The organism is Kitasatospora sp. NPDC041988 (assembly GCF_055588525.1).
In genome coordinates, this window is the sequence record NZ_JBVJCO010000003.1 from 196,854 (window position 1) to 252,843 (window position 55,990).

At 73.0% G+C, this 55,990-nt stretch carries 52 protein-coding genes and 1 pseudogene (1 of these 53 running past the window's edge); 27 read left to right on the top strand and 26 right to left on the bottom strand.

Annotation, left to right across the window (positions count from 1 at the left end; translation table 11 throughout):
* Window positions 1-221: 221 nt before the first annotated feature.
* Window positions 222-1,718 (top strand): MFS transporter, encoded by a 1,497-nt coding sequence (locus ACZ6NC_RS05590; RefSeq protein ID WP_465729297.1) that lies wholly within the window; start codon window positions 222-224, stop codon window positions 1,716-1,718.
* Between the two features lie 68 nt (window positions 1,719-1,786).
* Here ACZ6NC_RS05590 and ACZ6NC_RS05595 read toward each other — a convergent pair whose 3' ends face one another.
* Genes ACZ6NC_RS05595 through ACZ6NC_RS05605 form a run of 3 tightly spaced genes read right to left on the bottom strand, consistent with a single transcriptional unit; the run spans window position 1,787 to window position 3,177 of the window.
* Entirely contained in the window at window positions 1,787-2,326 is a 540-nt protein-coding gene (locus tag ACZ6NC_RS05595; RefSeq protein WP_465729299.1) for a hypothetical protein, read from the bottom strand.
* Window positions 2,323-2,619: an Ada metal-binding domain-containing protein gene (locus ACZ6NC_RS05600; protein ID WP_465729301.1), complete on the bottom strand. Its 297-nt coding sequence runs from the start codon at window positions 2,617-2,619 to the stop codon at window positions 2,323-2,325. The genes ACZ6NC_RS05595 and ACZ6NC_RS05600 overlap by 4 nt, the downstream gene beginning before the upstream one ends.
* 6 nt (window positions 2,620-2,625) lie before the next feature.
* On the bottom strand, window positions 2,626-3,177 hold the full coding sequence (locus ACZ6NC_RS05605; protein ID WP_465729303.1) for a methylated-DNA--[protein]-cysteine S-methyltransferase: 552 nt from the start codon (window positions 3,175-3,177) through the stop codon (window positions 2,626-2,628).
* A gap of 338 nt (window positions 3,178-3,515) precedes the next feature.
* Here ACZ6NC_RS05605 and ACZ6NC_RS05610 point away from each other — a divergent pair, with 338 nt between their 5' ends.
* Complete coding sequence (locus ACZ6NC_RS05610; protein ID WP_465729305.1) at window positions 3,516-4,121, top strand: DUF5134 domain-containing protein; 606 nt, start codon at window positions 3,516-3,518, stop codon at window positions 4,119-4,121.
* Between the two features lie 39 nt (window positions 4,122-4,160).
* Here ACZ6NC_RS05610 and ACZ6NC_RS05615 read toward each other — a convergent pair whose 3' ends face one another.
* Window positions 4,161-4,601: a hypothetical protein gene (locus ACZ6NC_RS05615; RefSeq protein ID WP_465729307.1), complete on the bottom strand. Its 441-nt coding sequence runs from the start codon at window positions 4,599-4,601 to the stop codon at window positions 4,161-4,163.
* Between the two features lie 330 nt (window positions 4,602-4,931).
* Between ACZ6NC_RS05615 and ACZ6NC_RS05620 the strand changes: the two genes are divergently transcribed.
* A complete protein-coding gene (locus ACZ6NC_RS05620) occupies window positions 4,932-6,443 on the top strand; it encodes a tyrosinase family protein (protein WP_465729309.1) in 1,512 nt (503 codons plus the stop codon).
* Between the two features lie 347 nt (window positions 6,444-6,790).
* Here ACZ6NC_RS05620 and ACZ6NC_RS05625 read toward each other — a convergent pair whose 3' ends face one another.
* Window positions 6,791-7,000 carry a hypothetical protein gene (locus ACZ6NC_RS05625; RefSeq protein ID WP_465729311.1) on the bottom strand — a complete coding sequence of 70 codons (210 nt, stop codon included), beginning with the start codon at window positions 6,998-7,000 and terminating at the stop codon, window positions 6,791-6,793.
* Window positions 7,001-7,179: 179 nt separating this feature from the next.
* Between ACZ6NC_RS05625 and ACZ6NC_RS05630 the strand changes: the two genes are divergently transcribed.
* From ACZ6NC_RS05630 to ACZ6NC_RS05640, 3 genes are all read left to right on the top strand, one after another.
* Window positions 7,180-7,812 (top strand): DUF4232 domain-containing protein, encoded by a 633-nt coding sequence (locus ACZ6NC_RS05630; RefSeq protein ID WP_465729313.1) that lies wholly within the window; start codon window positions 7,180-7,182, stop codon window positions 7,810-7,812.
* A gap of 223 nt (window positions 7,813-8,035) precedes the next feature.
* Window positions 8,036-8,944: an NADP-dependent oxidoreductase gene (locus tag ACZ6NC_RS05635; protein ID WP_465729405.1), complete on the top strand. Its 909-nt coding sequence runs from the start codon at window positions 8,036-8,038 to the stop codon at window positions 8,942-8,944.
* Between the two features lie 271 nt (window positions 8,945-9,215).
* On the top strand, window positions 9,216-9,527 hold the full coding sequence (locus ACZ6NC_RS05640; protein WP_465729315.1) for a DUF4193 domain-containing protein: 312 nt from the start codon (window positions 9,216-9,218) through the stop codon (window positions 9,525-9,527).
* Between the two features lie 61 nt (window positions 9,528-9,588).
* On the opposite strand, the gene ACZ6NC_RS05645 is transcribed toward ACZ6NC_RS05640, so the two are convergent.
* The 4 genes from ACZ6NC_RS05645 to ACZ6NC_RS05660 all read right to left on the bottom strand — a co-directional run bounded on the left by ACZ6NC_RS05645 (window position 9,589) and on the right by ACZ6NC_RS05660 (window position 13,416).
* On the bottom strand, window positions 9,589-10,002 hold the full coding sequence (locus tag ACZ6NC_RS05645) for a zinc metalloprotease (protein ID WP_465729317.1): 414 nt from the start codon (window positions 10,000-10,002) through the stop codon (window positions 9,589-9,591).
* A 425-nt stretch (window positions 10,003-10,427) separates the two neighbouring features.
* Window positions 10,428-10,568, bottom strand: coding sequence for a hypothetical protein (locus ACZ6NC_RS05650; protein ID WP_465729319.1), 141 nt, complete (start codon window positions 10,566-10,568; stop codon window positions 10,428-10,430).
* Between the two features lie 9 nt (window positions 10,569-10,577).
* The gene (locus tag ACZ6NC_RS05655) at window positions 10,578-12,689 is read right to left on the bottom strand and encodes a SpoIIE family protein phosphatase (RefSeq protein ID WP_465729321.1); all 2,112 of its coding nucleotides are present in this window, start codon (window positions 12,687-12,689) and stop codon (window positions 10,578-10,580) included.
* A 202-nt stretch (window positions 12,690-12,891) separates the two neighbouring features.
* Window positions 12,892-13,416 (bottom strand): hypothetical protein, encoded by a 525-nt coding sequence (locus tag ACZ6NC_RS05660; protein ID WP_465729323.1) that lies wholly within the window; start codon window positions 13,414-13,416, stop codon window positions 12,892-12,894.
* A 196-nt stretch (window positions 13,417-13,612) separates the two neighbouring features.
* Here ACZ6NC_RS05660 and ACZ6NC_RS05665 point away from each other — a divergent pair, with 196 nt between their 5' ends.
* The 4 genes from ACZ6NC_RS05665 (at window position 13,613) to ACZ6NC_RS05680 (ending at window position 16,236) form a co-directional block, all read left to right on the top strand.
* The gene (locus ACZ6NC_RS05665) at window positions 13,613-13,978 is read left to right on the top strand and encodes a hypothetical protein (protein WP_465729325.1); all 366 of its coding nucleotides are present in this window, start codon (window positions 13,613-13,615) and stop codon (window positions 13,976-13,978) included.
* A complete protein-coding gene (locus ACZ6NC_RS05670) occupies window positions 13,975-14,376 on the top strand; it encodes an SHOCT domain-containing protein (RefSeq protein WP_465729327.1) in 402 nt (133 codons plus the stop codon). The genes ACZ6NC_RS05665 and ACZ6NC_RS05670 overlap by 4 nt, the downstream gene beginning before the upstream one ends.
* Before the next feature lie 233 nt (window positions 14,377-14,609).
* Entirely contained in the window at window positions 14,610-14,810 is a 201-nt protein-coding gene (locus ACZ6NC_RS05675; protein WP_465729415.1) for a hypothetical protein, read from the top strand.
* Window positions 14,803-16,236 carry an MFS transporter gene (locus ACZ6NC_RS05680; RefSeq protein ID WP_465729329.1) on the top strand — a complete coding sequence of 478 codons (1,434 nt, stop codon included), beginning with the start codon at window positions 14,803-14,805 and terminating at the stop codon, window positions 16,234-16,236. The genes ACZ6NC_RS05675 and ACZ6NC_RS05680 overlap by 8 nt, the downstream gene beginning before the upstream one ends.
* A 44-nt stretch (window positions 16,237-16,280) precedes the next feature.
* Here the strand turns inward: ACZ6NC_RS05680 and ACZ6NC_RS05685 are convergent, their stop codons facing one another.
* On the bottom strand, window positions 16,281-17,495 hold the full coding sequence (locus tag ACZ6NC_RS05685; protein WP_465729331.1) for a cytochrome P450 family protein: 1,215 nt from the start codon (window positions 17,493-17,495) through the stop codon (window positions 16,281-16,283).
* A gap of 376 nt (window positions 17,496-17,871) precedes the next feature.
* Between ACZ6NC_RS05685 and ACZ6NC_RS05690 the strand changes: the two genes are divergently transcribed.
* On the top strand, window positions 17,872-21,393 hold the full coding sequence (locus ACZ6NC_RS05690) for a S8 family serine peptidase (RefSeq protein ID WP_465729333.1): 3,522 nt from the start codon (window positions 17,872-17,874) through the stop codon (window positions 21,391-21,393).
* Window positions 21,394-21,504: 111 nt separating this feature from the next.
* Here ACZ6NC_RS05690 and ACZ6NC_RS05695 read toward each other — a convergent pair whose 3' ends face one another.
* The 3 genes from ACZ6NC_RS05695 to ACZ6NC_RS05705 all read right to left on the bottom strand — a co-directional run bounded on the left by ACZ6NC_RS05695 (window position 21,505) and on the right by ACZ6NC_RS05705 (window position 23,643).
* Window positions 21,505-21,849 (bottom strand): hypothetical protein, encoded by a 345-nt coding sequence (locus ACZ6NC_RS05695; protein WP_465729335.1) that lies wholly within the window; start codon window positions 21,847-21,849, stop codon window positions 21,505-21,507.
* 163 nt (window positions 21,850-22,012) lie between these two features.
* A complete protein-coding gene (locus ACZ6NC_RS05700) occupies window positions 22,013-22,483 on the bottom strand; it encodes a hypothetical protein (protein WP_465729337.1) in 471 nt (156 codons plus the stop codon).
* A 116-nt stretch (window positions 22,484-22,599) separates the two neighbouring features.
* Complete coding sequence (locus ACZ6NC_RS05705; protein ID WP_465729338.1) at window positions 22,600-23,643, bottom strand: LacI family DNA-binding transcriptional regulator; 1,044 nt, start codon at window positions 23,641-23,643, stop codon at window positions 22,600-22,602.
* Between the two features lie 158 nt (window positions 23,644-23,801).
* Between ACZ6NC_RS05705 and ACZ6NC_RS05710 the strand changes: the two genes are divergently transcribed.
* The 8 genes and pseudogenes from ACZ6NC_RS05710 to ACZ6NC_RS05745 all read left to right on the top strand — a co-directional run bounded on the left by ACZ6NC_RS05710 (window position 23,802) and on the right by ACZ6NC_RS05745 (window position 30,485).
* Window positions 23,802-24,296 carry an ABC transporter substrate-binding protein gene (locus ACZ6NC_RS05710; protein ID WP_465729340.1) on the top strand — a complete coding sequence of 165 codons (495 nt, stop codon included), beginning with the start codon at window positions 23,802-23,804 and terminating at the stop codon, window positions 24,294-24,296.
* Entirely contained in the window at window positions 24,293-25,435 is a 1,143-nt protein-coding gene (locus ACZ6NC_RS05715) for an ABC transporter substrate-binding protein (RefSeq protein ID WP_465729342.1), read from the top strand. Before ACZ6NC_RS05710 ends, ACZ6NC_RS05715 begins: the two co-directional genes overlap by 4 nt.
* Window positions 25,432-26,385 (top strand): ABC transporter permease, encoded by a 954-nt coding sequence (locus tag ACZ6NC_RS05720; protein WP_465729344.1) that lies wholly within the window; start codon window positions 25,432-25,434, stop codon window positions 26,383-26,385. Before ACZ6NC_RS05715 ends, ACZ6NC_RS05720 begins: the two co-directional genes overlap by 4 nt.
* Window positions 26,382-27,251, top strand: coding sequence for an ABC transporter permease (locus ACZ6NC_RS05725; RefSeq protein WP_465729346.1), 870 nt, complete (start codon window positions 26,382-26,384; stop codon window positions 27,249-27,251). Before ACZ6NC_RS05720 ends, ACZ6NC_RS05725 begins: the two co-directional genes overlap by 4 nt.
* 5 nt (window positions 27,252-27,256) lie before the next feature.
* Window positions 27,257-27,811 (top strand): annotated as a pseudogene (locus ACZ6NC_RS05730) (ATP-binding cassette domain-containing protein); the annotation flags it as partial.
* Between the two features lie 123 nt (window positions 27,812-27,934).
* Entirely contained in the window at window positions 27,935-28,228 is a 294-nt protein-coding gene (locus ACZ6NC_RS05735) for an oligopeptide/dipeptide ABC transporter ATP-binding protein (protein WP_465729407.1), read from the top strand.
* Entirely contained in the window at window positions 28,225-29,061 is an 837-nt protein-coding gene (locus ACZ6NC_RS05740) for an ABC transporter ATP-binding protein (protein WP_465729348.1), read from the top strand. Before ACZ6NC_RS05735 ends, ACZ6NC_RS05740 begins: the two co-directional genes overlap by 4 nt.
* Window positions 29,058-30,485 carry an amidase gene (locus ACZ6NC_RS05745; RefSeq protein ID WP_465729350.1) on the top strand — a complete coding sequence of 476 codons (1,428 nt, stop codon included), beginning with the start codon at window positions 29,058-29,060 and terminating at the stop codon, window positions 30,483-30,485. Before ACZ6NC_RS05740 ends, ACZ6NC_RS05745 begins: the two co-directional genes overlap by 4 nt.
* An 80-nt stretch (window positions 30,486-30,565) precedes the next feature.
* On the opposite strand, the gene ACZ6NC_RS05750 is transcribed toward ACZ6NC_RS05745, so the two are convergent.
* Window positions 30,566-31,273, bottom strand: a complete 708-nt coding sequence (locus tag ACZ6NC_RS05750) for a TetR/AcrR family transcriptional regulator (RefSeq protein WP_465729352.1) — start codon at window positions 31,271-31,273, stop codon at window positions 30,566-30,568.
* Between the two features lie 182 nt (window positions 31,274-31,455).
* Between ACZ6NC_RS05750 and ACZ6NC_RS05755 the strand changes: the two genes are divergently transcribed.
* The 5 genes from ACZ6NC_RS05755 to ACZ6NC_RS05775 all read left to right on the top strand — a co-directional run bounded on the left by ACZ6NC_RS05755 (window position 31,456) and on the right by ACZ6NC_RS05775 (window position 36,862).
* Window positions 31,456-32,961, top strand: coding sequence for an APC family permease (locus tag ACZ6NC_RS05755; protein WP_465729409.1), 1,506 nt, complete (start codon window positions 31,456-31,458; stop codon window positions 32,959-32,961).
* 162 nt (window positions 32,962-33,123) lie between these two features.
* Entirely contained in the window at window positions 33,124-33,417 is a 294-nt protein-coding gene (locus tag ACZ6NC_RS05760) for a hypothetical protein (protein WP_465729354.1), read from the top strand.
* Between the two features lie 144 nt (window positions 33,418-33,561).
* A complete protein-coding gene (locus tag ACZ6NC_RS05765; protein WP_465729356.1) occupies window positions 33,562-34,674 on the top strand; it encodes a sugar ABC transporter substrate-binding protein in 1,113 nt (370 codons plus the stop codon).
* Window positions 34,675-34,697: 23 nt separating this feature from the next.
* Window positions 34,698-35,522 (top strand): ATP-binding cassette domain-containing protein, encoded by an 825-nt coding sequence (locus ACZ6NC_RS05770; RefSeq protein WP_465729358.1) that lies wholly within the window; start codon window positions 34,698-34,700, stop codon window positions 35,520-35,522.
* Window positions 35,523-35,593: 71 nt separating this feature from the next.
* A complete protein-coding gene (locus tag ACZ6NC_RS05775) occupies window positions 35,594-36,862 on the top strand; it encodes a sugar ABC transporter permease (protein ID WP_465729411.1) in 1,269 nt (422 codons plus the stop codon).
* Window positions 36,863-36,878: 16 nt separating this feature from the next.
* Here ACZ6NC_RS05775 and ACZ6NC_RS05780 read toward each other — a convergent pair whose 3' ends face one another.
* The 6 genes from ACZ6NC_RS05780 to ACZ6NC_RS05805 form a co-directional block, all read right to left on the bottom strand.
* Window positions 36,879-37,874, bottom strand: a complete 996-nt coding sequence (locus ACZ6NC_RS05780; protein WP_465729360.1) for an endonuclease/exonuclease/phosphatase family protein — start codon at window positions 37,872-37,874, stop codon at window positions 36,879-36,881.
* A gap of 216 nt (window positions 37,875-38,090) precedes the next feature.
* A complete protein-coding gene (galE, locus tag ACZ6NC_RS05785) occupies window positions 38,091-39,107 on the bottom strand; it encodes a UDP-glucose 4-epimerase GalE (RefSeq protein WP_465729362.1) in 1,017 nt (338 codons plus the stop codon).
* Between the two features lie 116 nt (window positions 39,108-39,223).
* Window positions 39,224-39,919, bottom strand: a complete 696-nt coding sequence (locus ACZ6NC_RS05790; RefSeq protein ID WP_465729364.1) for a hypothetical protein — start codon at window positions 39,917-39,919, stop codon at window positions 39,224-39,226.
* Window positions 39,920-40,070: 151 nt separating this feature from the next.
* A complete protein-coding gene (locus ACZ6NC_RS05795) occupies window positions 40,071-42,347 on the bottom strand; it encodes an RICIN domain-containing protein (protein ID WP_465729366.1) in 2,277 nt (758 codons plus the stop codon).
* 755 nt (window positions 42,348-43,102) lie between these two features.
* Complete coding sequence (locus ACZ6NC_RS05800) at window positions 43,103-43,525, bottom strand: hypothetical protein (RefSeq protein ID WP_465729367.1); 423 nt, start codon at window positions 43,523-43,525, stop codon at window positions 43,103-43,105.
* Window positions 43,526-43,634: 109 nt separating this feature from the next.
* Entirely contained in the window at window positions 43,635-43,772 is a 138-nt protein-coding gene (locus ACZ6NC_RS05805) for a hypothetical protein (protein WP_465729369.1), read from the bottom strand.
* Between the two features lie 290 nt (window positions 43,773-44,062).
* Here ACZ6NC_RS05805 and ACZ6NC_RS05810 point away from each other — a divergent pair, with 290 nt between their 5' ends.
* Complete coding sequence (locus ACZ6NC_RS05810; RefSeq protein ID WP_465729370.1) at window positions 44,063-44,554, top strand: hypothetical protein; 492 nt, start codon at window positions 44,063-44,065, stop codon at window positions 44,552-44,554.
* A 339-nt stretch (window positions 44,555-44,893) separates the two neighbouring features.
* Window positions 44,894-47,494: a cytochrome P450 gene (locus ACZ6NC_RS05815; protein WP_465729372.1), complete on the top strand. Its 2,601-nt coding sequence runs from the start codon at window positions 44,894-44,896 to the stop codon at window positions 47,492-47,494.
* Here ACZ6NC_RS05815 and ACZ6NC_RS05820 read toward each other — a convergent pair.
* From ACZ6NC_RS05820 to ACZ6NC_RS05830, 3 genes are all read right to left on the bottom strand, one after another.
* Complete coding sequence (locus tag ACZ6NC_RS05820; protein ID WP_465729374.1) at window positions 47,460-47,591, bottom strand: DUF6126 family protein; 132 nt, start codon at window positions 47,589-47,591, stop codon at window positions 47,460-47,462. The genes ACZ6NC_RS05815 and ACZ6NC_RS05820 overlap by 35 nt on opposite strands.
* Before the next feature lie 80 nt (window positions 47,592-47,671).
* Window positions 47,672-48,055: an ArsR/SmtB family transcription factor gene (locus ACZ6NC_RS05825; protein ID WP_465729376.1), complete on the bottom strand. Its 384-nt coding sequence runs from the start codon at window positions 48,053-48,055 to the stop codon at window positions 47,672-47,674.
* Between the two features lie 280 nt (window positions 48,056-48,335).
* Entirely contained in the window at window positions 48,336-48,785 is a 450-nt protein-coding gene (locus ACZ6NC_RS05830; protein WP_465729378.1) for a hypothetical protein, read from the bottom strand.
* 239 nt (window positions 48,786-49,024) lie between these two features.
* Here ACZ6NC_RS05830 and ACZ6NC_RS05835 point away from each other — a divergent pair, with 239 nt between their 5' ends.
* Window positions 49,025-49,741 (top strand): polysaccharide deacetylase family protein, encoded by a 717-nt coding sequence (locus ACZ6NC_RS05835; protein WP_465729379.1) that lies wholly within the window; start codon window positions 49,025-49,027, stop codon window positions 49,739-49,741.
* A gap of 61 nt (window positions 49,742-49,802) precedes the next feature.
* On the opposite strand, the gene ACZ6NC_RS05840 is transcribed toward ACZ6NC_RS05835, so the two are convergent.
* From ACZ6NC_RS05840 to pdxR, 3 genes are all read right to left on the bottom strand, one after another.
* Window positions 49,803-52,715 carry an NACHT domain-containing protein gene (locus ACZ6NC_RS05840; protein WP_465729381.1) on the bottom strand — a complete coding sequence of 971 codons (2,913 nt, stop codon included), beginning with the start codon at window positions 52,713-52,715 and terminating at the stop codon, window positions 49,803-49,805.
* A gap of 478 nt (window positions 52,716-53,193) precedes the next feature.
* Complete coding sequence (locus ACZ6NC_RS05845) at window positions 53,194-54,342, bottom strand: glycoside hydrolase family 3 N-terminal domain-containing protein (RefSeq protein WP_465729383.1); 1,149 nt, start codon at window positions 54,340-54,342, stop codon at window positions 53,194-53,196.
* Between the two features lie 225 nt (window positions 54,343-54,567).
* On the bottom strand, window positions 54,568-55,990 hold the 3' portion of the coding sequence (gene pdxR, locus ACZ6NC_RS05850; protein WP_465729385.1) for a MocR-like pyridoxine biosynthesis transcription factor PdxR. 59 nt of this gene lie beyond the right edge of the window; only the last 1,423 of its 1,482 coding nucleotides appear in the window; its start codon lies off the right edge, out of view; the stop codon is at window positions 54,568-54,570.

Consider the following 55,990-nt stretch of genomic DNA (forward strand, 5'->3'; position numbering starts at 1 on the left):
TCCCCCCCCCCCCCCCCCCCCCCCCCCCCCCCCCCCCCCCCCCCCCCCCCCCCCCCCCCCCCCCCCCCCGCCGTTCCATCGGCACCGACCGGCAAGGTTGGATAATCAAATGGACTAACGCTAGAGTGAGTCGCGATTTCAAACCCACTGACCTTCCATCGCCCCGGAGCCCCTCGTGACTCTCCCCCGCCCCGCCGCGACCCGCGTCCAGGAGGTGCCCGATGCCGCGCACTGACCGCAGCGGGACCGTCCTGCTGGCCGCCTGCCTCGGCCTGTTCACCGTCTTCGTGCAGACCACCCAGACCATCGGCACCCTCGGAGCCGTCCGCGCCGACCTTGGCCTGGACGCCGCCGAGCTGGTCTGGATCCCGAGCATGTACACCCTGGTGGTGGCATCCGTGGTGCTCGGCGCGGGCGCCTTCGCCGACCGCTGGGGGCGGCGGCGGATCTTCCTGCTGGGAGCAGCGGCGATGGCCGCCGGCGGCCTGCTCCTGGTGTCCGCCGACAGCCTCGCCGCCGTACTCGCCGGGCAGGCGGTCGCCGGCCTCGGCGGCGCGCTGATCACCCCCAGCTCGCTCGCCCTGGTCACCCACGCCTTCCCGGACCCGCGCCGCCGGGCCGGGGCCATCTCCGCCTGGGCGGCCGCCTCCGGCCTCGGCCTCGCGCTCGGGCCGATCGCCGGCGGGCTGGCGCTGCGCTGGTCGACCTGGCACACCGCCTTCTGGCTCGGCCCGGTCGTCGCCGCGGTCGCCGCGGCCGCCGCCCTGTGGGGTGTGCCGGAGTCCCGGGTCGAGGGCGGCCGGCTGGACTGGCCGGGGCAGTTCCTCGCCACCGCCGGGCTGGCCCTGCTGATCTACTGGCTGATCGACGGCGGCCACCACAGCTACCTCGCGGGCGTGCCGCTGGCCGCCGCCGTCGCCGCGGTCGTCCTGCTCGCCGCCTTCGCCGTGGTCGAACTGCGCCGTGACCACCCGCTGCTCGACCTGCGGCTGATGCGCAACCCCTCGTACAGCGCCGCCCTGCTGCTGGCCGCCACGGTGCTGTTCGGCTTCGTCGGCCTCTCGCTGCTCCAGGTGCTCTGGCTGCAGCAGGTGCGCGGGCTGACCGCGCTCCAGGTGGGCGTCCAACTCCTCGCCGAATTCGGCGCGTTCATCGCCGCCTCGATACTGTCCGGGGTGCTCGGGCGGCGGGTCGGGGCCGCAGCGCCGATCTTCACCGGGCTGCTGTTGGCGGCGGCCGGCGCCGCACTGTTCGCCGGCGTCGGACCGGCCGACGCCTTCGGCGGCTACGCCCCGGCGCTGGTGGTCTTCGGCTTCGGCTGCGGCCTGGCCAACGCGCCGTCCACCGCGCTGGCCGTCGGTCAGGTGCCGCGCGGAAAGGAGGGCGTGGCGGCCGGGACGGTCAACGCCGCCCGCCAGGTCGGCGCGGTCCTCGGCACCAGCATCCTCGGCACCCTGATGACCACCCGCTTCGAGGACCGGCTCGGCAGCCTTGGCCACCCCCAACCGCAGGACGTGGCAAGGGCGTTCACCGATGCCGTCGGCCACGCGGCCACGGTCGGCGCCGCCGTCCTGCTCGCCGGAGTGGCGGCCGGTGCAGCCCTGCTCACCCTGGCCCGCCGCACCCGGCCCACGCCCGCCCCGACTACGGCTCCGACCCCGGCTACGGCTACGGCTACGGCTACGGCTACGACGGAGACGGTCGCCGCACCGAACTGAGAGACCGCCAATTGGCCTGGCCGTCACGATCCTGCGCTCCGGACCGCTCTCGGGGTGCCATCCGGCGGTCACATCCCGGCCGGCTCCGGCGGGTAGTAGGCGATGAGTTCGCCGCCGATGCGCCAGGTGCCGCCGTCGGCGGCGGCTCCCCGCATGCCCAAGAGGGTTGCGGCACCGGCCAGTTCGACGGCGGTGATGGTGCCGGTGGAGGAGAAGCCGAAGGTCCGGGCCGGTTCCCAGTCGGTGCTGTGGCGCAGCCGCCGGCCCATCTGGGCCCAGCCCTGCGGCCCGGCGGCGACGACCCAGGCATCCGGGGTGGCGGCGGTGAAGCGGCGCGCCGGCCGCAGCCAGGAGGCGGCGTCCTCGGGCCAGTCCACGACGGCGAGGACGGTTCTGCCGGCCCCGCGCCACCCGCCTGCGAGGGCGTTCGCGGCGGTCACCGAGGCGGCGTCGCGGCCGTGGCCGATCACGACCGTGCCGATCCGTGGCCGGGATGCCGCCAGCAGGCCGAGGAGTGCGGAGAGTTCGGCCCCGGTGTGCGGCCCGGGCGGCGGCAGGTGACCGCCCGCACGCGGGGCGAGGGGCGAGCGGCTGTGCGCGGTGCTCATGCTTCCTCCTTCCTCCGGGCCTTCCAGGCCGCGTACTTGGCGGGCAGGCAGGCCGCGCACGGGCGGTAGCCGGCCGCGACGGCCGCCGGCTCGTCGGCGAAGAACACCCGGTGGCGCACGTACCCGCCGGCCGCGAGGGCGCGCAGCGCGGACGGGCAGTCGAGCCGTCCGTACAGGCGGGCCCGGCGGTGGCCGCCGAGTGTGCCGGGAGTGGCGCTGCGGTAGCTGCGGCCGTCGTGGCCGAGCAGCGCGAACGCCGGCCCCGCGGGCGAGGGCGCGTCGGTCGTGGCCACGGCGGGTCAGACCGCGTCGTGGAAGACGAGGCCGAGGGTGTGGCGGCGCCCGCTGCGTACGGTGCTCGCGCCCTCGTGGGCGAGGAGCTGCTGCTTGCGGTCGAGGCCGCCCGCGTATCCGGTCAGCGAGCCGTCCGCGCCGATCACCCGGTGGCACGGGCGGACCAGCAGCAGCGGGTTGGCGCCGATCGCCGCCCCGATCGCGCGCACCGCCGAACGCGGGATGCCGGCCCGTTCGGCGAGGCGGCCGTAGGTGGTGGTCGTGCCGTACGGGACGGTCTCCAGCGCCGCCCAGACCTGCCGCTGGAAGTCGGTGCCGCGAGTGGCGCACTCCAGCTCGAACGTGCTCCGCCCGCCGGCGAAGTACACCCGGATCTGCCGGGTGATCTCGGCGAACGCCTCCGGCCGGTGGGTCCAGTCGTCCTGGACGACGGCGGCGTTCCTCTGCCCCGACATGGACACCGAGGCGAGCGCGGTGCCGCCGGTGGCGGTGGCGGAGGGCTCGCCGACCAGCAGCAGCTCCCCCACCGGGGTGTCGATCGTGGTGTAGGCGGTCATCGTGGCGCGCCCCTTTCTCAACTGTCCGTCTCCCGTACCGTTCTGCGTCCACTCTGTGGGTCGTCGCGCGCGATGTCCGGCGGGATTCGGACACGGCGTTGCGGTCGGCCGGGGTTGATCATCGGCTGCAGGAGCGGACCGAGTCGAGTGCGGAACCGGACGGTGACCGGAGCCGCCTCCGTACCCGTCCGGTCTCCGCGAGCGTCGGACAGCGCCCCGGCCTACCGTGGTGGAAGGAGAGCCGGCAGCCCGCGGCCGACTGCCCCGCAGTGCGCGGGCGGCTCCACTGCCGGCGGCTCCTCACCGGGCCGGAGTACGGCCATGGAACGGGGGTTCCCGTGCAAGAACCCGTGATCGCCACCGCCCTCCTGATCACCCTGACCGGCTGGTGCGCGGTCCACTGCGTGCTCGTCATCGCGGGGCGTCGCTGCCCGGACCGCCGACTGGAAGCGACCGAGATCGTGATGGCGCTCGCCATGGTCGCGATGATGGCACCGGCGTTCGACCCCCTGCCGAACGTCTTGTGGGCGGCCCTGCTCGCCGCCTCTGCGGCCTGGCCGGCACTCCTCCTGGCGGAACGGGTGGGACGCCACTCCAGCTCGGCCTTGGCCGGCGCCTGGCACCACTACCCCCACCACGCACTCAGCGCGGGCGCGATGGCCGCCCTGATGCTCTTCATGGCGCCGGTGCACCACCACGCCGGTGGCGGTGCCGGCCACGCGGGCACCCACGCGGCGGTGCCGGAATGGACGCTGCTCGCACTGGCCGCGTACTTCTTGGGCTACGCCGTCTGCGGGGTCGGTTCACTGCTGCCGCGCCCGGCCGTCGGCGTCCGGCTGGTCAGTGCCCGTGAACCGGTCGTCCTGACCTCACCCGGGCCGGTCGCCGCGCGGCGGACGGTGATGGCCATCGGCATGTTCTACATGCTGGTCGGCATGAGCTGACCGTCGAGAAGGCCTCGGCCCGACGACCGGCCGGGGGGGTCAGGCGCCGTCGCGCCTCACCGCCAGGAAGCTGGCTGTCTGTCCGGCCTTGGCCAGGCTGGAACCGCTCCCGTGGTCCTCCGCGCGCAGCACCGTCCCGGCGAGGGTCATCCGCTGGCCGATCCCGGTCTCCCAGTGGGGCAGGACGATGCCGTCGTACTCGTAGTGGAAGTCCGAGATGGGGCTGTCCGGTCGGCCCCTTCCGGTCAAGGTGAACGCGACGCGGGACGAGCACGACGCCCTTCCGGTCATGTCCATCGCGATGGGTTCGGCCCCGGGTTCCTCCGAGAAGACCAGCTCACCGCTGACCGCGCCGTCCGGTTCTGCGACGAGCCTCAGCTCCAACTGCGCGAACCGAAGCTTGTTGAAGTCGTCGACGGGCTCCGGCCGGTCGAGAAAACTCCGATACGTGTACGTCCCGGTCAGCTCTACGACGTTCATTTTGCCTCTCCTGAACAAGGTGACGCGCATCGAGCACGCCCCTCCAGGGTGGCGCGACCGCCCCGCCCTCGCGACAGGGACGGCGCCGTCCGTGCGTGTACGCCGCACACGAGGGGTCACCCCTGTCGAACGGGTGATTCCCGACTTCACCCCCACCACTCGTCTGGATGGCGAAGCAGGTTCACCCCCATGAAGGTTTGTAGCCGAAACATGATGGGTCGGACTGTCGACGCCGGTAAGGATCTGGGGCGCCCCACTCGGGCGTCCCCGCCCAGAACTAGGAGCAACATGGCGAACGGTGTCGCGTTTGTGCGGCAGGACGCTAGCAAGATGGATACCTGGGATCCGGTGCTGTACTGGTATGCCCGGGCCGTGGGAAGGATGCAGCAGCGGCCGGCCACGGACCCGACCAGCTGGGTCTTCCAAGGATGCATCCACGGCCGGCCGCCCACCGTCTCGGAGACGAACGAGGCCTTCGACCAGTGTCCGCACGGTGGCTGGTTCTTCCTGCCGTGGCACCGGGGCTACCTCCACTACTTCGAGCGGATCGTCCGCGCAGCCATCAAGGAGATCGCTGCCGAGGAGAACATCACCCCCGACCCCTCCACCACCTGGGCCCTGCCGTACTGGGACTACGCGCTGGACGTGCCCGACGGGAACCCGGTCACCGACTTCACCTCGCGCGCCCTGCCGGAGGCCTTCCGCAGCCCGAAGATGCCGTCCAGCCCGGACGGCGACGACCTGACGCTCGACAACCCGCTCTTCCTTCCGGACGCGCCGGTGCCCGACTCGGATTTCTGGAACACCCCCCATCGCGGCGCGGGAAAGAACTCGGCCTTCGAGGTCATCCGCTACACGGACGTCAATCCCTTCACCGCCATGAGCCAGCCGGTCTTCTCGGCCACACGCAGCCATCAGACGACTCACCAGCCGAGCTTCGGCAGCGAGATCACCTACACCACCCTGGACCACTTCCACCGTGGCGGCTTCGGTGAGCTGGAGAACGTTCCGCACAACCAGGTCCACGGTGCTGTCGGCGGTTGGATGGGCATGGTGACCGGCTCCCCCCGTGATCCGATCTTCTGGCTGCACCACAGCAACCTCGACCGGCTCTGGTCGAGCTGGCTGAGCCGGGACAACGTCAACCCGAACCACACGTCCTGGCTGGACGAGCAGTTCATCTTCTTCGACGAGAACGGGCAGATTCAGCGGCCCGCCACCAAGGAATTCCTGGGCATCGATCCACTCGACTACGGGTACGACTCGCTGACCGACGGGACGGGGACCCGGCGCACCGTCGTGCCACCGGCCCCGGTCACCCGAGCGGGCGAGCGCGTACTGGCCGCCGCCGTGGCCAACCCCCGGCAGCTGCTCAGCGTCCAGGGGCCGACCGAGGTGAGCCTGGAGCCGGCCGGCGACGCCGGCCGAGCCATGCGGGCCGCGGTCGCCGGCGCCGTGCCGGAAGCCGGCCTGATCCTCACCGTCCACGGTGTGCGCACGAATGTGCCGCCCGGAACGCCCTTCCACGTCTTCCTCAACGGCCCCGGGGGCGAACTCGACCCGGACGGGCCCTACTTCGTCGGCTGGATCTCCTTCTTCGGTGCGGCGGACCTCGATGGCCTCCATCACGACCACGGCGGCCACGACGTGAGCTTCGACGTCAGCGAGCAGGTCCACCGGCTGCGGGAACAGGGTCTGCTGCCGGACGGGTCGGTCACCGTCTCCATCGTGCCGTCCATCCCCCAGCCGGTGGCCGGTGCCGCTGCGGGTGCACCCGCAGCGGAGGGCGCGGTGGCCGCCCCGCAGCCCAGCTTCGAACGCATCAGCCTCACCACCGTGTAGCCCGTCCAACCGCCGCTGCACACCCGCGGGGGGGGGGAGGGGGGGGGGGGGGGGGGGGGGAGGGGGGGGGGGAGGGGGGGGGGGGGGGGGGGGGGGGGGGGGGGTGGGGGGGGGGGCGGGGGGGGCGGGGGGGGGGGGGGGGTGGTGTCGGTTACGGGGGAGTTTTCCGCCCCTCCTCCAAACCCCCTCCCGCTCCCCCCCCCCCCCCCCCCCCCCCCCCCCCCCCCCCCCCCCCCCCCCCCGCGGTCGGCACTGGCGGGAGTCCGTGGTCGAGCGAGCTGAGCCTGCTTGTCCAAGGCTTCGCATCGTCACCTGCTATCACTGGCGAGGCCCGCAGAGCACCCCTGTCACTCGGCGGCGGCGAGATGCCACACGCCGTCGGCCAGGTCGAGCGTTGCCAGATAGTCGGCCCGCTCCGGTAGCTGCCGGCCAAGGCGCCACTGCTCGGACAGGGCCGACAACCTGACGGTCGCCGTGGTCCCGGAAGCGGCCCCGACGGAGCCCCATGTCCCGACCGGGTGGACGGCGCAGTCGACCCCCTGCTCCGCTGTGATCACTGCCGCATCCCCCTTACGCACTCACCCGCGCTCTGACCTGCTCGGACCATCATCCGCCCCACCACCGCCGGCTTCTGCAACAGGATCGGGACACTTCCCGAACCGGCCCGCGAACGACCCCCACTTACCGTGATCACACCGGTGAACCCGCACCGGCCGAACGCCAGCAGGAGACCCTCATGCGCACGCGCCGCATCGCCCTCGCCGCCGCCGCCGTCGCGGCGCTCGCCGCCACCGCGACGGCCTGCGGGCCGGACAACGGGGACACGGGCTCCACCGCTGCCGGCAGTTCCGCCCCGGCCGCCGCACCCACCGCGACCGCACCCACCGGAGCCGCACCGACGAAGGCCACCACTGCGCCCAAGTCCTCCGCGACCTCCGCCCCCTCGTCCCCCGCCGACAAGAGCGGCTTCGGCCAGACCTGCGGCGCCAACGACCTGGCCCTCAGCGCGAAGACCGAATCCCAGGCCGGCGGCTACATCCTGATCACGGCCAAGGCCAAGCCGGGCATCACCTGCACGCTCCCCGGGGCGCACCCCACCATCGCGTTCGGCTCGGGCGGCATCGAGGCCACCAACGCCGAACAGGCCACCGGCGATCCGATCACCCTGAGCGGCAGCAAGGTCGCGTACGCGGGCGTCATGGCGAAGACCACCAAGGGCAACCAGGCGGTCGAGTTCACCGACGTCATCGTGGCCATCGGCAAGGCCGACCCGAATCCGGCCGGCATCCCCGTCGGCAACACGCCGGTCGACAAGCCGATCGTCACCAACTGGCACACGATTGCAAAGGACGCCGTCCCGGGCATCTGACGATCGTCCACGGACCGTCGTCGGCCGGACTGCCCTCACCGCCGTGCCGGCGAACCACGGCCCACCCGCACCCACCCCCGGGACGTCCTACGAAGCGCGCCTCCGGGTCCCGAGATCCGGGCCGGCGGGCTGACGTCGGCGATCTACACTGCCTGCGAGGGTGGAACACCCGCGGTGTCGAGCGCGCGGCACCCAAGCCCCCGGGTCGAGATCGGAGCGAATGGTGAAGGCGGCTCAGTTCAGCAGGTTCGGAAGCCCCGATGTCCTGGAAGTCGCAGATCTCCCCGCCCCGCATCCCGGGCCGGGCCAAGTCCGGATCGCGGTGCGCGCGGCCGGCGTCAACGTCAGCGACTGGAAGAAACGCCAGGGCCTGATGGACCAGGACCAGGAGCTTCCGCAGACCCTGGGCCACGAGGCGTCGGGCGTCGTCGACGAACTCGGCGAAGGCGTGTCGAGCGTTGCCGTCGGCGACCGCGTCTTCGGCCTCTCCGGCGCGGGCGCGGCCCAGGCTGAATCCGCGGTGCTGGACTACTACGCGCCCATCCCGCCCTCGCTCGACTTCGCCGCCGCCGCGGCACTGCCCTCCGCACTGGAGACGGCCGCGCGCGCACTCGACCAGCTCGGCGTAGGGGCCGGCTCCACGCTTCTGATCAACGGTGCCTCCGGCAGCATCGGCAGCGCCGCGGTCCAACTCGCCGTGGCGCGCGGGGCACGGGTGATCGGCACGGCCGGACCGGCCAACCATGAGTACCTGCGCTCCCTCGGAGCCGAACCCGTCGCCTACGGCGAGGGCATGGCCGAGCGGGTCCGGGCGCTCGCCCCGGACGGCCCCGACCTGGCCCTCGACGTCGCCGGCAGCGGCGTACTGCCCGAACTCATCGGGCTCGCGGGCGCCCCCGCGAACGTCGTGACGATCGCCGACTTCACCGGCGCGCGGGAGCATGGCGTCAGATTCAGCCGCGGCGACACCGGCCGCGCACTGTACGTGCTCAACGAGATCGGCCCGCTGATCGAAGCCGGGCGATTCGCACTCCCCACCGTACAGACCTTCCCACTCACCGACATCGCCGAGGCGCACCGCGTCGGCGAGGAAGGCCACGTACGCGGGAAGCTCGTGCTCCTGGTCGACTGAGCCGGCCGCCGGACCGCTTGCGGCAGGTGGACTACCGGGCAGTACAGCGGTGCCCGAGGCCGCCGACCGGCACCCGTCCCATGGGCCCGCGGCGGCCGCGCGGCGAGTTGGCACGAGCCGGGACGGCGCGGCGGCGGAGGGCCCGGCCCGCCGTCCGGACTCTCCGGGCGCAGGCGCGAGCAGCGCGCCCGGTGCACAGTAGTGTGACCGCGCGACGCCCCGGATCCGGTGCGCCTGCGTGCCGGATCCCGACCTGACGGAAGGTTCAGCAGTGGCAACCGACTACGACGCCCCGCGGACGAACAGCGACGAGGAGGAGGTGGAGAGCGTCGAGGAGCTCAAGCGGCAGCGCACCGAGCGTTCGCGCGGTACGTCCGACGTCGACGTGGCGGAGGAGACGGAGTCCGTGGAACTGCCCGGGGCCGACCTCTCCGGCGAGGAGCTCACCGTCCAGGTGGTGCCCGTGCAGGGGGACGAGTTCACGTGCTCGCGGTGCTTCATGGTGCACCACCGCAGCCGCTTCGCCCACGAGGAGGGCGGACAGCCGGTCTGCCGGGACTGCGCGCCCTCCCCCGGCGACTGACAAGGGGCCCGACGGCGGCCGCCGGTGTCCAGCCCGTACCGGCCACAGCTCCGGTCGGCGGTTACCGGGTCGCCAGGTAGACGGTGAAGTCCATCGGGCCGGCGGGCACCGGCAGGAAGGTCGGGGTGGCGTCCGCGCCCCAGTCCTGCCGGACGTCGCCGAGGACGGCATCGACCTCGGCGGCGAACCGTTCGGGGCCCTCCTCGAATCCGTTCTCGACCCACATCTTGTAGCGGTAGAGCTCCTCGCCGGTGCCGAATCGGGCGGAGCCGCCGGGGGCCGTCGTGAACTCCATCGGCTTCTGCCGGCCGACGGCGTCCGGGCTCCACGGATGCCACGCCAGCAGGCCGGCGGGCGCGGCGGCGATCACCACCACGGCGAGCGCATCCCGCCAGACCCTCCACTGGCGGATGCGCCCGCTCGCACGATCCGGCGGGTAGGCCTCACTGCGCCGGAATCCGGCGAAGATCCTCACCGGCCCCTCCCCAGGGCGGGGTGACCGCAGGAGCGGCGGGTTCTCCCCCGGTGGGCGGGCAGCGGCACCCGGGAGCTCGGGAGGACGGTGGAAGCCGGTCAGGGGCAGCGGGCTGGGGGCATGGACAGACATGGTGGCGCGATGACTCCTGCACGGGGATCGGACAAGTACACGCTTGTGTAGGAGACAACGCGCCGGAACCGACCGCTGGTTCAGCCGACTGCGGGAGCGGGCTGCGGCCGGCCTTCGAGCAGCCTGGCCCGGCCGGGCCAGGCCGGGCCTGAGTCCCGAGACGACTGAGCATTCAACCTGAGCCGACCTGCGAGGGGCGCGGCACGAGCAGCCCCGGCGCCGAAGTCCGCATGCCGGCACCCCGCGCACCATGGGGCGCGTGCACAGTGAGCACCTGCTGCCCGCCCCGCCCGTCAGGCGGTCCCGGGCAAGCGGGTGGCTCGGTGCTCGACCCACCAGGCCGGGGCGCACGCCACGACGGCGTCGACCTGGTCCTCCAGGCGGTGGCCGGTCTCCAGGTCCGCGTAACGGTGGCCCGCGACCAGTGCTCTCATATGGTCTGATCAGTCCGGTGGCGTCGGGAGCAGTTGCTCGGTCCAGAGGGTCTTGCCGTCAGCTGCGAAGCGCGTGCCCCAGAGCTGCGCGAGCTGGGAGACGATGAACAGCCCGCGCCCGCCCTCGTCGACCGTGCGGGCATGGCGAAGGCGCGGCGCTGCCAGGCTGCGGTCGCGGACCTCGCAGGTGAGCATCCGGTCGTGGATCAGCCGCAGTTCCAGCGGCGGGTCTCCGTAGCGGACCGCGTTGGTGACCAGCTCACTGACGATGAGTTCGGTGTTGAAGGCCGTCTCCTCCTCCACCCGCCATGCTTTCAGCTGGGCGCGGACGTGGCCACGGGCGGTGCCGGCGGCCGTCGGGGCGGTCTCAAGCGGCCAGACGGCGACCCGGTCGGCGGGGAAGGCGCGGGTGCGGGCGAGGAGGAGCATGGTCCCGCCCGCCTGACCGCCCGCCCGGTCCCCCGCGTGGAGCCGGTAGACGACGTCGTCGCACACCTCCCGCAGCGAGCGGTCGGCGCCGGCGGCCATCCCCCGAAGAGCCGCAGGGATGCCCGCCGGGGCTTCGTCGCCGTCCGGGACACCGGCGAAGACCAGGACGCTGCCCTCCGGGAGCTCGAAGGTCGCGGTGGCGAAGGGAGCGCCGTCGGAGCCGCCGAGTGGCGGCCCGGCCGGGATGTCGGGGACGTCGACGGTCCCGTCGGGACGGGCGACGAAGGGTCCGGGACAGCCCCCGGCTCGCGCTGCCGTACAGCTGCGGGTCAGCGGGTCGTAGACGGCATACACGCAGGTCGCGGCCAGTGCCTCGCGGTGCAGCGGATCGGCCGGGGGGAGCGAGGCCCGTTCGGTTGCCAGGAGCCAGGAGGTGTCGTGCAGGCGCGCCATGAGCTCGTCGGGTCCGAGGTCGAAGGCGGCCAGCGAACGGATGACCGTGCGCAGCTGTCCCATGGCGGCGGTGGCGTTGATGCCCGTCCCGGCGACCTCGCCGACGACCAGGGCAGTGCGGGCGCTGGGCAGCGCGATGGTGTCGTACCACCCGCCGCTACCCGAAGGGCTCAAGGCGACGATGGCGGTCTCCAGGGCGATGTGCGAGACCGGGCGCCGGGGAAGCAGATGACGTTCGAGCGTCGCCGCGACGGTGTGCTCCTGGGTGTAGCGGCGGGCGTTGTCGACGCACAGCGCGGCATGGTCGGCGAGTTGGCGCACCACCGCGATGTCGTCCTCGCGGAACGCGGCCCTCGGCGGGGTGCGGTAGAGGCTGACCAGGCCGAGCACGGCGCCGCGCAGTGCGAGTGGCGCGGTGATCAGCGTGTGGGCGCCGAGGGCGCGGATCGCCTCGGCGCGTGCCGGGTCGGCCGCCAGCCAGGACGGGTCCGCGCCGAGGGCGACCACCCGGGGCTGCAGGTCCGCCAGGGACAGGGTGAACGGGGTCGGCGCAGGGATGGTGCGGACGTCTCCGACCGGGTGCGCCTGCGGCTGCTGCTCGCCCGTGCTGCCCCGGAATGCAACGCGGCGCAGGGGGACGTCGTCGGGTAGCGGGGCGAGCGGAGGGTCGTCACCGCGCACCACCCCGTCCACGACCTCCACGACCGCGACGTCCGCGAAACCGGGCACCAGCACGTCCGCCAACTCCTGGCAGGTCACCACGGTGTCCAGGGTCCGTCCCACGCTCCGGTGGACGGCGTCGAGCAGCGCCATGCCGGAGCGTGCCCTCTCGCGGTCCGTGACGTCGACCACCGAGATCGCGAGCCCGAGTGCGCGGCCCCGCCGGTCCGCCAGGCGGAAGGCCGAGATCGAGTGAAGGTGCTCGCCGGCCGGGTCCTCCTGCGGGCGGACCCTGATGATGCGGTCCAGGACGGGGACGCCGCTCTCCAGCACGCCGCGGGCGACGGCCTCCGCCTCGTCCGGGTCGACCAGGTCGTACGCCTCGGTGAAGCGGCGCCCGAGGAGGCCCTCCGCGCGGACGCCCCGCATGGCGGGCGTGGCCGTGTTGATCCGGACGACCCGCAACTCGGTGTCGAGCACGTGCAGGCCCACCGGTGACAGGGTGAGCAGGGCGTTCAGCAGGGCCTGCTCGGCCTCGTTCACCGGGACGGGGCCGCCACCTTGCTCGCCTCGCGACACGGACGTCACCTCCCGGGGGCAGGCTCGGGGCTCACCGAACCCCGAGGGTCCCCACTTCAAGGTGTATCGCGCCGTGCTGGACTGCGCGACTCGCCCGACCGGGGCCCCGCGGCGGCACCCGTCCGGGCGGCACGGCCGGGTGGGCCCGCCTCCGCTGAACGTGGGCCTCCGGTGGACGAGGGTCCGCCTCCGGCGAACGGGGTCAGTGCGCGAGGACCGCCTTGGCGGTGACGATGACCAGGCCGAGGGCCAGGTTGGCCAGCCCCTCGACCACCACCTGACCGCGGCTCGCACCGGCCCGCACCGCTCCGACGACCGCCCAGGCGACCTGCTGGGTCACGGCAACGCTCAGTGCCAGCCACGCCGTCCCGACGAGGTCCAGCCCCAGGACCGGGCTGATCAGGACCGCTGCCGCGGGGAGCAGCGCCGCCTCCACGATGGACGACTCGTGCCGCGCGACATGCCGGGCCTCCCGCCAGGTGATCGGTTGTCCGACCAGCCGCTCGCCGGCAAGCCGCGCGTACACGTGGGTGCCCCAGAACACGAGGCCGGTGACGATCAGCAGGACGGCGAGCTGGAGACGCGGGTACTCGGCGACGGCGCCCGCCGTCGCCACCACCGAGGCGGCGAGCAGGGAGCCGTAGACCGCGCCCGCGTAGTCCGTGCGCTCCACCGCGGGCGGTCCGCCGAGGTCCCCTTCCCGGGGCGGGACGGCTGGGCTGTTCATCCGGCAAACATAAGCGGCGCGGTCGGGGCCGACCCGGCGAGGCGGACCCGCCGCCCCGGGGCCCGTCCGCCGGATGGCCGCCGGGTACGGCCACGCCGTAGCCGCACCAGGGCCTTCGGACATCGCCGGCCGCAGCCGGAACCTCCTCCACCTCCGACCGGATGCGCGAACCGGGTGCCGCGCGCAGCATGAGGGCATGAGCACGCTCGTGCCGCCCTCGGTGCCGACGCCCGATGTGGTGGCCGCCACGATCGGCTCGTCGAGCCTCACCGATGGGCTCCCGGCAGCCGACACGACGGACCGGGCCCACGACCGCCTGGATCCGGTGCGGGGCCTGAGCAGCTGCCCGGCCGGCCTTCCGGGGGTGCCGGCCCGGGCGATCCGTCAGGGCTTCCCGGCCACGGGCGTGGCGGGCAACGAGGTGGCGTCGTTCCCGGGCCTGTCCGGCCCGCCGACCGGCGCCCCGCCACCCGCTCCAACGCCGACCTCGACCACGACCTCAAACCCCGCCAACGACTCGGGCCGGCCCAGGCTGTTCCGGGACAGGAGATCAGCGCCATGAACCTCGCGGCCGACTACCCACTGCTCAACGTTTTCTGGACCATCTGCTGGGTCTTCCTGTGGATCCTCTGGTTCATGCTGCTCTTCCGGATCCTCATCGACCTCTTCCACGACGACTCGCTGAGCGGCTGGGCCAAGGCCGGCTGGGCGGTGTTCCTCGTCCTGCTGCCCTTCCTCGGCGTCTTCGTCTACCTCATCGCCCGCGGACGTGGCATGGGCGAGCGCGAACTCAACAAGGCGCAGAAGAGCCAGGAACAGTTCCGCGCCTACGTGCGCGAGACCGCAGCCCCCGACCAGGCCACCACCGCCGAGCAACTGGCCAAACTCGCCGAGCTGCGCAGCTCCGGCCAGATCACAGACGAGGAGTTCGCCAAGGCCAAGGCCAAGATCCTGACCTGACCCCGGACGCCACGACCCCGGACGCCACGACCCCATGCCGGCGGCCCCGTGCCAGCGGCCCCGTGCCGGCGGCCTCGTGCCCGGCGGGTCGATGGCGGCAGCGGCGGTCCCTTCTGTCGCGGAGTGCGGCCCGGGCGATCCGCCGTGCGGGAGTGCCTTGAAGGCGGCACTCCGGTGCGGCTCGTCCGGGCGCACGACGCCGAGGGCGACCCGATCGAGCGAAGGAGCTCTCTATGAACGCCTACCCGGCGATCGCCGATCACGGAATCATCGGCGACCACCAGACCACCGCGCTGGTGTCCTGCGACGGAACGGTCGACTGGTGGTGCGCGCCGCGGTTCGACTCCCCAACATGTCGCCTGACGCTGGTCGCCGCGGCGTTCGCCCTCGCCGAGCAACTCGACCGGGCAGAACGCGGCGGCACCGGTGAGTGACGCCGCTCCGGCCTCACGTACAGCCGCCGCCCTGCGGCGGGTCATCGCCCCGCTCGCCCTGGCCCAGTTCATCTGCAGCTTCGCCGGCTCGAACATGAACGTGATGATCAACGACATCAGTGAGGACCTCGACACCACCGTCCAGGGCGTGCAGGTCGCGATCACCATCTTCCTGCTGGTGATGGCCGCCCTGATGATCCCCGGCGGCAAACTGACCGACCGCTACGGCCGCAAGCGGTGCCTGCTCACCGGCCTTTTCGTGTACGGCGTCGGCGCGCTGCTCAGTGCCGCCGCGCCGGGCCTGGGCGTCCTCATCCTCGGCAACTCGATCCTCGAAGGCGTCGGCACCGCCCTGCTCATCCCGCCCGTGTACATCCTCACCACGCTGCTCTTCACCGAGACGACCTCGCGTGCCCGCGCATTCGGGACGATCATGGCGCTCGGAGGCATCGGCGCCGCGGCCGGCCCACTGATCGGCGGACTCATCACCTCGGCGCTCAGCTGGCGCGCCGCGTTCGTGTTCCAGGCCCTGGTCATCGTCGTGATCATCGTCCTCAGCCGCCGCATCGAGGACCCCCTGCCACCGGACCCGACCCGCCCGTTCGACACCGTCGGCACTGTGCTTTCCGCCGTCGGACTCGTCCTCGTCGTCACCGGCATCTTGGCCGCCGACGACAACCTCTGGCTGATGCTCGCCCTCCTCGCCCTCGGCGCGCTCTTCCTGACCGCCTTCTTCCTCTGGGTCCGCGCCAGGGAACGGGCCGGCAAGGAGCCGCTGCTGTCGACCAGCCTGTTCCGCAGCCGCGTCTCCAACCTCGGGCTCGTCACCCAGAACACCCAGTGGCTGCTCCTGATGGGCGTCTCCTTCACCGTCGCCTCCTACCTCCAGGTCGTCCGCGGCTACGACGCGATCCAGACCGGCGTGATCTTCACCGCCGCCACCCTCGGCATCCTCGCCTCCTCCCTCGCCGCCGAACGCCTCGCCAAGCGGCACGCCCAACGCACCCTCATCCTGACCGGATTCGCCGTCACGATCGCCGGCATCGTCGTCCTGATCCTCGTGGTCGGCGGCTCCCCCAGCGCCTGGGCCTTCGCCCCCGGACTGCTCCTGATCGGGCTCGGCCTCGGCGTGATGCTGACTCCCTCGGTCAACATCGTCCAGTCGAGCTTCACCGAGAAGCGACAGGGTGAGATCTCGGGCCTGTCCCGCAGCATCTCGAACCTCGGCTCCTCCCTCGGCACCGCCATCGCCGGCACCATCCTCGTCGCCGGTCTCACCAGCCACGCCTACGCCGCGGCCATGATCACCCTGGCGGCAATCGGACTCGTCGGACTCACCGCAGCCGCACTCCTGCCACACACCCCGTCACCCGCGCCCACCCCCTCCGAACACCAGGGCGGGCCCGGACCGACTGCGGAAAGCTAGCACCGGCCCACCGGCCCACCGGCCAGGTGGCCTGGCGTCAGGCCTCATGCCCGGAGGCGCACCGGAAGGCTCCGCACGCCGCGCAGGAGTGTGCTCGCCCGCCAGCGGAGGTCGGCGGGCTCGGCGTCGAGGGCGAGGTGGGGGAAGCGTCCGAGGAGGGAGCGCAGGGCGATGGCGGCCTCGGTCCGGGCGAGCGGGGCGCCGAGGCAGTGGTGGATGCCGTGGCCGAAGGCGAGGTGGCCGCGCGGTTCGCGGCGGATGTCGAAGCGGTCGGGGTCGGGGAAGTGGTGCGGGTCGCGGGAGGCGGCGGCGAGTGAGACGAGGACGCTGTCGCCGGCGGGGATGGTGGTGCCGCCGATCTCCACGGGTTCGGCCGCGTGACGGAAGGCGGCGGCGCCGACCGGCCCGTCGTAGCGCAGGGTTTCCTCGATCGCGGCGTCGACCAGGCCGGGATCGGCGCGCAGGGCGGCGAGTTGGTCGGGGTGGGTGAGGAGGGCGAGGGTGGCGCGGGAGATGAGATTGACGGTCGTCTCGTGCCCCGCGACGAGCAACAGGAAGGCCATGCCGAGGAGTTCATCGGCTGACAGCGGGGGCACGCGGTCGCCCCCGGGCCCGTCGCCGACGGACGGTGCGGCGACCAGCGCGCTCAGCAGGTCCCGGCCGGGGGTGGAGCACCGGTCCTCGATGAGGTTGCCCAGGTAGTGGGTCATGCCGGCGACCGCCGCACCGGCGGCCTCGGCGGAGCTGGGCGCGACGATCTCGGCCGACCAGGCGTGGAAGTCGCCGTGGTCGGCCGCCGGTACGCCGAGCAGTTCGCAGATGACGGTCATCGGCAGCGGCAGGGCGTACGAGGCGACGAGGTCGGCGCGGCCGGCGGGCGGCAGCGCGTCGAGCAGGCCGTCCGCGATCTCCTGGATGCGGGGGCGCAGCGCCTGGATCCGGCCGGGGGTGAAGTCGCGGGCGACGAGTGTGCGCAGCCGGGTGTGCTGGGGCGCGTCGGTCTGGAGCATGTTGAGGCCGATGGCGTGGCCGCCGTCGTCGTTCCAGGAGGAGGAGTGGCGGATGTCGTTGCGCAGGCGGGGGTCGGTGAGGGCGGCCCGGGCCTCGTCGCGGGCGACGATCAGCCACACCTCCCCGGACTCCGGCACCAGGACGCGGTGGACGGGCCCCTCGGCGCGGAGTGCGGCGTAGACGGGGTACGGGTCGGTGGTGACGTCGAGGCCTGCGGGGGCGAGGTCCTGAAGCGTTGGAGCGGTCACGGCGGGTCCCTCCCGGCGAGAAAACGGGGACTGTTCCCCGCTTGACGGTCCGACCGTACCAGGAAACGGGGAGAGATCCCCACTTGACGGCGGCCCAGGTGGCGCGTGCTCGCCACCGTCCGGGGTTCACCACGTCCGCCGTGGGCGCGACCCGGCGATCCTCCCGACTCGGGAGTGACGAAAAGGTCTGCAAATAGCCGGATTTCCTTCTCCTTTCTTTACTCTCCGATGGCATTACTCCCCTTGTTGCCTTGGTGTTCGATGCGCTGGAATTCGAGCGTTGTCGGGACGTGCGGCCCGGAGGCATCGCGCGTCCGACCCGGATCCGCGCGCCTGGGCCAAGCAACCTGACGTCTCATCAGACGAAAGGATGTCCATGATCGGCTGGCGGAAATCCCAGCTGGCAGCTGCCGTCACAGTCACCGCCGCGTCCCTGGTCCTGACCTTCGGGACCAGCGCGAACGGCGCGCCCGTCCCCGACTCCGCGAACGCCCAGGCGGCTTCGGCGGCCTCGGCGGGCTCCGTGGACGGAGCTCCGGTACCGGTGATCGTGATTCTCAGGGACCAGATCGCCGAGGCCCCGGCTGACGCCGGGCACCTGGGCGCACGGAAACAGAAGGCGACGTCCGCCCAGGCACCACTGCTGGATCGGGTCAGGGCCGGCGGCGGCACCAACATCAAGAGCTTCGTGGTCGGAAACGCGTTCTCCGCCACGGTCAGCCCGGCTCTGCGGGCGGCGCTGCAGGCCGACCCGGCGGTCGCCTCGGTGGTGACGGACGAGCAGGTCGCCGTCGCCCCGCCGACCGCCGGCAAGGGCACGGGCAAGGACCGGACGGACACCCCCGCGGCCGCCCCCGGAGGCCAGGCGCCGAAGGCGACGGCCGCCGCCCCCGCAGCAGCCGCGGGCGGGAAGGGCGGCGAGGAGAACGCGACCAACACCGTCTGCCCGTCCGACCCGGCCAAGCCGCTGCTGGAGCCGGAGGCCCTGTACTCCACCCTCACGGTCGGCACCGCCGGTTCGCCCGGAGCCGCCGACCTGGCCACCGGCAAGGGCGTGAAGGTCGCGTACATCGCGGACGGGCTCGACCCGGAGAACCCGGACTTCATCCGGGCCGACGGCTCGCACGCCGTCGTCGACTACCAGGACTTCTCGGGCGAGGGCACCGACGCACCGACCGGTGGTGCGGAGGCCTTCGGTGACGCCTCGGCGGTGATCGCGCAGGGCCGCCAGGTCTACGACGTCTCGAAGTTCGTCAACCCCGCGCTCCCGCTGCCGGCCGGTTGCAACATCCGGGTCCGGGGCATCGCCCCCGACGCCTCGCTGGTCGCCCTGAAGGCCGGCGGCGAGATCCTGCCGAACTCCGCGATCCTGCAGGCCATCGACTACGCGGTCACCCACCACGTCGACGTGCTGAACGAGTCCTTCGGCGGCAACGTCACCCCCGACAGCGGTGCGCACGACACCATCTCGCTCTTCAACGACCAAGCCGTCAGGGCCGGCGTGACCATCGCCGTGTCCACCGGCGACGCCGGGATCAGCGGCACCATCGGCACTCCGTCCACCGACCCGAACGTGATCGCGGTCGGTGCCTCCACCGACAACCAGAACTACCAGCAGACCGGTTACGCGGCGGCCCGGTTCTCCAACGGCACCTGGGACAACAGCCGGATCTCCGCGCTCTCCTCGGGCGGTTTCACCCAGGCCGGCCGGACGGTCGACCTGGTCGCCCCGGGTGAGTCGGACTGGGCGCTGTGCTCGCCCGACACCGCCAAGTACACCGACTGCAGCGGCTTCAGCGGCACCGGCTCCCCGATCCAGCCGTTCGGCGGGACCAGCCAGTCCGCGCCGATGGTCACCGGAGCCGCGGCCCTGGTCATCCAGGCGTACCGCGACACCCACAAGGGGGCGTCCCCCGCTCCCGCGCTGGTGAAGAAGTTCCTCACCGGCACCGCCCAGGACCTGGGGCTGCCGGCCGAGGAGCAGGGCGCGGGCCTGCTGAACGTCCGCGCGGCGGTCGAGGCCGCCCGGGGCTACCAGAACGGCCCGGGCGCGAAGGACGGCAACACCGTCGTCGTCACCACCGGCCAGGTCGACATCACTGGCGCCCCTGCCTCGACCCACACCGCCGACGTGACGGTCACCAACACCGGTTCCACCCCGCAGACGGTGAGCGGTGCCACCCGCACCTTCGCCCCGCTCTCCGACGACCGGCGGACCGTCCAGCTGAACTCCTCCTCCGACCAGACCTTCAAGTACGCCACCAACGGCGCCACCTGGGTCCAGCAGCAGGTCACGTTCAGCGTTCCGGCCGGCGCCGACCGCCTGGCGGCGTCGATCGCCTGGCAGGGCGCGGCCAGCCCGGTCGGCAACGGCCCGGTGGTCCGGATGACCCTGCTCGACCCTTCCGGCCGGTTCGAGACCAACACCCGTCCGCAGGGTGGTGCGACCCCGGCCGACTTCGGCCTGGTGGACGTCCCGCACCCGGTGGCGGGTGACTGGACGGCGATCCTCTACACCCCGGCCGGCCAGAACGGCTACACCGGCCCGGTCCTGCTGGACACCGCCACCCAGCGCGCGGTGCCGGCCGGCGCCGTGAGCCCGCAGGTGGTCGAGCTGGCGCCGGGCGCCAGCAAGACCCTTCACGTCCAGGTCACCACCCCGGCGAGCGGCGGCGACGCCAGCGAGTCGGTCACCATCGCCACCTCCGACGGCCGCACCACCAGCGTGCCGGTGGTCCTGCGCAGCCTGGTCCCGGTCAGCCAGGGCACCGGCAGCTTCACGGGCACCCTCACCGGCGGCAACGGCCGCGGCAGCTCGCCCACGCAGAGCTTCGCCTACGCCTTCGACGTCCCGAAGGGCCGGCACGACCTGCGGGTCGGCGTGACGGTCGCCAAGGACCCGAAGCTGCTCATGCAGGGCGCCCTGATCAGCCCGAATGGCACACCGGTCGACATCGAGGGCAACGCGCTCCTCGACGCGAGCGGCAAGCTCACCGGCACCACCGCCGGTGTCTCGGCCACCACGGTCAACCCTGCCGCGGGCCGCTGGCGGTTCGTCCTGAACGTGCTCGGCCCGGTCAGCGGCGCGGAGCTCAGCCAGCAGTTCACCGGGACGATCGGCCTCGACCTCGACCGGGCCACCGCGGCCGGCCTGCCGAACGACCCCCGCACGAAGCTGGCGGCGGGCAAGCCGGTGACGGTGAGCGTGAACTACACCAACAACACCGTCGCCACCCAGAACGTCGCGACGGACGCCCGGCTCGACGGCCGGGTCGACCTTCCGCTGGTGCCGCAGGGCACCTCGGCGACGGTCGGCCTGCCGCTGACCGTCGAGTCGTCCACCCCGTCGTTCCTGGTCCCGCCGGGCACCGACGCGCTGACCGCGGTGTCGGCCTCCTCGGTGCCGGCCCACCTGGAGATCAGCGGCGCCGCCGGATCGCCCGACCTGTTCGGCGACCTGAAGAAGGCCCAGAACGGCTCGACCGTCTCGGTCGCGCGGGACGCCGGAAGCCCCGCGCAGCCGATCGTCCCGGGCAGGTGGAGCACCTACGTCCAGCAGATCGGCCCGTTCGGCACCGCCGGTGCCCCGGCCGGTACGGCCACCATCACCGCCACCGCGCACACCCAGGCGTTCGACCCGGCGGTGGCCTCCAACACCGGTGACCCGTTCGCCGCCGCGGTCAGCGCCACCGCCCCGGCCGCCGCCCCGGTGGCCGTCCAGCCCGGCGCCACGGGCACGCTGCAGGTCACGCTCACCCCGACCGGCCCGAAGGGTGGCACCGTCCACGGCGTGCTGTACCTGGTCTCCGGCCCGACCGGGGTGGCCACCGCCAACAACCAGCTCGGCACCACGGGTTCGGTTCTGGCGGCGATCCCGTACAGCTACACGGTCAACTGACACCTCGTCGGACCGGCCGAGGCCGCCCCGGGACTCCGGGGCGGCCTCGGCTGCTCTCCGGTCGCCGGAGCCGGCCATCCCGGGCGCGCCCCCCTCGGCGAGTGCCAGGGGCTACGGGCGCTCCTCGTGGTGGCCGCAGAGCCAGGCCAGTGCCCCGTAGGCGCCCAGGGCGTAGTCGGCGTCCACACCGCGCCCGGCGCCGGCGCGGATCTGGACGGCGGCGGCCTGGAACTCCGCCAGCAGCTGCGCCCGGCACGGCCCGACGGCACCGACGGCCGCCGACGCGGTCACCGGGGCGCCCACCTGGGTGCCCACCGCCCAGCGGTAGGCGCCCAGCACGCCGTGCTCGTAACGCGTCCACGGCTGGCGGCGGTTGTTGGCCGTCTCCAGGGCGGCGAACACCTCCGCCACGGAACGCACTCCCACCGCCACCATCGTCGTCTCGTCGGCAGTCATGCCCCCGACGCTACGACCGTGCCGGCCCCGGCGCCCGGCATGCTCCCCTGCTCCGGCGGGCGGGCGCCCGGTCGGGCCGCCCGCCCGCGCGGCCTGGCCCGGGTCACGGCGGCCCCCGCACCGCTGACCCGGCCGGGTGAACCTGTCCGCGGGCAGCGGCCGTTCACCGGCTCTCGATACCCACCGTCCCGTGCAGCAGCAGGCCCGCCACCCGCGCCTCGTCCAGGCTCCGGGTGAACGCCGCCACCCGCTCCTGCGGCTCCAGGCTCATCAGGCCCGCCGGCCACGTACCGGGCGGGACCACGATCACCACCACGCCACCGCGCCTCTCCGCGGCCGCCAGCCAGCCGGGCGAGACCGCCACCCCGGCGGCCGGCTCCCAGACCTGCCGGCCGCCCACCAGCACCAGCCGCTCGAACCGCTGCCCGCCCACCTCCACCACCCCGGTGGTCTGCGGCGGCTCGCCCGCCGCGAGGACGAACCCGCTGTCCACGGCGTCCACCACCAGCTCGCCGTGCAGCCGCGCACCGACCTCCACGATCGCCTCGGCGACCAGGGCGCCCGCCGACTCGCGCACCGCGAACGCCCACACCATCGGCGCCCGCCGGGCACCACCATCCGCCTCGTCTGCCACACCCTGCCCAACGAGCCGGCCGCCCTTCGGCTTCCCCTGCGGAAGAGTCCTTTTTGCGGGAGGTCCCTCGTCCAGAGGCCTCCGCCGCCCCCTCGCCGCCCGCGCCGCCCCGGCTTCTACGGCCGGGAGCGCCGGGAGGAGGCCCGGATCTCCAGCCTGGTCTCCACCAGCGTGCCCGTCGGCTCCTGGCTGCCGCTCTCCAACGCGGCCACCAGCAGCTCGATCCCGGCCACCGCGACCCGCTCCGGCTGGAGGCTGAGGGTGGTCACCGGCGGGTCGGCGTATTCGGCCGAGGCGTCCTCGCTGACGCAGACCAGCAGCAGATCGCCGGGCACCGAACGGCCGTGCCGCCGGGCCGCGTCGAGGACCAGCGGCGGGCTCGCCTCGCTGGCGACCAGGAGCGCGTCCGGCGGCTCGGCGCCGCTCAGCGCCTGCTCCACCGCCGCGATCGCCGGGCCGCTGCCGGGCGCGGTGGAGAGCACCACCTGCGGCTCGGCCCCGTGCCGGGCGCACCAGCCGCGGTAGGCGTTCAGCATTTCGATGTGGAAGCGGATCGCGGTGTCCGGCACGACGGCCGCCACCCGCCGCGCGCCTTCGGCTCGCAGGTGGTCCAGCACCTCTGTCACGGCGGCCTCGGTGTCGATGTCCACCCAGTGCGCGCCGGGGCGGCCCTCGACCGAGCGGTCGGTGAACACCGGGATGCGGGCCGCGATGAAGTCCTCCACCAGCGGGTCGCCGGCCACCGGGTCGGCGACGATCGCGGCCTCCAGCGGCAGGTCGGCCCAGGCCTCCGGGGCCGAGCCGGTGGGCAGCATCACCAGCGCGTAGCCGTGCCGCAGCGCCTCCCGCGCGGTGGCACCGGTCAGCTGCGCGTAGTACGGCGAGTCGAGGCAGGCCCACGGCTCGGTGGCGAACTCCCCGACCGCGCAGCCGATCAGCCGGGCGTGCCCGGCGCGGAGGAGGCGCGCGGTGGCGTTCGGCCGGTAGCCGAGCCGGCGGGCGGCCTCACGGGCGCGCTCGCGCACGGCGTCCGACATCCGGCCGGTGCCGTTGAGCGCGGCCGAGACCGTCGTCTTGGAGAGCCCGGCCTCGCGGGCGACGTCGACGAGGCGGACGCGGGGCACGGCCGCCGGGCCGCCGGGGCGGGGGTTATCGGTCATGTGCTGATGCTGCCAGCCCCGAGGGCTCCGCGTCACCCTCCCGTGACCTGTGGAAAATCGTTCCCGCAAACCCTTGTGCGGGAACGTTCCCGCATCAATACTCGCCACCAACTCCCAGCGCCCCCACAACCCCCTGAAAGGGGTGGGTCTCCTTGCGCATGCCCAGATCCGCCAGCCTGCTCGCCACCGCCGTCCTGGTCGCCTGGGCGGCCACCGGCTGCTCCGGCGCCACCAAGAGCGGCACCGACTCCGCGAGCGGCGCCGCCTACCAGGTCACCCCGGACACCCCCGCCGCCCAGGGCCCGATCCCGTCCTTCACGTGGTCGCTGTACGCCGAACCGCAGACCCTCGACTACGCGCTGGCCTACGACTACCCCCCGAACACCGTGCTGGCCAACGTCTGCGAGCAGCTGTTCCGGGTCACCCCGGACATGAAGACCGTGCCGGCCCTGGCCGCCGGCTTCGCCCACCCCGACCCGCTGACCTGGGTGTACACCCTGCGCGCGGGCGTGAAGTTCCACGACGGCTCGACCATGACGGCGGACGACGTGGTGGCCTCCCTGCAGCGCCACCTCGACCCGGACACCGGCTCGGCCTGGGGCACCGCCTTCAAGAACGTCGCCTCGATCGAGAAGTCCGGCCCGCTGGGGTGACGATCAGGCTCACCAAGCCCGACGTGCTGCTGAACGAGCTGCTGGCGGCCTCCCCCGGCACGGTCGAGAGCGCCGCCTTCCTCGCCAAGGCCGGCAAGGACTACGGCACTCCGAAGGGCGGGGTGAACTGCACCGGCCCGTACGCCGTCGACAAGTGGGCGCAGGGCGACAGCCTCACCCTGAAGAAGTACCCCGGCTACTGGGACACCTCGCTCGCCCCCAAGTCGGACAGCGTCAGATTCGTCTTCATCCAGGACCCTGCCGCCCGCGCCAACGCCTTCCTCTCCGGATCGGTCGACGGCGGGTACATGGTGCCGTCCGCCTCGCTCGCGCAGCTCAAGGCGTCCCCGCAGGGCACGGTGCACTTCGGCCCGAACACCGCCGCCACCGAGCTCGCCGTCCTCGACCTCAAGGGCACGCTCGGCGACCCGAAGGTCCGTCAGGCGCTCTCCAAGGCGCTGGACCGGCCCGGCATCATCAAGGCCGCGGTCGGCGGGGTCGGCACCCCGGCCAAGGCCCCGGCCGCGCAGGCCGCCTGGGGCGTCGCGCCGGAGCGCACCGCCGACTACTTCGCGGCCCTGCCCGAGCCGGTCTACGACCTGGCGGGGGCCAAGAAGCTGGTCCAGGAGGCCGGCGCCGGCGGCAGGAAGGTCGTCGTGGCCACCAGCACGCTCGCCCCCGAGATCGGCGTGGTCGCCAACGCCGTGCAGGCGGCCGGCAAGCAGATCGGTCTGGACGTCGAGCTGAGGCCGGTCGCGCCCGACGCGTACACCGCGCTGTTCACCGACCCGGCCGCGCGGGAGGGCATCGACCTGGTGGTCACCAACGGCTACGACAGCACCCCCGACCCGCTGGAGTTCTACCAGTCGCTGCACACCGGCGACTTCGGCAACTACGGCAGCTGGTCGAACGCCGAGTACGACGCGCTCTTCGACCAGGCGATCGCCTCCACCGACCCGGTCACCCGCGCCGACCTGACCGCGAAGCTCCAGCAGATCGCCGTGCGCGAACTCCCCGGCATCCCGCTGTACGAGCAGCCGTACTCGGTGTTCCTGAACAAGCGGATCACCGGCGCGCCGACCGGCATCGCCCAGCTGTACTACCCGTGGGCGGCCACGATCGGCGCCGCGAAGCGATGACCCGCCACCTTCTCGGCCGGCTCCTCGGCCTGGCGGGTGTGCTGCTGGCGACCTCCTTCGTGGTCTTCAGCGCCGTGCACCTCGCCCCCGGGGACCCAGTGGCCTTCCTGCTCAAGGGCCATCCGGCGACGCCCGAGGCCCGGGCCGCGATCACCGCGCAGTACCACCTGGACGACCCGTTCCTCACCCAGTACCTGAAGTGGCTCGGCGGCGTCCTGCACGGGGACTTCGGCCGCTCCGTGCAGTTCCGCCAGGACGTCGGCCCGCTGATCTCCTCGCGGCTGCCCGGCACCGCCCTGCTGATCGGGTACGCCGCCGCGCTGATCTGCGCGGTCGGCGTGCCGGCCGGCGTCCTCGCCGCGCTGCGCGGCGGCTGGTTCGACCGGGCCGTGCTGCTCGGCACCGGCGTCACCACCGCGACCCCGCCGTTCGTCAGCGCGATCGCGCTGGTCTCGCTCTTCTCGGTGCAGCTCGGCTGGTTCCCCGGCCCCGGCTCCCAGGGCACCGGCCTCGCGGGCCGGCTCTACCACCTGACGCTGCCCGCCGCCGCGCTGGCGGTGACCCTGGCCGGCCTGCTGGCCCGGGTGACCCGTTCGGCGATGCTCGACGAACTCGGCCGCGAGCACGTCGAGGCCGCCCGCTCGCGCGGCGTCCCGGAGCGCACGGTGGTACGCCGGCACGTGCTGCGCAACGCGCTCGGCCCGATCGTCACCGTCGGCGGCACCATGCTGGCCGGCCTGCTGGTCTCCACCTCGATCGTGGAGACCGCCTTCAACGTCCCCGGCATCGGCTCGCTGCTGGTGCAGTCGGTGACGGTCAAGGACTTCCCGGTCGTCCAGGCGCTCACCCTGCTCACCGTGACCGGCTTCGTCGTGGTCAACCTGGCCGTGGACCTCCTCGCGCCGCTCGTCGACCCCCGGCTCTCCCTCACCCGCCGAGGTGCCTCATGACCACCGCCACCCTGGCCGGGCCGGGCCGCCGCCCCGGCCTGCGCCGCCTCCGGGCCTTCGGGCAGGGCCCGCTGTTCACCGCGGCCGTCGTGGTGCTGGCCGTACTGGTCCTGGCCGCGGCCCTCGCGCCGCTGCTCGCCCCGTACGAGCCGGACCTGATCGACCTGCAGTCCGGCCTCGCCGGCAGCAGCGCCGACCACCTGCTCGGCACCGACCAGTCCGGCCGCGACGTCCTCTCCCGGCTGCTGTACGGCGCACGCACCGGTCTGCTCGGGCCGCTGCTGGTGGTCGGGGTCTCGACGCTGCTGGGCATCCTGCTCGGCGTGGTGGCCGGCTGGCGGGGCGGCTGGGCGGACGCCCTGCTGTCGCGCGCGTTGGACGTGGTGTTCTCGTTCCCCGGGCTCCTGCTGGCGATCATGTTCGTCGCGGTCACCGGCCCGGGCATGACCGCACCGGTCATCGCCATGGCGGTCGCCTACACCCCGTACGTGGGGCGGCTGGTGCGCGGGATCGCCCGGCAGGAGAAGAGCCGGCCGTACATCGAGTCCTACCTGGTCCAGGGCTGGTCGGGCCGGACCATCTGCCTGCGGCACCTGTTGCCCAATATCGCCCCGACGGTGCTCGCCCAGTCCGCGATCAACTTCGGGTACGCGCTGATGGACCTGGCGGCGCTCTCCTTCCTCGGCTTCGGCGTGCAACCGCCGAGCGCCGACTGGGGCGCGATGATCAACGAGGGCCAGTCGGCCGTCCAGCAGGGAGCGATGCTGCCCGCGCTGGCGCCGTCCGCGTGCATCGTGATCGCCGTCGTGGCGTTCGGAATCGTCGGCGAGGGCATCGCCGACCGGGTCGCGAAGCGGGATCGGTGAGAGCCATGACCACGCCCCTGTTGGAGATCGAGAACCTCCGCGTACGGCTGCCGGACGGGCGGGCCGCCCGCCCGATCCTGGACGGTGTCTCCCTGCACGTCGCGGCCGGCGAGACGGTCGCGCTGGTGGGCGAGTCCGGCTCCGGGAAGTCGGTCGCCTGCCGCAGCGTCCTCGGCCTGCTGCCCGAACACGCCCGCACCGACGGGCAGGTCCGGGTCGGCGGCCGCGACGTGCTGACCCTGGACCGGGCGGGCCTGCGCGAACTCCGGGCCCGTCAGGTCGCGATGGTCTTCCAGGACCCTCGCGCCTGCGTCAACCCGCTGCGGCGGGTGGGCGACTTCCTCACCGAGGGGCTGCGGGCGGCCGGCACACCCGCCGACCGGGCCGCCGACCGGGCCCAGGAGCTGCTGGAGGCGGTCGGCATCCGCGATCCGCGCGGCGCCCTGCGACGCTACCCGCACCAGTTCTCCGGCGGCATGCTGCAACGCGTCGTCATCGCGGCGGCCCTGGCCGGCGAACCGGCCCTGCTGCTCGCCGACGAGCCGACCACCGCGCTCGACGTCACCACCCAGGCCGAGGTCATCGCGATCCTCACCCGCCTGCAGGCCGAGCGCGGCACCGGGATGCTCTTCGTCACCCATGACCTGGAGCTGGCCTCGGCGATCTGCGACCGCGTCTACGTCATGTACGCGGGGCGGATCGTGGAGACCCGGTCCGCCCGGGCCCTCTTCGACCGCCCCCGCCACCCGTACACCGCGGGCCTGCTCGCCTGCACGCCGCGCCTCGGGCCCGACGCCGCGCCGCCGCGCCCCGTCCCCGGCCGGCCGGTCTCGCTCGCCGAGTCCCCGCCGGGCTGCGCCTTCGCCCCGCGCTGCGGCTTCGCCGAGGAACGCTGCACGGCCGCTCGGCCCGCCCTGGAACCGCACGACGACGGCCTCGTCGCGTGCCTGCGCGCCGACGAAGGGATCCTGTCGTGAGCTCATCCCCCGGCCTGGTCGTGAACGGGCTGCGGAAACGGTTCGGCGATCACCTGGCCGTCGACGGGGTCTCCTTCACCCTGCCGCCGGGCGGCTCGCTCGGCATCGTCGGCGAATCCGGCTGCGGCAAGACCACCACCGCCCGGATGCTGGTCGGCCTGGAGCAGCCCGACGGCGGCACCGTCCATCTGGACGGGCGCGACCGCTCGGCCCGCGCCCGCGGCCGCACCGAACGGCTGGCCCGCGCCCGGGAGATCCAGATGGTCTTCCAGGACCCGTACCTCTCGCTCGACCCGCGGATCACCGTCGGCGCCTGCGTCGACGAGGTGCTGCGGCTGCACGCCGCAGCGGACGCGCCCGCACGGCGCGCGCGGGTCGCCGAACTCCTCGACCAGGTCGGGCTCGGCGCCCGCGAGGCCGCCGCACTGCCGCGCGCACTCTCCGGCGGGCAGCGCCAACGGGTCGCCATCGCACGGGCGTTGGCCGCCGAACCACGGGTACTGATCCTGGACGAGGCGGTCGCCGCACTCGACGTCTCCATCCAGGCCCAGATCCTCGACCTGCTGGCCGGCATCCGCCGGGAGGCCGGCATCGGCTTCCTCTTCGTCAGCCACGACCTCGCGGTCGTCCGGCACACCACCGACCGGGTCGTGGTGCTCCGGGACGGCCGGGTGGTCGAGTCCGGCCCGACCGCCGACGTGCTCGGCAACCCGCAGCACGCCTACACCCGGCTCCTGCTCGACTCGGTCCCGCGCCCCGGCTGGGCCCCGGCCCGCATCGCCGAGGGCCGGCGCGCCCTGAACCACCCGTCCGAACGAGAGAGCGTCAGATGACCGACTCCACCGAACTCGCCCACCTGCCCGCCACCGAGGCGCTGCGCCGCTTCCGGGACCGCTCGCTGTCGCCGGTCGAGCTGATGACCGCCGTCATCGAGCGCGCCGAGGCGGTCGAGCCCCGGGTCAACGCGCTCGCCGAGCGCACCTTCGAACAGGCGCTCGTCGCCGCCCGCAGCGCCGAGGCGCGGTACGCGGGACGGGGCGAGCCGCCGCGCCCGCTGGAGGGCCTGGCCGTCGCCACCAAGGAGGAGCAGCCGATCGCCGGGCGCCGCGCCACCGACGGCTCGCTGGCGTTCGAGCACGAGATCGCCGACCGCACCCACCCGGTCGTCGAGCGGATCATCGATGCCGGCGGGATCGTGCACGCCCGCACCACCACGCCGGAGTTCAGCTGCGCGGCGTTCACCCAGTCCCGGCTCTGGGGCGTCACCCGCAACCCGTGGAACCTCGCCTACTCCCCCGGCGGCTCCTCCGGCGGTTCGGCCGCCGCCCTCGCGGCCGGCGAGACCACGCTCGCCACCGGCTCGGACATCGGCGGCTCCATCCGGCTCCCGGCCTCGTGCACCGGCACGGTCGGCTTCAAGCCCCCGTACGGCCGGGTGCCCGCGATGGCGCCGTTCAACCTCGACACCTACTGCCACGACGGCCCGATGGCCCGCACCGTCGCCGACTGCGCGCTGCTGCAGAACGTCATCGCCGGACCGCACCCGCTGGACGGCGTCTCGCTGCGGCCCAAGCTGGTGCTGCCCGAGCGGTTCGAGGGCGTCACGGGCCTGCGGATCGCCCTCTCCGTCGACCTCGGCGACTGGCCCGTCGACCCCGAGGTCGAGGCCAACACCCGCGCCGTGGCACAGGCGCTGCGCGCGGCGGGCGCGGTGGTGGAGGAGGTGGACGTCAAACTCTCCCGGGCCGAGGTGCGGGAGGCCGCGATGATCCACTTCGGGGCGGTCTTCGGCGCCTACGTCTCCTCGGTCGCGGCCGAGCACGGCGCGCTGCTCACCCCGTACGCGCTGGCCTTCGCCGAGGAGGTGGGCGAGGCCTGCCGGGAGCCGGGGACGTTCCTGGCCGGCCTGGAGACCGAGGCCCGGATCCAGGCGGTGCTCGGCGAACTGCTCGACCGCTACGACCTGCTGCTCTGTCCGACCACCGGCACTCCGGCCCTGCTCGCCGACGACGACTACACCGTGACCAAGGTGTCGGTCGGGGGCCAGGAGCTGGAGCACTATATGGACTCCGCGCTGACCACGGTGTTCAACATCGCCGGCCGCTGCCCGGTGCTGAGCGTGCCCTCCGGGGTCGCCTCGACCGGGGTGCCGACCGGTGTCCAGCTGGTCGGGCGGACGTACGACGACGTGACGGTCTTCCGCGCGGCGGCGGCCCTGGAAGCCGTCCGGCCGTGGCAGCGCATCGCTCCGCTCTGATCGTGCCCACCGGCCTCGGGGCCCGGCCGCCCGCCCGGCCGGGCCCGCTCCGTCCGCCGCCGACCGCGACCGGCCCGGCCTCACCTGGCCGACGGCTCCAGCCGGGCGGCGGCGGCGTCCAGCAGCAGCTCCAGCGCGAACGGGTACCCGCTGCGCCGCATGTCGGCCGCGAGCAGGCGGGCCGTCGCGGCGATGTTCGGGTGGGTGGCGGCGGGCAGCGTCGCGTAGTTCGCCCGCCAGACCGCCAGGTCGGCCGCCTGCGCCGCCGACGGGAGGGCCAGTGCGGCCGCGTCCAGGGCGGCGAAGGCGAGCGCCTGGTCGACGAAGGCGTGGTAGATCCGTACCGCCTCACCGTCCGGGAACCCGGCCGTCCGCAGCACCCCGAGGATCGCCTCGACCGCCCGGGTCTCGTTCTCCCGGCCTGTCGTCCGGTGGGCCGCCAGCATCGCCGCCTGGGGGTGCGCCTGGTACGCGGCGTGGATGCGCAGCCCGATGTCCCGCAGGTCGGCCCGCCAGTCGCCGGTGGCCCGCCGGCCCTGCTGGGCGCGTCCGATCAGTTCGTCGGCGATGGCCAGCAGCAGGTCGTCGGTGCTGCGGAAGTACCGGTACAGCGAGCTGGGGTCGGCGCCGAGGGCCGCGCCGAGCCTGCGCACGGTGAGGGCGTCCGCGCCGTGCTGCCCGATCAGCTTCAGCGCCGTCTCCACGATTACCTGCGCAGACAGCACCGTGCCCTGGCGGGTCGGCCGTCTGCGCCGCCGCTGCGCCTCCGGGACCACTCGTTCGCTCATGCCGCGGAGCTTATGACAACGGCATTGACGTGTGAAGCGCGCGGACGGTTTCATTTCCAGCCACCGGCCGCCCCCCATCTCCGGCCGGCTCCCCCCACACGCGAGGCGGTACACCCTTGGCACCATCGGTCCGGGACCGGGGCCACGCCCGGAGCACCCAGGTCGCACACCCCCACGCGACCATGCGCAAGTCGGTCGGCATCCAGGACGGCGTGGTCATCGCCGCCTCGACCACGGCGGCCACCACCAGCATCGGCATCGGCCTGGGGCTGACGGCGGGCGTGGTCGGCCTGCACCTGCCGGCGCTGACGCTGCTGGCGTTCCTGCCGGTGCTCGCGATCGCCGGCGGCTACGGTCGGCTCAGCCGGGTCGAGCCCAACGCCGGCAACAGCTACAGCTGGGTCGGCCGTACCCTCAACCCCTGGCTGGGCTTCCTGTCGGGCTGGGTGAGCATCGTCGGCACACTCCTCTTCATGGCCTACACCACGGCGGTCACCGGCTCGGCCGTCCTCCAACTGGCCGGCCAGGCCGGACTGCACCGCCTCGCGGGCCTCACCCTCGACCCGGACTCCACCCTGCAGACCACCCTGATCGGCCTGACGGTGCTGGCCGCCGCCACCGTCGTCGCGGTCCGCGGCCTCGACCTCGCCGCCCGGCTGCAGAAGTACCTGCTGGTCTTCGAGTACGCGGTGCTGCTGGCCTTCTGCGGCTACGGCCTGGTCGCCGGCGACCAGCCCTTCTCGCTCGACTGGTACAACCCGTTCGCCATCCCCTCGCTCTCCGCCCTGGCCCAGGGCATGGTGCTGGCGGTGTTCTGCTACTGGGGCTTCGAGTCGGTGTTCTCGATCGGCGAGGAGGTCCGTGACCCGCGCGACGCCTCCCGGGGCGGGTTCATCGCCCTCACGGTGATCATGCTGCTGCTCCTCCTCGCCGGCACCTCCTTCCAGCGCGTCCTGCCGCTGGACGAACTCGCCGGTAACGGCGCCCAGGGCCTCAGCTACTTCGGCGCCAAGCTCGCCGGCCAGCCGCTCGCGGCACTGCCGCTGGTCGCGCTCACCCTCTCCGCCGCCGCTTCGCTCCAGGCCTCGGTCATCCCGACCGCCCGCGGCATGTTCGCCATGGGCCGCGACGGCACCCTCGGCCCGGTGTGGACCAGGCTCCACCCCCGGTTCGCCACACCCGCCGCCGGCACGGTCCTGATCAGCGCCCTCGCCACCGCCCTCGCCCTGGCCTCGCTGACCGTCCCGACCGTGAGCGACCTGATCTCCGCCGCGGTGAACGCCAGCGGCATCATGGCCTCCTTCTCCTACGCGCTGACCGCCGTCGCGGCCGCCGTGCGCTTCCGCCACCTGCTGCGCACCTCCCCGTGGGAGGGCCTGCGGGCGGTGGTGGCACCGCTGCTCGGCGCGGCCGTGCTGCTCGCCGTCGGCGGCTACCTCGCCTGGACCTTCTACAGCTCGGCCGACCACTTCGAGCTCAACGCCGGCAACGGCTGGTTCCAGCTGCTGGTGCCCGCGCTGATGGTCGGGTCCGGGCTGCCGGCCGCGGCCTGGGCCCGGTGGGTGCGCAGGTCCCCGTACTTCGTCCGCGGCCACGGCGCCGCGGGCGACCGGCCGGGCGCACCCGACACGCCCGGGACACACGACACGCCGGGGGCTGACGTGCACCGACCCGCCGTAAAGGCCTAGACCATTGACGCCGGCGCCCGGGCCGGTTTAGATGGCGGGACCTCCGGTGCAGAAGGGGGCCGCGCCGCCTGAGTCCGGTGCGACGCACCGGAACAAGAGACGGCCTCCTCCCGGGCACCCTCACCGAGGGCGGAAGGAGCCCCCGAAGAGGCGGTGCCATCCGTGGACGCTGTTGTCTCCGAAGTGCCCGGTACGTCCGGCCGCACTTCCCCCACCACCCGTCCGAACCGGGCCGGGCGGACCGCTCCGCTCTGGATCGTCGAGATCCCGGTGGCCGCCGGCACCGGGAACGGCCGGCAGATCTGCGCGGTCCACGCGCGGTGCGAACGGGAAGCCCTACATGAGGCCCTGAAACGGGCCCTCGACCCCGCCTCCGTGGCCCGCCGCCGCGGCGCCGCCCTGGACCCGGGCAGGGCCACGGTCACCGCGTGGGACTGGCGGCAGACGCTCCTCTGACCGGAGGGCCCACCGTCGGCGGACCCCTCCGGCAGGGCCGTCCGGGGTGCCCGCCCTACCCGTTCGGCGCAGTCCGAATCGTGGGGACGGCCCGGAGTTCACAGACTCGTATGCGGGGGTGGACTCAACCGGAGAGGCATCCTCATGAGCAACGCTCTTCGCCGCGCCGTCGCGGTGGCCGCAGTGGTTTCCGTCGGAGTCGGCCTGGCTTCCTGCGGCAGCGCCAAGCAGTCGACCGGCAGCACGTCCTCGGGCAGCGCGAGCGGAAGCGCGGTCGGGGCGGTCAAGATCGGCCTGCTGCTGCCGGAGACCAAGACCACCCGGTACGAGCAGTTCGACCGCCCGCTGATCGAGAAGAAGATCAAGGAGCTGGCGCCGAACGCGCAGATCGACTACTACAACGCCAACCAGGACGCGACCACCCAGCAGACCCAGGTCGACACCGCCCTGACCAAGGGCGACCAGGTCCTCATCCTGGACCCGGTGGACTCCAAGTCGATCCAGTCCTCCGTCCAGAAGGCCCACGACGCGGGTGTCAAGGTGGTCTCCTACGACCGCCTGGCCCAGGGCCCGGTCGACACGTACGTGTCCTTCGACAACCACAAGGTCGGCCAGTTGCAGGGCCAGGCCCTGGTGGCAGCGGTGGGCGACAAGGCCGACGCCGGACAGATCATCATGATCAACGGCTCGCCCACCGACCCGAACGCGGCCGACTTCAAGGCCGGCGCACACAGCGCCATCGACGGCAAGCTGAAGATCGGCAAGGAGTACGACACTCCCCAGTGGGATCCGAACACCGCCAACCAGGAGGCCGCCGCGGGCATCACCGCGATCGGTGCGAACAACGTCGTCGGCATCTACTCCGCCAACGACGGTATGGCCGCCGGCGTCGCCACCGCACAGAAGGCGGCCGGGATCAACGTCCCGCTCACCGGTCAGGACGCCCAGCTCGACGCCATCCAGCGCATCCTGATCAACACCCAGACCATGACGATCTACAAGCCCTTCAAGCCGGAGGCCGACGCCGCGGCCGAGATGGCCGTCAGCCTCGCCAGCGGTGCGACCCTCAACCCCACCGTCGTGCCGACGACGGCGATCAACGGCAGCAACAACAAGACGCTGGCCAACCTGATCACGCCGATCGTCGTGAACAAGGACAACATCAAGACCACCGTGGTCCAGGACGGCCTCTACACCGTCGCCCAGATCTGCACGCCGGACTACGCCGCCGCCTGCACCGCGGCCGGCCTCCAGTAGTCCGACGCTACCCCGTCACGAGCATGCCCCGTCGCCAAACCGGAGACGGGGCAAGGGAGTTGGTCACTGTGGCAGGTGAGACCGTACTGGCCCTGCGCGGGGTCTCCAAACGGTTCGGCGCCGTCCAGGCGCTCACCGACATCGAGTTGGAGGTGCACGCGGGCGAGGTCTTGGCACTGGTCGGCGACAACGGCGCCGGCAAGTCGACGCTGGTCAAGGCGATCGCCGGCGTGCACCAGCCGGACGAGGGCGTCATCGAGTGGCACGGCAAGCCGGTCGCCATCCACCGCCCCCAGGACGCCCAGCAGTTGGGCATCGCCACCGTCTACCAGGACCTCGCGCTCTGCGACAACCTCGACGTGGTCGGGAACCTCTTCCTCGGCCGCGAGATCCGGCGCTTCACCATCCTCGACGAGGTCGCGATGGAGAAGCGCTCCCGCACGCTGCTGGACACCCTGTCCATCCGCATCCCCAGCGTGCGGATCCCCGTCGCCTCGCTCTCCGGTGGTCAGCGCCAGGTGGTCGCGATCGCCCGCGCGCTGATCGGCTCGCCGAAGGTCGTGATGCTGGACGAACCCACCGCGGCCCTCGGCGTCGAGCAGACCGCCCAGGTCCTCGACCTGGTCGAGCGGCTGCGCGAACAGGACCACGGCGTGATCCTCATCAGCCACAACATGGCCGACGTGATGGCCGTCGCGGACACCGTCGCGGTGCTGCGCCTGGGCCGCAACAACGGCGTCTTCGACAGGCGCTACACCAACCAGGAAGAGATCATCTCGGCCATCACTGGAGCCACGGACAACGCCGTGACCCGTCGGAAGGCCCGTGGCCAGGAGGATTCCCAGTGAGCGAGAACTTCCCCGGGGGCACTGGGGGCGGCGAGCCCGAGCGCCACCACGTCCCGCTGCCCGAGGACAGCATGCCCAAGGGCGGCGTCAACGCGCCCGTCCCGGTGGCGCCCGAGGCCACCCCGGCCGTCGATCCCCGGCTGATCGTCCGCCAGGAGGGCATCAAGGGGTACCTCAGCGAGTTCCGCCGCCGCCTCGGCAGCGGCGAACTCGGCTCACTGCCGGTGGTGCTGGCCCTGATCGTGATCTGGGCCGTGTTCGGCAGCCTCGACAGCAGCTTCCTCTCCGCCCAGAACCTCTCCAACCTGTCCCAGCAGATCGTCGGCACCGGCATGATCGCGATCGGCGTGGTCTTCGTACTGCTGCTCGGCGAGATCGACCTCTCGGTCGGCTCGGTCAGCGGCCTGTGCGCGGCGATCTACGCCGTCCTGAGTGTCACCGACGGCGTCAACCAGTACGTCGCGCTGCTCACCGCACTCGTCGGCGGTGCGGTGGTCGGCTGCATCCAGGGCGTCTTCTTCGCCAAGGTCGGCGTCCCCGCCTTCGTGGTCACCCTCGCCGGTAACCTCGGCTGGAACGGCCTGATGCTGCAGATTCTCGGCACCACCGGCACGGTCAACCTGCCCGGCAACGACATCGTCTCCCGGCTCTACAGCACGATCTACGGGCAGCAGATCGCCGCCTACGGCACGGCGGCGATCGGCGTCCTGATCTTCCTGGGGGCCTCGCTGTTCGACGCGCGCCGCCGCCAGGCCGCGGGCGTGCCGTCCCGCCCTGCGTCGGACATCGCGGTGCGGACCGTGGTGCTGGCGATCATCGCCTTTCTCGCCGCCTACACGCTCAACCAGTACAAGGGGCTGCCGCTGGCGCTCCTGATCTTCCTGATCTTCATCGTGGTGCTGGACTTCGTGCTGCGCCGCACCGGCTACGGCCGGCAGGTCTTCGCGCTCGGCGGCAACATCGAGGGTGCCCGGCGCGCCGGTATCAACGTGTCCGGGATCCGGATCAGCGTGTTCGCGATCTGCTCCACCATGGCCGCGGTCGGCGGCCTCTTCCTGGCCGCGCAGATCCAGTCGGCCAGCCAGACCTCCGGCGGCGGCAACCTGCTGATGAACGCCATCGCGGCGGCCGTCATCGGCGGCACCAGCCTGTTCGGCGGACGCGGCTCGACCTGGTCGGCCCTGCTCGGCGCGCTGGTGATCGGCTCGATCCAGTCCGGGATGAACATCGAAGGCCTCAGCAACGCCATCCAGTTCATGGTCACCGGCGCGGTGCTGCTGGCCGCGGTGGTCATCGACTCGCTGGCCCGCCGCACCCAGAAGGCCGCCGGCCGCGCCTGACGGCAGGCCTTCGCTCTCAGCCGGTGACCGCCAGTTCGGCAACCACCGCGCGGTGGTCCGTCCCCTGCACCCGGTGCTCGGCGACGGACACCGCGGTCAGCGCGTCACCGTGCAGGACGTGGTCGATCTGGATCACCGGCGGCAGGTAGGAGAAGTCGGCGTTGCCCTCCGGCCAGGTCGGTGAGACGCCGCGGCCCAGCTCCTCGTGGGTGTCGGTGAGGCCGGTGGCGAGCAGGTCACGCATCGGCGCGTGGTCCAGGGTCGCGTTGAAGTCGCCCAGGAAGACGGCGTTGCGGGTGGCGCCCCGTGCCGCCGCCCGTAACCCGTCGAAGTCCACGGACCAGCGGCGGGCGTCACCCAGCGGGTAGTAGGTGTGCACGGCGGTCAGCCGGACGGTCCGCCCGCCGACCGAGACGTCGGCGGCCACCTGGGCGCGGGCCGCCTCCGGGGCCGAGGCGTCCAACGGCGTCAGCGGCAGCCGGGAGTAGATCGCGGTGTCCCGGCCCGGCCGGAGCTGACGGTAGGGCAGCAGCTCGGCGATCCCGGCCCGGTCCAGCGCGGCGGGCGCGGCGCCCCAGAACTCCTCCACGGCGAGCACGTCCACCCGCTGCTCGCGCACCAGGCGGACCAGTGCGGCGGCGTCGACCTGCCCCATGTACACGTTGCTGGTGGCCACCCGCAGCCGCGGCGCGTCGGCCGCGACCGAGCCGCCCTCCGGCACGAACCTCGGGACCAGCCAGAAGAGTTGGAGCACGGCCAGCGCTCCAGCCACCCCCGCCGCCCACCATGAGCGCAGGGCCAGCAGCACGAGCAGCGCCACGAGGGTGCCCGCCGCGGCGTAGGGCAGCAGCACCATGGGCATGGCCAGCGAGGTGCCGTCGTCCCAGCCGCCGAGCCGGACCACGGACAGCGCGGCCGGCAGCGTCAGCCCCGCCGCGCAGAGCCCGACCAGAACCCGCCTGGTCCAGCCCCACCAGCCCGGCCCGGGCCCGTCCGCTGCCTTCTTCCCCACCCGTCACTCCCGTCCGTCGGCTCCGCCGGGAAGACGCCGCCCGGCGCCCGCCGGTTCCGGGTGGCCGCTCGGGCCCGGGTGGCCGGCCCCGGGTAGCCGGCTCCGGGTAGCCGGCTCCGGGCAGCCGGGCCCCGGGTCGCCGAGACAAACCGATCGCCGCAGCGCGGTACGGCACGGCAACGGGGTGCCGCGACCGGGGCCCCGGGGCCGGGTGGGTCAGGCGGAGGCGAGGCGGGCCGACCACTTTGCGCGCCAGGCGAGCGCGTCGGTGACGCCCTCGGCGATGGTGCGCCGGGCGGTCCAGCCGAGCAGCTCGCGGGCGGTGTCGACGGCCGCGTAGCAGCCGATGACGTCGCCGGGGCGCGGGTCGGCCTCGCGGACGTCGAGCTTCACGCCGACGGCCTCTTCGAAGGCGGCGATCAGTTCGCGGACGGTGGTGCCCTCGCCGGTGCCGACGTTGATCACCCGGTAGCGGTCGGCGGCGGTGGGCTTGACCACCTCGTCGAAGCGGGTGAGCGCGGCGACATGGGCGTCGGCGAGGTCCTGCACGTGGATGTAGTCGCGGATGCCCGAGCCGTCCCGGGTCGCCCAGTCCGTGCCGGTGACGGTGAACGGCGTGCCGTTGGTGTGGGCCTCGATCAGCTTGCCGAGCGCGTGGGTGGGGTTGAGATCCTGGAGGCCGGTGCGCAGCTGCGGGTCGGCGCCGACCGGGTTGAAGTACCGCAGAGCGATGACGCGGATCCCCTCGGCGCCGTCGCCCCGGGTCCAGTCCTGGAGGACGTGCTCCATCATCTGCTTGGTGCGCGCGTACGGGCTGTTCGCGTCGACCGCGCAGGTCTCGTCCACCCGGGCGTCCGGGGTGGGCGCGTAGATCGAGGCCGAGCTGCTGAAGACGACCCGGGTGCAGCCGTTGCGCTGGAGGGAGTCGAGCAGTTCGACGGTCTTGGCCACGTTCTCGCGGTAGTAGAAGAGCGGCTTGGCGACCGACTCCGGTACGACGATCCGGGCGGCGCAGTGCAGGGTGGCGTCGATGTCGGGGTGCTCGGCGAAGATCCGGTCGAGCAGCGCGCCGTCGGCGATGTCGCCCTGGTAGAACACCCGGCCCTCGACGAACTCCGCCCGGCCCTTGGACAGGTCGTCGAGGATGACGGGCGTGATGCCCTGGTCGAGCAACGCGGACGCCACCGTGCCGCCGATGTAACCCGCGCCACCGGTGATCAGGACCTTCTTCATCTGCGGCTGCTCCCTTGCCTGGTCGGACACCCTCGGTCGGTGCCCGGTGACGGTGGGGACGACCGCGCCGGACCGGTCGGTTCCGCCGGCCGTGGATCACTCCGCAGGACTGCGGGTCAGCTCCGGCGGCAGCGGCGGCGCAGCCAGTAGCCGGTGGCGACCAGGAGGACGGCCGCGACGGCGGTGCCGATGGCCGCCCAGGCGGCCGCGTCCGAGGTGCTGTCCGTCTCCGAACCCTGAGGGGCCTGCGCGGCGGTGGCGGGCTTGCCGGCGCCCTGGGCCGGGGTGGGCCCGAGGGTGACGGCCGGGGTGACTGCGGCGGTGGCGGCCGGGCTGGGCTCGGTGGTCACGCCCGGGGTGGGTCCGAGGGTGACGGCCGGTGTGGGCGCGGCGGTCGGTCCGGCGGCCGTGGGGGTCGGCAGCGGCGGGTCGGTGATGGCCGCCGCCTCGACGTCGAGTTCGCGCTCGCCGTGCCCGAGCGAGGGGAAGGCGCAGTCGACGGTGATCCGCCAGTGACCGGCCGGCAGGATCTCCCGGGTGGTGTAGGAGCCGGGGTGGCCGGGGACGGCGACCAGCCGCCACGGGCCGGCCGAGCGGCCGTCGGCGGAGGTGGCGGCGAGCGTCCCGGCGAACTCCTCGACGACCGGCTCGTGGTCGTTCTCGAAGGTGGCGACGGTGGTGACGTGCCCGTTCTCCAGGCCGGTGACGTCGAGGTGGACGGTGTCGCCGTGGGCGGCGGCGGGGAGGGCGGCGGGTCCGAGGACGACCGCCCCGGCGAGGGCGAGGGCGGCGGCGAGCGGTCGGGTACGCATGGCGGGGGTTCCTCGTGGGGGCGTGACCCGGGTGCGGCCGCCGCCGGTGTGACATGGCGACGGCCGCACCCGGGTGGGTGGTGGCGGGGTCGGGGCCCGTCTTCGAACGCCGTCAGGCAGAGGCGGGTTCGAAGACGGGCCCGAGGTCAGGTCAGGAGGCCTTCTGCAGCGACCAGGACTGGTAGGCCTGGCCGTTGGGCTTCTGCAGCTCCAGCAGCCAACCGCCGTAGTACCAGCGGTTGCTGACGCCGAGCACCAGGGTCGAGCCCTCGGCGCTCAGGGTGAACCCGCCGCCCGACGGGGTGAGCACCCACTTCTGGGCGGCCGCGCCGGAGCAGGGCTGCTGGGCGAGGTACTGGCCGGCCACCGGGCCGCCGCCGAGCTGGAGGCACTTGTCAGAGCGGGCGGACTTGATCCGCACCGCGCCGGACCCGGCGTCCTCGAAGGTCCACTTCTGGTTGGCGTAGCCGGTGCGCTGGTAGGCGATGGCCACGGTGCCGTCGTTGAGCGAGCTGCCCCAGAGGTCGGCGGCCTGCCCGGTGAGCCCGTTCACCATGGTGTACCGGGTGCCGGGCTGCGGACGGCCGGCGTCGGCGAGGGTGCGGAAGGTGGCCGCGCGGCCGGGCTTGGAGACGGCGCCCGCACTGTCGCGGACGGCGACGGCCACGGTGTACGAGGTGCCGGGGGCGAGCCGGACCAGGCCGACCACGGTGGCGTGGACGGTGCCGATGGCCTGGCCGTTGAGCAGCACGTCGTAGCCGGCGGCGGCCGGGACGGCGGGCCAGCTCAGCACGGCCGAGTTCTGGGTGATCTGACTGGCCGTCATGTCAGGTCCGGTGGCGCCGCCGGTCGGCGTCGCGGTCGGGGTCGGGGTCGGGCTCGGGGTGGTGCCGGTGGGCGACGGGGTCCCGGTCGGGCTCGGGGTGGGACCCCCGGTGGCCGTCGGGGTCGGCGTCGGGGTCGGGGTCGTAGTCGGGGTGGGGGTGGTGGTCGGGGTGCGGGTCGGCGAGGCCGTCGCGGTGGGCGTGGGGGTCGGGGTGGGGTTCGGGCCGGTACCGCTGCCGGCGATCAGGAAGCGGTTGTTGGCGACGTTCCAGTGCGTGGCCAGGTAACTACCGGCCGCGGGCGCGGTGTTGTAGTAGTCGTCGTGACGGCAGTCGAGCCGGGCGTCACTGGCGTTGTCCGGGCAGACCGTCTTCATCGCCGGGTAGTACGGGGTGTCCGAGTAGCACATGAGGTCCCACTCGTCGACGCAGTGGCCACCCTTGCTCGAGTTGGGCGCGCTGTTGCTCACCGCGCCCAGGTTGTGGCCGAGTTCGTGCGCCGCCGTGTGGCCGCCCCAGCAGCCGGAGTCGGTCCGGCCGTACGAGGGACCGAAGTTGCTCTGGTTGTCCTGGCCGGGCCGCTCGTCACCCGCGAAGGTGCCGATGCCGCAGTACACCTTGGCATCGGTGAACATCATGTACTTGCGGTCCTTGCGGTTGAAACCCTGCGCGGCGAGCGCGCGGTTGCTCGCGTTGAAGTCCTGGATCTCGGAGTCCGAGATCTGCACGTTCAACACCGAGGCGGAGCAGTCGGGTTCGGTGACGAAGCGGACGTGCCGGACACCGCCGGTCTCCTGGGCACTGGCGTTGTAGATGACGTCGACTTCCGCCGCCCACTTCTTGAACGAGGGCAGGTACTGGGCGAAGCGGTCGTTGCCCGGGCTGTGGACGTACACCACCTGGACCCGGTTGCCGGCACTGCCGTCGCCTTCGCAGACCACGGCGGAGCCGCCGGCGGCGGGCGTCTGCTGGGGTGCTGCGGGGGCGCCCGCCGCCGGGGTGCCGGCGTCGCTGAGGAGCGCCTTCTGGCCGGCGTCGAGAACGGGAGCCGAACCCTTCAACAGGTCGGCCGCGGCGGGCGGCTGGGCGTCGGCCGGCGGCGTGAGCGTCGGCGCCTGGGCGGCCGCGGCGGCGACCGGCGGGACGTCCTTGCGGATGTCCACGTCCTTGGGCGGCGCATCCGGCCCGTGGCTGCACAGCTGCCCGCCGGACACCTCCAGCGAACCGGCGCACAGGTCGCCGGTCGGCAGGGTCAGACCGGCGTAGACCAGACCGCGCTCAGGCTGGTCCTTGGGTATCTCGTGCAGCGGCGCGGCCTTCTGATCCCGCTTCGGGGCGGGCGCCCGGGTGGCGCCCTCGGCGGTACCGGTCTCCCCCGGCCCACCGTCCTCGGTGACGACCCCGGCCGTGCCCGCCTCCGCCCGGTCGGCCGATCCGTCCCCCGCCGCCGTGACGCCGGCCCGAACGGCGGCCGGCTCCATCGCGGTCTGGATGCCCAGTACGCCCGCGACCAGTCCGGCCGTGACCGCCACCGCCAGCAGCGCCGTCCGGCGCCCCGTCCTCTTTCGCCGCTCGCGCCGGTGTTCCGTGCCCCGGTGTCCCATCGCGCTCTCCTGTCCTCGGTGCGACGGCCCGCGCGCCACGCGACGTGGCGGCTGGGCCTTCCGACACTCCGGAGACCGGGCACGGCGGGAGGGGATAACAGAAACCTTTTTCGAAATTCGATCGGGCGGGCCCGCGACACCGGTCGCGGACGCTGCCACGGGCCCTTCACCGGGCCTGACGGCAAGTCCGTTCGCGCACGGGCGGAGTGCTCCGTCAGGCGTCGGTACGCCCGTACGCGACGTCCTACGGACTGCGGGAGTGGGGAGGTTCTGACCTGGGTCCGCAACGGCCGGTGGCCGGGCGCGGACATCGACCCGGCCGGTGACCCGGCGATCACGATCGCGCCGGACCGCCCGGCGGTGAGCGACCCTCAGCACGGCGGCACGCGGCGGTGCCGGGGGGCGCGCTCGGGGGGTACGCGCTCCCCGGCAGGGGGTGGTGGCGGCCACCCGGCCGGGCCGCCCGCGGGTCCGGGCTCCGGCTGCCGTGACCGGAATGCTAGACCCGCCGGACGACCCTGACCAGAGCCCTGACCAGCAGATTTCCCGCCCCGGACATGCCATTCGGACCCACCGTGCACACCCGCACCACCACCCGCGGCACCACCGACGAAGCGTCACTCCGGCCGCCACGGCAGCCTCCGATCCGGGTTCTACGACTGGCCGAATGGTCGCCGGGACGCGCCGTGCGAGACGGCCGGCGCGCTGCAGTGCGCCGAGCTCCCGGCGAAGACACCCGTGGCGGAAGCAGACGCTCAGGCCGCCACGTCGAGCAGCGGGACGGCGGTCCGGCGGGCCCTCGGCGCGTGCATGGCGGCGAGGGAGGCGGCGAGCCGGGCCGGCTCGCCCGCCAGCCAGAACCGCAACGCGGCGGCGAGCGCGGCACTCGCCGGGCAGGTCCGCAGCCCGGCGGCCAGGGCGAGCCGGTCACCGAGCAGCGGGAGGAGGTCGGCAACGGGCGAGGGCAGCCAGAGGGTGACGGCGCAGGGTGCCGGGAGGGCCAGGACGCGCGGCAGCCGGAGCGCGGCGGCGTCGCCGTGCAGGGCGGGGATGACGTCGAGCAGGCCGTCCGCCGCCACCTCCGACACGTCGCTGCCGTGGCCGCGCGCGAGTGCGCGCAGCAGCGCCCGCTCGGCCGCGGTGATCCGGACGGTCAGCATGACTTCTTCGCACTCCATGGTCCTGGTTCCCGCCTTCTGCTTCGGGTGTGCCCGTCGGTGGGTGTACTCGTCGCTCGCCTGCTCGCCTGCTCGTCCCCGGGGCCGGGGCCCGATCATGTTCTGCCCGTCAGCAGGCCTCCTCCACCGGCGCAATCAGGCCGTCGTGGCCGTCGTCGCAGCGGTGGCGGTACACCCGGCCGAGACCGTCGTCCGCATCGGCGTGGAAGTCGAACGGCAGGCGGTTGAGGCCGCGCAGACGGGTCATCAGGGTCCTCCTCGATTCCGGGCCGTACGGACGGGTCGGGCCGAACGGACGGGTTGGGCCGAACGGACGGGTTCCGGACCATGCTGGACCGGCGGAGGCCCTCCGGCCGAGGGCCGAAAGGCCCTGCCTGCGGGGCAATGGCAGACGCCCCGGACGAGGCGGTCCGCGCAGGTCAGGCCCTCCGCACGGAAGCGGGCGCCCGGGCACGAGCGTGATGCGCTACGCACCGCGCGGTCGTCCCGTCCGACGACCGGTTGCGGACGCCGTCCGCCCCCGGCCAGACTCCGCCCGTGACCGAGACCGACACCGACACCGACACCGACACCGACACCGAGACGATCCCGCTCGACCGGGGCGACCCGCGCTGGGTCTTCCCCGCCCTCACCGAGGCCGAGGCCCCCGCCGTCGAAGCCGCACTCTCCCGCGCCGCCGACCGGTTGCGCCGGCTCGCCGCCGGACTCGGCGTTCGGGCGGGCGAGACCGGGGCGGGGCTGGAGTACCACCGTCACGGGTGGATCGTGGCGGCGACCGTCACCGGCTTCGTCGAGGCGCCGGGCCTGCTCGTGGTCTGCGCACTGGGCTTCCCGCGCCGGTGCGGGTTCGACCTGCGCTGGGGGCCACCGTGGCGGGCGCAGGTGGAGATCGAGGTGGCGGGCGAGGTGGTGGGCGACTGGGAGGAGTGGTTCGAGCACGCCGTCGAGGCCGCCGAGGGGTTGGCCGGAGCGGCCGACCGGTGGCTCGACCGGGTGGACGCCGACTTCCCGCGCGTCCAACGGGCCTGACGGCGCGGGACCGGTCGAGTCCTCACCGGTCGATGCCGACACCGGTCGGTGCCGCGACTGGTCGGTGCCGCGACCGGTCGGCGGGCTTACCACACCTCCGCCGTCCGGCTCGCCCACCGCGCGCGCCGCGCCCGGGGGACGGCGGCACGATCGGCCGATGGAGTGATCCCCGGAGGTATGGCGCAACGCTCGCCGGACCGGCGCGTTTCCTATGGCGGGCGCCCCTCTGTTCGTGGCGCGCGCGGGGGTCCGCCCTGACTGGGGCCCTCGGATCCCGCCTGTCGCGGCGGCGGCTCCGGCGGGCCCGCCGCGCCGGCCGCACTGATGAGAGGTGATGTCATGCCCCTGACGACCGAGCCCCGTAGACCGATCATTCCCTCCAGAAGCACCCCCCGGCCGGCCGCCACGGCCGCTCCCCCGCTCGCGCCGGGCGCACTCCCCGGCCTCGGACACGCCCCCGCCCTGCTGCGCGACCCGCTCGGCTTCCTCGGCTCGCTCTCCCGCCACGGCGGCGTGGTGCGGATCCGGCTCGGACCGCGCACGGTCTGCGTGGTCACCGACGCCCGTCTGGTTCACACCCTGCTGGTGGCGCTCGCCCACGACTGCCCGCGCGGCGCCGTCCAGGACACCCTCAAGACCGCGTTCGGCGACGGCCTGCTGATGTCCGAGGGCCAGGCGCACCGCGACCGCCGCCGGGTCGTCCAGCCCGCCTTCGGCCCGGACCGGATGGCCGGGTACCTCGCGGTGATGCACCAGGTCACCGAGGAGCGGGCCGGGCGCTGGCAGCCGGGCCAAGTCCTCGACGTCGCCAAGGAGATGAACCACCTCGCGCTGGAGATCGTCACCCGGACGCTGTTCGACGCGAAGCTGAGCGAGGACGCCGCACTCGCCTTCCACCGGGCGCTGCCCGACATGGTGAAGGGTCAGATCGTCCAGTCGCTCTACCCGCACCCGGCGTTCGCCCGGCTGCCGCTGCCGGTCAACCGGCGGTTCGACGCCGCCGTCCGGGTGCTGAACCAGGTGGTCGACCAGGCCGTCAACGGCGGTGCACGACCGACAGGCTGCCCGGTCGGCGGCTCCGCGCGGCCCGGCGGCAGCGCGGACCCCACCCTGCCCGGGCTGCTGCGCGCCGCGACGGACCCCGCCACCGGCCGTCCGCTCACCGAGGCGGACGTTCGCTCCGAGGCGATCACCATGTTCGGCGCGGGCACCGAGACCGTCTCCACCACGCTCACCTGGCTGATCGACGAGCTGCTGCGGCACCCCCGGGTGGAGGCCCGCGTCCTCGCCGAACTGGACGAGCACCTCCCGCCGGGCACCGTCCCCACCCCGGAGGCGCTCGCCCGGCTCACGTACACCCGCAGCGTCACCCAGGAGGTGGTCCGGCTGCACGCGCCGAACGCCTTCCTGATGCGAACCGCGAGCGTGCCGGTCGAGCTCGGCCCGTACCGGATCCCGGCCGGCACCGAGCTGCTCTACAGCCTCACCGCACTCCACCGAGACCCGCTGCTCTACCCGGACCCGCTGCGCTTCCACCCCGGCCGCCGGTACGAGGGCGGCGGCGCGGCGAGCGCGGGCCGGCAGGCGTTCCTGCCGTTCGGGGCGGGCAAGCACAAGTGCATCGGTGAGGCGTTCGCCTGGGCGGAGTTGACCGTGGCCGCCGCCGCGATCCTGCGCCGCTGGCGGCCGACTGCGCTGCCTGGCACCCGGGCCCGCGAGGTGGTCTGGACCACGGTCCAGGCCCAGGGCCTGCGCGTCCGGCTCGCCCCGCGCGAGACCCCCGGCGCCCCGACGACACCCACCGCACGACCGGCCACCACACGACCGCCCACCGCACCGACCACCGCCGCCCTGGGCACTGCCGCACCGGCCGTCCGCATCCCGGGCACTGCCGTACGCATCGCCACCGTCCCGCGGCCGGCCCCGCCCGCGTACCCGACGCCGCGCCCACCCGCCGCGGCCGCCCGCCGCCGCCTCCCCGGCGAGCTGCGCACCGCCACCGCCCGGCACGCCGACTGGGCGCTCCACCACGGTCTGCTCTCGTCCGCCGAGCTGCCGCGCTACCAGGCCTACACGCTCCCCGGGTTGATCGGTCACTCCTACCCCCGGGCCCGGGGCGCCGAACTCGACCTGCTGGTCGACCTGCTCGGCTGGTTCACCATCCTCGACGACCGCTTCGACGGCCCGCCCGGCCGCCGACCGCCGGAGGCGCACGCCGTCGTCCAGCCGCTGCTCGCCGTCCTGGCCGGGGACGCCCCGGCGCCCGCGGCGGGCGACCCGCCGCTGCTGCAGTCCTGGCGCGAGCTGTGGGAGCGCCAGTGCGACGCCATGTCCCCCGCCTGGCGCGAGCGGAGCGCCGCCGAGTGGCGGTCCTGTCTGGAGACCTTCCTCGCCGAGTCCGCCCACCGCGCCGGGCGCACCTCCCCCGGCCTGCCGGAGACCGTGCGGCTGCGCCGCCACGCCAGCTGCCTCTACCCGTTCATGAACATACTGGAGCGGGTCCACGGCGCCGACGCGCCGACCAGGCTGCACGCCGACCCCGCACTGCACCGGCTGCGGGCGCACACCGCCGACGCGGCGACGCTCATCAACGACCTGTACTCACTGGAGCGGGAGGAGCTCCAGGCGGCGGTGGCCTTCAACACCGTACTGACCCTGCAGCGCGTCCGCGGCTGCACCCGCGCCCAGGCCGCGGCGGCGGTCCGCGCCCGGGTCGCACGCCTGAGGGAAGAGAGCGACACCCTGCGGCGGCGCCTGCTGCTCCGCCACCCGGCCGCCCACTGGTACCTGAACGGCACCCGGGAGCTGGTCGACGGCGTCCACACCTGGACCAGCACCACCCGCCGGTACGTCAGTGAGGGTCAACGCCTCAAGGAAGGCCACCGCCTCAGTGAGGGTCACCGCCTCAGTGACGGTCTCCGAGGGCGAACAGCAGGATGACGAACCCGGCGAAGAGGTGTGTGGCGAAGATGTAGATACCCGCGCGGATCAGCATGGCCTTGCGCCTGCTCTTCTCGTCGCTGATGGCGTCGGCCATGGCCGGCTTCTCCTTCGGGTCGGGCGGTCGTTCCGCGTGGGCGTGGTCCGGGCGGGCGGCGGCAGTGCGCCGCCCGGTGCTCAGCTGCTGGTCGCGCGGGCGGCGCGCCCGGCATCCGCAGCCTGGACGGCGCGGGCGCCGGGCGCGCGGAGCTCGGTGAGCAGCACACCCTGGTCGGTGATCAGGTCGGTGAGGATGCGCCGGGCGGCTCGCAGCAGTTCGGCGACGTCCGGCGTGCTCAGCGCGTAGACCACGGTGTTGCCCTCGCGGGTGGCCGTGACCAGTTGGGTCCGGCGCAGCACCGCGAGCTGCTGGGAGAGGTTGGACGGCTCGACCTCGATCTCGGCCAGCAGCTCGCGCACCGGCCGCGGCCCGTCCTGCAACAGCTCAAGTACGCGGATGCGGACCGGGTGCCCGAGGGTGCGGAAGAACTCCGCCTTCGCCTGGTACAGCGGGACCGGCATCGTCCGTTCTCTCCCTGGTGCTCGGCGGCGCACGGTGGTGCCCGGTGGGCGGGTGCCCAGTAGCCGGTGGCCGGTGCCGCCGGTGGCCGGTGCGGCCGTGGAGCATCATCCCCGCGGATGAAGAATTCTTCAAGTCGTCATCGCATCGCGGCCGCGCGGGCCCGCGGGCGCACCCGCGATCCCCGACTGCCGCACCCTCGCGGCCGAGCCTTCGCGGGCCGAACGGCCAGGGCCCGGGAGTCCGCCAACTCCCGGGCCCTGCCGTACTACTGGTCAGTCATCAACACGGGACCACGACGTCCACGGTCACCGGCGCCGGGTTCCACGGGTAGGCGGCCACACTGAAGCTGCCGTGCACGGTCGACCCGCACGGCACCGTGCCGCCGACGCCCCGTACCTGCACCGTGCTGGCCGTGAACAGCGTGTACCCGCTCACCGATCCGAGCGAGGCACCGCCCACCACCTGACCGGAGAGCCCGGTGATCAGCTCCTTGGTCGTCGGCGCCGGGCCGCCCGGGCTCGGCGGGCCGGCCAGCGCGATCTGCCCGTAGAACTGGACGCCGCCGCCGGTGACCTCGGCGCACACCTTGGTCGACAGTCCGGCCTGCAGCCCGGACGCGCCACAGGTGACGGTGGTGGTCGTCGCGGTCGCCGCACCGGCCTCGGCCGGGATGGCCAGCAGGGTCGCCGCCCCGGCGACGCCCGCCGCGAGCAGAGTGATTCGGTTCATGCGGTTCTCCGTCTCTCAATTTCTCACAGTGCTCACATGTGACATTTCACATGTGGCATGCCGTAACCCTGGCACACGATTCGAACGCCCGACCGCCGATCGGGCATCGACTCACCGGACAGACCGGAAAGCGGCCTTCGATGGCTCGATCCCGGCCTCCTCGCCGCCTGGTAGGGCCACACGACCCCCGGACCGGCTCGAACCCGTGTCCTTGACCGGCCACCGGGCGTTGAGCGGGCGTGAAGCGTCTCCTCGCGATCGCCGCCGCCGTGACCGCCGCCCTCACGCTGACCGCGGTCGCCGCCCCGCCCGCGTCACTGCTCGGCGGCGAGGTCCGCCGGCTCCCCACCGAGGAGCGGGTCGTGGCGCTCACCTTCAACGCCGCCTGGGACGAGACCGGACTCGACACCGTCCTCGCCGAGCTGCGCGAACGTGCCGCCCCCGCCACGTTCTTCCCCACCGGGCAGTTCGCCGAGCAGCACCCGGACGCGGTCCGCGCGATGGCCGGCGCCGGGCACGGCCTCGGCAACCACTCGTACAGCCACCCGTTCTTCGCCGACCTCGGCCCGCAGCAGGCGCGCGCCCAGGTGCTGCGCGCCGACGCCGCGATCCGGACCGCCTCGGGCGCCGAGCCGTTGCCGTTCTTCCGGTTCCCGTACAGCGAGACGACGCCGCAGCGGATCGCCGACGTCAACGCGCTCGGCTTCGCCGACCTCGAGTTCACCGCCGACACCAACGGCTACCTCGGCCCCGCCGGCGGCATGACCAGCGCCAAGGCCGTCGACCGCGCGCTCGCCGCCCTCGTGCCCGGCGCGATCCTCCAACTCCACGTCGGCGCACCCGACGAGAGCCCCGACCACCGGTGTCTGGACGCCGAGGCGCTCCCGCTGATCATCGACGCCGTCCGCGCCCGCGGCTACCGCATCCTGGACCTGCGCGAGGCACTCGACGGCTGAGTCAGCCGTCGAACACCGTATCCGGAGCTGTCCGTCACAGCGATAAGGTGTCCGCTGTCACCTACGCCGCCCTTCTGAGCTTCTCACCGGCCAGCAGGCAAGGGCGCAACGGATTGGATCTGGCCCTGTTGCGGCGGCCCGCGACGGCCGCCGGCACCCAGATTCCGCAGATCAGGATCGCCGCCAGCACAACTGTCAGCTGCCAACCGAACAGTGCTGCCAGCGCTCCCACGCTCACACCCAGCAGAATAGAACTAACACCGACCATCACCAGCGCAGCGAAACTGATGAGTCTTTCCTCGACCGATACGCGCAACAGACGCGAGGGCGTCAGAACCAGTCCCAAAACCGTGCTCACAAAGAGGCCAGCCATCACGGCGAATAGGATCCATTGCCAGCTCGGCAGGGGACTTAGGGCCCACGGCTGCCAGCCGAACATGCTCGAAACGAGCCTGGTTCCGCCCAGACCGACCGCGAGAGCCCCAACCAGCAGGGAACATGCACCGTAGAGCCGTGTCATCGCAATCGGCTCCGGGGGGTTGTCGCGCACGGACTTCCAGGTGTTCCAATCGACCGGGCGGCTGGCGGTGCGCTCCATGAGGTGCGAATCCGGGGCAACGAAGACCGCCAGGATGCGGCACTGGACCGGCCATGGCAACAAGGCAATGATGTCCCGGTAGACGGCCGGAACACCGCTGCCCCTCAGGAGCTCGTCCTTCAGCGGCTTGAGCAGGCCTGCGTTGTCGAGCGAGGCAGCCGGCTCGGCGCTCAGCAGTTCGGCGGTTCCGACAGGCCTGGCGATCGTGCGATTGGTTACCGGTAGATACCTGGCGTGGCGCGACAGGATGCGATCTGCCGCCTCCCGGGTGAGCTCACGCAACCTGTCCCGTTCCTCGGGGCTCAGTGGATCCCGGTCTGTCAGGCCTGCTGCATCGAAGCCTAGGGCAGCGACTGGAATACCTATCCGGAAATCGAGCTCCTCGATCCAGCCCGGAACCTCCGTCAAGTCCGGTTCGGCGTTGTCCGAATTTTCGAGACAACCACCGTCGAGCTCATAGGCGATCCGCCCAGCCACTCGGGGCAGTGGAGAATAAGTGGGCTCTTTGAACGGCTGCCAGACTGCCGGATACTCATTGGCCGTGCCGTATCGCTCCGACAATCGGAGCTGCCGGAGCCCGTCTTCGACGTCCGGGCTGGGCAACAGTGCGGCCAGTATCCAGGCCGCGGTGCGTGCCGTCGAGGGATCTTGGCCCCAGAGCAGCCCGGCGAGCTGTTGAGCTGCGGCCGGTGTGCCGATAACCCCAAGGCAATGCACGGCCCAGACGGCACCGCGCTGCGCGGCTTCCACGAGCACCGGCACCGCGATCTCACCCATGGCCTGTAGAGCTTCGCGGGCTTCGACATCCTCCGGGTTCTCCGCACTCTGCGCGATGGCCTCCGCCGCTTCGAGGCGACAGGAACTGGCGAGAGCCGTCAGAGCAGCCGATCGTCTCGGGTCGCCCCTGTGCCTGTTGGCAGCCTCCCACTCGAGCCCCTCCCGCACCCGTTGGCCGCGTGGCCTGCTGCTGGTTGCAAGCGCACCGAGCCCTTCGGCCACGGCCGTACCGTCGGCGCCTTCGGCCCCGAGGCGGCCGAAGAAATACTTCAGGACCTTGTCGGCAAAGGCTCCATCGAGATACGTCACATCACCCAGGCATTCCAGGGCGAGTACCTTGCGCCGAAGCTCCTCGCTTTCGAACACCTTCCTGACTACTGGAGTGCAATCCACCCTTGCCACCGCACACCACATCTTGACTGCCTCACGCCAGGTCTCCGGGGCTGAATGATAATGCGACATTATCAGCTCCGACGAGCCAGACAGTGCGGAAGCCGCAAGGTACTCCATCAGTGTGAGGTGGTTGAATATATAGAAACGCCCGATCGAATCCAGAGACTTTATCAACTGACTACGTTCGACTATCTCATTGAGCAGCGGCTCGACGTGTTCGACCCCCAGATCGAATCCTGGCAGAAGCTCTTTTATTGCATTTTCCAGCTGAGACTTCGGAATTGCCTGCCAGTCTCCGTCCTGCGTCGCGGACTCCATCCTGGCACGCGCTACGCGCTGCAGCACCAGCAGCTTCCGCTCGGCACTGTAGAGCCCTATAGCGGCGGTCCGCCCCAGCCTCCGATCTCGGTCCAGGAGATGAGTGACGGCAATGTCATAGAACCTGGCTCGAGAATTGGGTAGCGGACCAACCTGCTCGACCTGCTCCTCGGACTGCAGATAGGCGATCATCGTAAGCATGAGCGGACTGTGGGCCAGCCCCATCAGTTGCGGATCCGCCTGCAGGGCTTTGAAGATCCGACCGGCTTCCACAGGGCCCTTGATACCGGGCCACTTCCCGAGGAAGCGAAGAATAGCGACATCATCGAACTCCGCGAGGCGCACCACCTGGTCGAACTGCTCGGCCAACTGCTCGCGATAGGCGGCATTCCGGCAGGTCACAATGATCTGGCAATCACTGTGCGTCAGTGTGAATTCCTGGAGCGCATGCACCACGCGCCCCTGCTCGGCGTCGCCAACCTCATCCAAGCCGTCGAAGTAGACCCTTAACCTACCCGTACGCAGCGTCCGCTCGACCAGATCTTCGGCGTTTCGCACCCGCGCCCCCTGGAACTCCGCAATGATGAGCTCTTCAAAGCTCCCCCAGTCCCCCTTGTTACACCGATGCAGGTTCACCATGACCGGGATCTTCTCATCCCCCTCCTCGTCGGCCCACCGCAGCAGGGCATTCTTAAGTAGCAGCGACTTCCCACCCCCCGGCTCCCCGAGCAATACAGTCCGCTTCCGAAGCGCGATCAGGTCATAAACATCGACACGACGCCCGGCCACCACCCCTTGCAGGGGTATGTAAACTTGGCGAATATCAATGGGCCGCACCTCATCGCCCTGGCTGAATCCGAGCTTATGCTTCGCATATTTTTCGGTCACCAACCTGCGATAACGCCGCAGCCTCCGCCCGCCTACCGGCCGACTGCGTACAAACAGCCACCGGACGACGCTCAGGGCATTCGCGGCGGCCCGCCTTCCCAGTTCTACAAGAGCCCCCCTGAGGAATAGACCAAGGCCGACCAGGAGTAATCCGAGCAGCAAGTACCCCAGGCCTTGAGGAAGATCCAACAATTGACTTGCCATCGAAGGCCTCCTCACTGCGGCCGGTAATCCAAAAATGCCGCCTCCGTGCGCGGGCCCAAACACCGACAGGATTGCCCGACCTACCGGGCCCTTACCCTGCGAAAGCAATAGGATATCGTGACACGCTGTGACACGGTGGTAACAGATTCACATTTCCGACAAGTGCTTCGTGAAAAAAGCATTTCACTTTGCGCCTGGATGTCAATGCCCGTCCGAGACCGGACACGGGCCGGTGTAGCGCTGTCCACGCAGGCCGAGGGTGGCCGAGCAGCACTCACGAACCGGCGAGGGAGGAGCGCAGGGCGTCGACCCGGTGGAGGGCGTCGAGGAAGGCCCCGCGGTCCAGGCTGCCGCTGTCCAGGCCGTCGGCCAGGGCGCCGGCGGCGGCGTCGCCCTGGGACACGTCGCGACCGGAGCAGAGCAGCAGGTCCATGCCCGCCCCTGCGGCGGCGAGGGCGCGGGCAGGGGTGTCGCCGTAGGAAGCCAGGGCGCCGGCTTCGAGGGCGTCGGTGATGGTGACGCCCTGGAAGCGGAGGCGCTCGCGGAGTTCGCCCTGCACGACGGCGGGCGAGAGGCCGGCCGGGCGGGCCGGGTCCAGGGCGGGGTAGACGGCCCAGGAGGTCATGACCAGTCGGACGCCGGCGGCGATGGCGGCGCGGTAGGGCTCCTCGCCGCGGGCGCGGAGCTCGGCGAGCGGGACGGGGAGGGTGACGGGGCCCTCGTCGGTGTTCAGCCCGCTCGCGGCGGAGCCGAGGCCGGGGAAGTGCTTGGCGGTGGTGGCGACACCGAGACCCTGTTGGGCGGTGAGGAAGGCGGCGCCCAACGTGGCCACCACGGAGGGGTCTTGGCCGTAGGAGCGCTCGGAGTGGTCGATGAAGTTGTCAGGGGTGTCGTAGACGTCCAGGACGGGGGCGAGGTTGGTGTTCAGGCCGGCGTCGGCGAGGTTGCGTCCTGCGCCTGCGCCCGATCGGGCGGCTTCGGCGACCGGGTCGGGGGCCAATCCGGTACGGCGGGCGGAGAGTTCGGGCGCACCGGGGAGCCGGCGGACCTTGCCGCCCTCCTGGTCGGTCATCAGCAGCAGCGGCCGGGCGCCCGGCGCCTCGGCGGCGGCCTGGTTCAACTGCCCGACCGCGACGTGGAGTTGGTCGGGTGAGACGATGTTGTCGCGGAACAGGATGACGCCGGCCGCCCGGCCCTCGCGGATCGCCTGGAGCAGGTCGGGCGGCGGCGTCGGGCCACGGTAGGAGTAGACGATCCGCCGGCCGGCGAGCAGCCGGGAGTCCTCGGTCGGCATGGGGGTGTTCCTCTCCGCGATGGGCGGCGGCCGGTGGGTGCCGCGCGCCGTACCGGCCGGGGCCGGGGTCAGGGCGGTCAGCAGCAGGGCCAGCGCCGCGCAGCGGGCGGTCCGCCGGAGCGACGGCATGGGGCCTCCCGGGGCATGGGACGGGGCTGGACACGAGGGCTCGGCACAGACGGGGCTTGGCGACGGACGGGGCGTGGGGCAGCGGGGCGTGGGGCAGGCGGCACGTGGGGCGGGCGGGGCCGGGCACGGGGCTCGGGTCGGAGCGTGGGGCGGGCGGGGCTGGGTGATCCGGTGCGCCAGGCTATCGGGATCCGGCCCGGCCGGGCCCCGCACGACGCGCCCCCATTACCCCATCCGCCCCAACAATCGACCCAGCACGGCGACGCCCTCCGCGAGGTCGCCCGGCGCGCCGGCCGCGTAGCCCAGCACCAGCCCGGGCGGGTGCGGCAGCCGGGCGTGCCAGGAGAGCGGCTGCACCTTGACACCGTGCGCGAGCGCTGCCGTCGCGAGTTCGGTGTCGGAGCAGTCGAGCCCGGCCGGGAAGGTGACCATCAGGTGCAGACCGGCCGCCGCGCCGTGCACGACGGCGCCCGGCAGGTGCGCGCCGATCGCGGCGATCATCGCGTCCCGCCGCCGCCGGTGCCGCGGGCGCAGCAGGCGCAGGTGGCGCTCCAGCTCACCGGTCTCCATGAGCCGGGCCAGCACCAGTTGCGGAAGGGCGGCGTTGCCGAGGTCGGCGAAGCGTTTGGCGGCGAGGACGGCCTCGCGGTGGCGGGCCGGCACGAGCAGCCAGCCGGTGCGCAGGGCGGGGGCGAGCAGTTTGGAGACGCTGCCGGTGTAGCAGACCTGTTCGGGGAGGACGGCACGCAGCGCGGGCACGGGGGCGCGGTCGTAGCGGTGTTCGGCGTCGTAGTCGTCCTCGATGACGAGGCCGCCCTCGCCGGCCCAGCGGAGCAGTTCGCGGCGCCGTTCGCCGCCGAGCACCACGCCGGCCGGGAACTGGTGGGCGGGGGTGAGCAGCACGGCCGGGGCGCCGGTGGCGCGCAGGGCGTCGACCCGGATGCCGTCGGCGTCGACCGGGACGGGCGGGGTGGCGGTGAGCCAGTGGCCGAGGTGCTGGCGGGTGCCGAGCGAGCCCGGGTCCTCGACGGCGACCTCGGTGATGCCGGACCGGCCGAACACCTGGCCGAGTAGGGCGAGGGCCTGGGCGGCGCCGGCGACGATCAGCACCTCGTCGGGGTCGGCGCGGATGCCCCGGTTGCGGGCGAGCCAGTGGGCGACGGCCCGGCGGAGTGCGGGGGTGCCGCGCGGGTCGCCGTAGCCGAACTCGTGGGCGGGGAGCCCGTGGAGGACGGCGCGTTCGGCGCGCAGCCAGGCGGCCCGCGGGAAGGCGGCGAGGTCGGGGACGCCGGGCGAGAGGTCGATCCGGGCGGGGGTGGCGCGCAGCGCGTCGAAGCTCTCGGGGGCGGGCGCGGCCTCGAACAGGGCGGGCGCCGGGGCGGGCGGCCCGGCCGGCGGGGGCGGCGGCGCGGGGGTGGCGACGACGACGGTGCCGCCCCTGCCCCGCCCGGCGATCTGGCCCTCCTCGGTGAGCCGCCGGTAGGCGTCGGTGACGACCCCTCGGGAGACCTTCAGTTCCGCGGCGAGCACCCGGGTGGCGGGCAGCCGGCTGCCGGCGGGGAGGCGGCCGTCCGCGATCGCCCGGCGCAACCGCCGCGCCAGCCAGTCGGCGAGCCCGCCGGGCGGGGCGTCGGCGGTGTCGAGCTGC

Coding starts and splice junctions, on each gene's coding strand:
- ACZ6NC_RS05590 (WP_465729297.1), top strand. CDS start 222: ATGCCGCGCACTGACCGCAGCGGGACCGTCCTGCTGGCCGCCTGCCTC.
- ACZ6NC_RS05595 (WP_465729299.1), bottom strand. CDS start 2,326: ATGAGCACCGCGCACAGCCGCTCGCCCCTCGCCCCGCGTGCGGGCGGT.
- ACZ6NC_RS05605 (WP_465729303.1), bottom strand. CDS start 3,177: ATGACCGCCTACACCACGATCGACACCCCGGTGGGGGAGCTGCTGCTG.
- ACZ6NC_RS05615 (WP_465729307.1), bottom strand. CDS start 4,601: ATGAACGTCGTAGAGCTGACCGGGACGTACACGTATCGGAGTTTTCTC.
- ACZ6NC_RS05620 (WP_465729309.1), top strand. CDS start 4,932: ATGGATACCTGGGATCCGGTGCTGTACTGGTATGCCCGGGCCGTGGGA.
- ACZ6NC_RS05630 (WP_465729313.1), top strand. CDS start 7,180: ATGCGCACGCGCCGCATCGCCCTCGCCGCCGCCGCCGTCGCGGCGCTC.
- ACZ6NC_RS05650 (WP_465729319.1), bottom strand. CDS start 10,568: ATGAGAGCACTGGTCGCGGGCCACCGTTACGCGGACCTGGAGACCGGC.
- ACZ6NC_RS05660 (WP_465729323.1), bottom strand. CDS start 13,416: ATGAACAGCCCAGCCGTCCCGCCCCGGGAAGGGGACCTCGGCGGACCG.
- ACZ6NC_RS05665 (WP_465729325.1), top strand. CDS start 13,613: ATGAGCACGCTCGTGCCGCCCTCGGTGCCGACGCCCGATGTGGTGGCC.
- ACZ6NC_RS05670 (WP_465729327.1), top strand. CDS start 13,975: ATGAACCTCGCGGCCGACTACCCACTGCTCAACGTTTTCTGGACCATC.
- ACZ6NC_RS05675 (WP_465729415.1), top strand. CDS start 14,610: ATGAACGCCTACCCGGCGATCGCCGATCACGGAATCATCGGCGACCAC.
- ACZ6NC_RS05690 (WP_465729333.1), top strand. CDS start 17,872: ATGATCGGCTGGCGGAAATCCCAGCTGGCAGCTGCCGTCACAGTCACC.
- ACZ6NC_RS05695 (WP_465729335.1), bottom strand. CDS start 21,849: ATGACTGCCGACGAGACGACGATGGTGGCGGTGGGAGTGCGTTCCGTG.
- ACZ6NC_RS05705 (WP_465729338.1), bottom strand. CDS start 23,643: ATGACCGATAACCCCCGCCCCGGCGGCCCGGCGGCCGTGCCCCGCGTC.
- ACZ6NC_RS05710 (WP_465729340.1), top strand. CDS start 23,802: ATGCCCAGATCCGCCAGCCTGCTCGCCACCGCCGTCCTGGTCGCCTGG.
- ACZ6NC_RS05720 (WP_465729344.1), top strand. CDS start 25,432: ATGACCCGCCACCTTCTCGGCCGGCTCCTCGGCCTGGCGGGTGTGCTG.
- ACZ6NC_RS05725 (WP_465729346.1), top strand. CDS start 26,382: ATGACCACCGCCACCCTGGCCGGGCCGGGCCGCCGCCCCGGCCTGCGC.
- ACZ6NC_RS05735 (WP_465729407.1), top strand. CDS start 27,935: ATGTACGCGGGGCGGATCGTGGAGACCCGGTCCGCCCGGGCCCTCTTC.
- ACZ6NC_RS05745 (WP_465729350.1), top strand. CDS start 29,058: ATGACCGACTCCACCGAACTCGCCCACCTGCCCGCCACCGAGGCGCTG.
- ACZ6NC_RS05750 (WP_465729352.1), bottom strand. CDS start 31,273: ATGAGCGAACGAGTGGTCCCGGAGGCGCAGCGGCGGCGCAGACGGCCG.
- ACZ6NC_RS05755 (WP_465729409.1), top strand. CDS start 31,456: ATGCGCAAGTCGGTCGGCATCCAGGACGGCGTGGTCATCGCCGCCTCG.
- ACZ6NC_RS05765 (WP_465729356.1), top strand. CDS start 33,562: ATGAGCAACGCTCTTCGCCGCGCCGTCGCGGTGGCCGCAGTGGTTTCC.
- ACZ6NC_RS05770 (WP_465729358.1), top strand. CDS start 34,698: ATGCCCCGTCGCCAAACCGGAGACGGGGCAAGGGAGTTGGTCACTGTG.
- ACZ6NC_RS05775 (WP_465729411.1), top strand. CDS start 35,594: ATGCCCAAGGGCGGCGTCAACGCGCCCGTCCCGGTGGCGCCCGAGGCC.
- galE (WP_465729362.1), bottom strand. CDS start 39,107: ATGAAGAAGGTCCTGATCACCGGTGGCGCGGGTTACATCGGCGGCACG.
- ACZ6NC_RS05790 (WP_465729364.1), bottom strand. CDS start 39,919: ATGCGTACCCGACCGCTCGCCGCCGCCCTCGCCCTCGCCGGGGCGGTC.
- ACZ6NC_RS05795 (WP_465729366.1), bottom strand. CDS start 42,347: ATGGGACACCGGGGCACGGAACACCGGCGCGAGCGGCGAAAGAGGACG.
- ACZ6NC_RS05800 (WP_465729367.1), bottom strand. CDS start 43,525: ATGGAGTGCGAAGAAGTCATGCTGACCGTCCGGATCACCGCGGCCGAG.
- ACZ6NC_RS05805 (WP_465729369.1), bottom strand. CDS start 43,772: ATGACCCGTCTGCGCGGCCTCAACCGCCTGCCGTTCGACTTCCACGCC.
- ACZ6NC_RS05815 (WP_465729372.1), top strand. CDS start 44,894: ATGCCCCTGACGACCGAGCCCCGTAGACCGATCATTCCCTCCAGAAGC.
- ACZ6NC_RS05820 (WP_465729374.1), bottom strand. CDS start 47,591: ATGGCCGACGCCATCAGCGACGAGAAGAGCAGGCGCAAGGCCATGCTG.
- ACZ6NC_RS05825 (WP_465729376.1), bottom strand. CDS start 48,055: ATGCCGGTCCCGCTGTACCAGGCGAAGGCGGAGTTCTTCCGCACCCTC.
- ACZ6NC_RS05830 (WP_465729378.1), bottom strand. CDS start 48,785: ATGAACCGAATCACTCTGCTCGCGGCGGGCGTCGCCGGGGCGGCGACC.
- ACZ6NC_RS05845 (WP_465729383.1), bottom strand. CDS start 54,342: ATGCCGTCGCTCCGGCGGACCGCCCGCTGCGCGGCGCTGGCCCTGCTG.